This window comes from Mycobacterium sp. WUMAC-067 (assembly GCF_020217485.1).
Classification (GTDB): domain Bacteria; phylum Actinomycetota; class Actinomycetes; order Mycobacteriales; family Mycobacteriaceae; genus Mycobacterium.
This window is the reverse complement of the sequence record NZ_JAEKMI010000040.1, coordinates 1-43645: the sequence shown is the minus strand read 5'-3', so window position 1 is coordinate 43645 and position 43645 is coordinate 1. Positions and strand designations below refer to the sequence as shown.

Here is a 43645-nt window from a genome sequence, read left to right as displayed (position 1 = left end):
GGCGCGAGCGCGGCGCCGGCGGCGGGCCGCACTGCACGACCACGCCGACGAATTCGCGGATATGGAATCCGATTTCGGTGTGCCGCCGGACTACGGCGACGAGGAGGAGCTGGCCGCGGCCATCGCGTCCGCGCAGGGGGCCGGGGCGCTCGGATTCGCCGGAACCAAGCAGCGACACAAGGCGTTTCAGGCGGCGGGACTGACCAAGCTGGCCGACGACGACTTCGGCGGCGGCCCACGGATGCCAATGGTGCCCGGCACGTGGGGACAGGAAGCCGTCAACGGAACGGGCCCAACCGAGCCGGGGAAGGGGGGATAAGGCAGTAAGCCACATCCGGGTGAATTACTCCAAACCCCAACGGACGCAATAGAAAGGAATCACCATGAGTATGTTGGACGCTCATATCCCGCAGTTGGTTGCCTCGCAATCGGCGTTCAGCGCCAAGGCCGCGCTGCTGCGCAGCACGATCAGCCAGGCCGAGCAGGAAGCGATGTCGGCCCAGGCCTTCCACCAGGGCGAGTCCTCGGCGGCGTTCCAGGCCGCGCACGCACGGTTCGTGGAGGTCGCCGCGCGGGTCAACACGCTCCTGGATATCGCCCAGGCCAACCTCGGCGACGCCGCCGGCACCTATGTGGCCGCGGACGCGGCGGCCGCCTCCGGTTACACCGCGTTCTGACACCGCCGCTTTTAGACGCCACCAACCCGCGAAAGGACTTGTGATGTCGCAAATCATGTACAACTACCCGGCGATGTTGAGCCACGCCGCCGACATGTCGGGCTACGCCGGCACGATGCAGGGGCTCGGCGCCGACATCTCCGCCGAGCAGGCCACGCTGTCCAACGCCTGGCAAGGTGATACCGGTATGACCTACCAGGTGTGGCAGGCCCAGTGGAACCAGGCCATGGAAAGCCTGGTGCGCGCATACCAGTCGATGGCCAGCACCCACGAGGCCAACACCATGTCGATGCTGGCCCGCGACCAGGCCGAAGCCGCCAAGTGGGGCGGCTAGTTCGTGGCTGAACGAGCCTGATGGAACCAGCTCCCAACGCCGTCGAGCTGACGGTCGATCACGCGTGGTTCATCGCGGAAACGATTGGGGCGGGAAGCTTCCCGTGGGTATTGGCAATCACCTGCCCCTATCGTGACGCCGCGGAACGCAACGCGTTCCTCGACCGTCAGAGGGCGGAGCTCACCCAGATGGGCCTGGTATCAGAAGCCGGACTCATCAACCCCGCCGTCGCCGAGTGGATCAAGGTGGTGTGCTTCCCCGAGCGGTGGCTCGACCTGCGTTACGTCCCCCCCGCCAACGACACCGGTGCGGCCGGTGGCGCGGGCGAGCTGCTGCGCGGCATCGTCGCGCAGCGCGCCGGGGCCGGCGGGCGGCCGTCGACGACGGTGGTGGCGTTGCGCAGCGCGCAGCTGATCACGTTCACCGCGATGGACATCGATGACCCGCGCGCCCTGGTTCCGGTTCTCTGTGTCGGGCTGGCCCAGCGGCAACCGGCGCGGTTCGACGAGTTCAGCATGCCGACCCGGGTGGGCGCCCGCGCCGACGAGCGTCTGCGTTCCGGTGCTCCGCTCGCCGAAGTCCTTGACTACCTTGGTATTCCGCAATCGGCGCGGCCGGTGGTGGAGTCGGTGTTCAACGGGTCGCGAAGCTACGTCGAGATCGTTGCCGGCTGCCACCGCGACGGCCGGCACTCCACCACCGAGGTGGGGATGAGCATCGTGGACACAAGCGAGGGCCGGGTCCTGGTCAGCCCGTCCAGCGCGTTCGACGGCGAGTGGGTTTCGACCTTCGCGCCGGGCACGCCGTTCGCGATCGCCGTCGCGATCGAACAACTGACCGCCCAGCTGCCAGACGCCGGATGGTTCGCCGAACACCGGTTAGCACGAGACTTTTCCGCTTCAACGCGAGACTTTTCGCCTTCAACGCGAGATTTCTCCCCGTCAACACTGTCCGTCCACCACTGAAAGAAATAGAGAAGAGAGCACGATGTCCCAGGAACGGCCGCAACATTCTTCGAGGGTCCGGTGACGTCCGGAACCGTCATGCCGATCGTCCGCGTGGCAATCCTCGCGGACAGCAGGTTGACGGAAATGGCCCTGCCTGCCGAGCTGCCGCTGCGCGAAATCCTGCCCGCGGTCCAGCGTTTGGTGGTTCCGGCCACCGCGAACGGCGACGCGGAAGACGGCTCCGGCTCACGCGGCGCCGCCGAGATCGGTGGTGCCACCCAACTGAGCCTGGCGCCCATCGGCGGCGCGCCGTTCAGCCTGGACGCGAGCCTGGACACGGTCGGAGTCGTCGACGGTGACCTGCTGGCGCTGCAGCCGGTGCCGGTCGGCCCGGCCGCGCCCGGCATCGTCGAGGACATCGCCGACGCCGCCATGATTTTCTCCACCTCTCGGCTGCGGCCTTGGGGCACAACGCATATCCAGCGCGGCGCGCTGGCCGCGGCGATCGCCGTGGCCTTCCTGGCGACCGGCCTGTCGGTCACCTATCGCGTCGCCACCGGCGCACTGTCCGGGGTGGTTGCGGTCAGCGCGGTCGCGGCCCTGACCGCGATCGTCGGCCTGCTGGCCACGGCGCGCTCGGCGCGCACCGGAATGGCCCTGTCGATCGCCGCGCTGGTGCCCATCGGCGCCGCGCTGGTGCTGGCGGTGCCGGGCAGGTTCGGCCCTGCGCAGGTGATGCTGGCCGCGGCCGGTGTCACCGCGTGGTCGCTGATCGCCTTGATGGTGCCCAGCGCGCAGCGCGAGCGCATCGCCGGATTCTTCACCGCGACCGCGGTGCTGGGCGCGGCGGTGCTGCTGGCCGCGGGGGCCGAATTGCTGTGGCACGTCAAGCTGGTCGCGATCGGCTGCGGTCTGATCGTGGCCGCGCTGCTGGTCACCATCGAAGCGGCGCAGCTGTCCGCGCTGTGGGCGCGCTTCCCGCTGCCGGTCATTCCGGCGCCCGGGGATCCCACGCCGTCGGCGCCGTCGCTGCAGGTGCTCGAGGACCTGCCCCGCCGCGTGCGGATCAGCGACGCCCACCAGAGCGGCTTCATCGCCGCCGCGGTGCTGCTCACTGTCCTGGGCTCGGTGGCGATCGCGCTGCGCCCGGAGACCCTGAGCGGCGCGGGCTGGTACGTGGTGGGCGCGACCGCCGCGGCGTCGGTGCTGCGCGCCCGGGTGTGGGACTCGGCGGCGTGCAAGGCGTGGCTGCTCGCCCAGCCCTATCTGACCGCCGGCGTGCTGCTGGTGATCTACACGGCGACGGGACGCTACGGCGCCGCCCTCGGTGCGGCGCTGGTGCTGCTGGCGCTCGTGGCGGTGTGGATCGTGCTGGCGCTGAACCCGGGTATCGCTGAGCCGGAGAGCTATTCGCTTCCCGTGCGACGGCTGGTGGGCTTCGCCGCGGCCGGACTCGATGCCTCGCTGATCCCCGTCATGGCGTTTGTGGTCGGGCTGTTCAGCCTGGTGCTCAATCGATGATTCGGCCGCGGCAATATCCAGCAGCCTGCCTCGCGGCGGCGTTGGCACTGTTGCCGGCCACCGCGACGTGGACGAGTCCGCCGGCTTTCGCGATCAGCCCGCCGACGGTCGATCCCGGCGTCCCCCCACCGAGCGGGGCGCCGGGGCCCGTGCAGCCGATGGAGCAGCGCGGACCCTGCGTCACGTCCGGCGTCATTCCGGGCAGCGATCCGGGCGCCCCCACGCCGAGCCAGTCCGCGCTGAATCTGCCGGCGGCATGGCAGTTTTCGCGCGGCGACGGCCAGCTGGTCGCGGTGCTCGACACCGGGGTGCGGCCGGGCCCGCGGCTGCCCAATGTCGAACCGGGCGGCGACTTCGTCGAGACCACCGACGGCCTGACCGACTGCGACGGACACGGAACGCTGGTCGCCGGGATCATCGCCGGCCAGCCCTCGGCTGACGACGGGTTCTCGGGCGTGGCCCCCGCGGCGCGCGTGGTGTCGATCAGGACGTCGTCGGCCAGGTTCTCCCCCCGCACGCCGGGCGGCGATCCGCTGATGGCTCGGGTGTCGTCCGAGGTCGCGACCCTCGCCCGGGCCATCGTGCACGCGGCCGACCTCGGCGCCCGGGTGATCGACGTCGGCTCGGCCACCTGCCTGCCCGTCGACCGCCCCGTCGACCAGGCCGCCCTCGGCGCCGCCGTGCGCTACGCGGCGGTGGACAAGGACGCGGTGATCGTGGCCGCCGCGGGCAACAGCGGGCCGACCGGATCGTTCGCCGGTGGGACATCCTGCGAATCCAATCCGCTCACCGACCTGAGCCGTCCGAACGATCCACGCAACTGGGCCGGCGTCACCTCGGTGTCCATCCCGTCGTTGTGGCAGCCGTACGTGCTGTCGGTGGCGTCGCTGACCCCGGAGGGCCAGCCGTCGAAATTCACCGTGGCGGGCCCCTGGGTGGGCGTCGCGGCGCCGGGCGAACGCATCGTGTCGGTCGGCAACGGTGACGGCGCGGGCCTCGCCAACGGCCTGCCCGACGACCATCAGCAACTGGTCGCCCTCAAGGGCACCAGCTACGCGGCCGGCTACGTCGCCGGCGTCGCCGCGCTGGTGCGCAGCAAGTATCCCGACCTGTCGGCCACCGCGGTGACGCACCGCATCACCGCGACCGCGCACAACGGCGCCCGTGACCCGTCCAACGTGGTGGGCGCCGGCAGCGTGGACCCGGTGGCCGCCTTGACCTGGCAATTGCCCGCCGGTGATCAGCCGAGCGGGGCGGCGGCGAAGCAGGTCGCCCTGCCTCCGGCGCCGGCGCCCGAGAACACCACACCGCGGACCGTCGCGGTGGCCGGCACCGCCGTGCTGGCCGTGCTGGTCGCCGTGGCCGGCGCGGTCACCACCATCGCCGCACGCCGTCGAAAGGACCCCACCCCGTGAGCAAGATTTCGATACCGACCCCCGGGAGCGGGCGAATCACGTTGGCGCTCTTGGCCATTGTGCCGGCGGTGATGGCCTACCCGTGGCGATCGCCCCGGGACTACTGGCTGCTCGGCATCGCTGCGGCCGTCGTGATCGTGCTGTTCGGCGCGTGGGGCGGTCTGTATTTCACCACCCTGGCGCGCCGCCGCCTGGCGATCATCGGGCGTCGCAATGCGTTCACGCCGGAGCCGCCGGCCACGGCGACCACCGTCCTGGTCCGGGTGGGCGCACCGGAGGGCGACTCCGATGTGCTGCCGCTGCCGCTGATCGCCGGCTACCTGGACCGCTACGGCATCCGGGCGGACAAGATCCGGATCACCAGCCGGGACAACGCCTCCGACGCCTCGCGGCGCGAGACCTGGATCGGGCTCACCGTGTCGGCGCCGGAGAACCTCGCCGCGCTGCGGGCCCGCTCGCCGCGGATCCCGTTGCAGGAGACCGCTCAGGTCGCGGCGCGGCGGCTGGCCGACCACCTCCGGGAGACCGGATGGGAAGCCACCGCCGTCGCACCCGACGACGTCCCCCGGCTGCTGACGTCCAACCCCCGTGAGAGATGGCGCGGGGTGCAGCGCGGCGCGTCGGATTACATTGCGGCATACGAGATCCGGGTGGACGAGGCCTTGCCGGAGACGCTGGACGCCATCCGGTCGCATTCTGCGCGCGAGACCTGCACCGCGCTGGAGATCGCCGGTGACAAGGACCACCCCGCCGTCGCCGTGGCGTGCGCCTTCCAGACCGACACCCCGCCGGACCGCAAGGCGCCGCTGGACGGGCTCACCCCGCAGCGCGGAAACCACCTGCCCGCACTGACGGCGCTGGACCTGCTGTCCACGACGCGGCTGGACGGGCACACGCCCGCGCCCGCGGACCTGCTCACCCGGCTGCACTGGCCCACCCTGGTCGGCGGGGCCCATCGGGCGTCGTCGGCGGGTACCGCGGAAGTCACCGAGACCGCCGTTACCCTCGAGGCCGCTAGAACATGACCTCCTGCAGGAACTCGGTCATCCGGCGCAGGTAGTCCAGCTGGCTCACGTGCATCACGTGGCTGCCCGGAAACCAGTGCAGCGCACAGTGATCCCAGTGGTGCCAGAGCTTGACGGCATGGTCCGGCGGCGCCATCCGGTCGCCGAGGCCGGTGATGATCATCCGGCGGTCCCGGCCGACCAGCGGCCGGTAGTTGAGCGGGCAGTGGTAGGCCAGACCGGCACCCAACTGCTCGTGGCTGATATCGGAGAGGCGCAGGCCCACCCGGACCAGCTTGTTGGCCGGGAACCATTCGTCGAACAGGGTCGCGGGAGTGACGACGGGGCAGTTGGGGATGACGGCGTCGAGCCGATCGTCGGCCGAGGCCACCAGCGCCGAGGTGTAGCCGCCCAGCGAGATGCCGGTGAGCGCGATCCGGTCGACACCGGTGTGGCGCAAATAGTCGATGATGGAACGAAAGTCGTGCACGGCCTGGGCCATCGCCTCGGCGAAGCCGCTGAGCCCGCCGGCGAAATAGCCGAAACCGCTGAAGGGTGAGAACTTTTCGGCCCGCTTGCCGTGAAACGGCAACGTAAACATCAGCACGTCGTAGCCCGCCCGGTAGTACCAGGGCAACGAAAAGAACCGACCGTTGGCCAGATACCACGACCCCATGAAGCCGTGGATCACGCACAGCGTGGGCCGCGGTCCGTCGTCGTGGCGCCAATGCTGCGCGCGCACCGTGTTGTTGGACCCCCACGCGCTCCAACGCGCACGCATCGCGGGGTTGATCGCGGTGAAGCTGCTGGGGAACGCGATGTTGTCGACCGTGCCGCGCGCGACCCACTCCGCCAGCGGGCTGGCCCGCCGCGAGGTCACCCGCGGCAACTCCGTGGGCGGCGGAAAGGACTGCGCGGGATCTCCCGCCGCGCCCAGCTCGGCGTAGAAGTCGAGGTTGCTCCGCTCGGTCGCGGTGTCGGGTTGCCGCAGGGCGCCCGCGACCACGAACGGCGCCACCGTGGTGGTGAGCAACGAGGCCACCCAGGTGCGCAGGGCCAGATCGCCGAGGGCCGATGCCTCGACTACCATTCGCTGACGGGGCGACAACGCCGAGTGGGGGGGTAATCCGCCGGCGCCGGCCGGCACATCGGCGCCGGGAACGTCGGGAACGGGAATGGGCGGGTCGATCGGATCCATGTCGGGCGCCACGAACGCCGATGGTAGCCGGGCGGGCTCGCGCTTCCAGGGCGTTTCACCGGTTTCCGTCGCTACGGTCTTTTCCCGGGACCACCGCGGTGGTGCAGGGGCACCATAGGAGTAATACGGTTTGCTATCAGCCGGCTAGCGACGACGCGTTGATCAGGAGGACCGACATGTGGGACCCGGACGTCTACCTGGCCTTTGCCGACCACCGCGGCCGGCCGTTCTACGATCTGCTGTCGCGGGTGGGCGCCGAGCAGGCGCGCCGCGTCGTCGATCTCGGCTGCGGGCCCGGGCACCTGACGAAGTACCTGGGCCGGCGCTGGCCGGACGCGATGATCGAGGCGGTGGACAGCTCCCCGGAGATGGTGGCCGCCGCCAAGGAACGCGGCATCGACGCCGTCACCGGCGACCTGCGCGACTGGAAGCCCCAACCGGACACCGACGTGGTGGTCAGCAACGCGGCGCTGCACTGGGTGCCCGAGCATGCCGACCTGCTGCTGCGGTGGGCGGGGGAGCTGGCGCCCGGATCGTGGATCGGGGTGCAGATGCCGGGCAACTTCGAGTCCCCGTCGTACGCGGCGGTGCGGGCGCTGGCCCGCCGCGAGCCGTACGCGAAATTGCTGCGCGACATACCTTTTCGCGTCGGCGCGGTGGTTCAGCCGCCCGCGCACTACGCCAACTTGCTGCTCGACGCGGGATGCAGGGTCGACGTCTGGGAGACCACCTATCTGCATCAGCTGACCGGCGAGCACCCGGTGCTGGAATGGATCACCGGCACGGCGCTGGTCCCGGTGCGCGAGCGGCTCGACGGCGACACCTGGGAGCAGTTCCGCGAGGAGCTGATTCCGCTGCTGTCCGACGCCTATCCGCCGCGGTCCGACGGGACGACGATCTTCCCGTTCCGGCGGGTGTTCGTCGTCGCCGTGGTGGGCGGAGCGGGCCGCGCGTAGCGGGTCGCCACCATCGGACGAGCGGCGACTATCGCTGCGCGGGCCCGCCTTCTTCGATGCCCCGGTCCGCGGCGATGGCCGACCGTGGGGTCGGCTTGGTGCCGTGATGAATCTGCAGGTACGTCTCGGTGTACCGCGCGGCGATGCGGGTTCCGGCGAACTCCGAGGGGATGACGTCACCGGTGCGCTGACGCCAATCATGCAGCAGGACGGCGAGATTGGCCGCGACGTCGTCGACGTCCGCGCCGTCGTCGGCCAGCAGGTTGGTGGTTTCGGTGGGATCGGCGCGCAGATCGTAGAGTTCGCGCTCGGGCCGCGGCGCGGTGACGAGCGGCGCCACGACCACCCCGGACGGGCTTTCCTCGATGTCCCAGGGCAGATCCAGCAGCGGGCGCGACGCGTAATTCTCGATGTAGCTGTAGTCCTTGGTGCGAATCGCGCGAATCGGATCGAACGAGTCGTGGTAGGTCTTCATCGTGTACACCTCGTCGCGCACCGGCGCGGTGGGCGGGTCCGGCTCCAGCAGCACGCCCGCGTGTGACACACCGTCGACGTCGGCCGGGGCGTCGATTCCCAACAGCCCCAACAGCGTTGGCACCAGGTCGACGGCGCTGAACAGTTCGTCGTAGACGCGCGGTGGCACGGACCGGTTGGTGGGCGGGCGGATGATCATGCCGATGCCGGTCCCGGCGTCGTACAGCGTGGATTTCGCCCGGGGGAACGCCGGTCCGTGATCGGTGAAGAACACCACCCAGGTGGTGGCGTCCAACCCGGTGTCCGCCAGCGTGTCCAGCAACCGCCCGACGGCGGCGTCGGCCGCGCTGATGGCCCCGTAGAAGGCGGCCAGGTCGCCGCGCACCTGGGGGGTGTCGGGCAGGTAGTCGGGCAGGTCGACGTCGGCGCTGTTCGCCGGGGAGTATCGGTCCTCGGGGTAGGGGCGGTGTGTCTCGAAAAAGCCGGCGGTCAACAGAAAGGGTTGTCCCACAAGGCCGTCGGCGCTTTGCCGCAGCCACTCGTCGGCCTTGTCGGCGACGTAGTCACAGTAGGAGTTCGACACGTCGAACTCGTCGAACCCCAGCCGCTTCGGGTAGGAGGTCTCGTGTTGCATACCGAAAAGCGCCGAATACCAACCCGATTCGGACAGGATCTGGGGGAGGGTCCGGATTCCGCTGCGGTATTCCCAGCCGTGGTGGGCCAGACCGATCAGGCCGTTGGATTGCGGATAACGCCCGGTGAACAGCGATCCGCGCGACGGCGAGCACAGCGGCGCGGTGGCGTGCGCCCGGGTGAACAGGATGCCCTCGGCCGCAAGGCGGTCCATTCGCGGGCTCGATACGTCCGGGTGGCCGTAGGCGCCGAGGTAGCGCCCCAGGTCGTGCCAGTGCACGATCAGCACGTTGTCCTTGCGGCGCGGGTCGTCCTTGCTGTCCGCGGCTTCGCCCGGCGTCAATTGCGTCACCTCTCACCTTGCCTTGCGACCGGCGACGATACCGCAACGGCCTGCGACGATCCCCGCCGCGTCGGCGAGTCAGGGTGACGGGAGGCGGCCCCATCGGTTCTCGCAGACGAACTCCGACAGCGGCCGCGCCACCGCCCAGCCGTCCAGTTCGAGCGCCGGCCGGTCGGGGAATGCGGGCACCGGCCCCAGGCACAGGATGGCCACCGGCTCCGCGCCGTCCGGCATGTCCAGCAGCGAGGCCAGCCGCCGCGGATCGAACAGCGACACCCAACCCATGCCGAGGCCTTCGGAACGCGCTGCCAGCCACAGATTCTGGATGGCGCACGACACCGACGCCAGGTCCATCTGCGGCAGGGTCCGCCGCCCGAACACGTGCTTGTCACGGTCGTCGCCCAGCGCCACCACGAAAAGTTCGGCGCAATCGAGGATGCCCTCCACCTTGAGCGCCAGGAATTCGTCGGCCCGCTCGCCCAGCGCGGCAGCGGTGCGCGGGCGTTCCTCGTCGACGAGTGCGTGGATCCGGCGCCGCAGCGCCGGGTCGGTGATCCGGATGAACCGCCACGGCTGCATCAGCCCCACGCTGGGCGCCGCGTGCGCGGCCTCCAGCAGGCGCGCCAGCACCTCCTCGTCCACCGCCGCGCCGGGAACGAACCGGCGCATGTCACGGCGCTCCGCGATGACGCGATAGACGGCCCGCCGCTCCTGCGGGCTGAATGCCTCATCGGTCACATCAGCCATCGTAGGAAATCCGCATTAGCGTGGACCGTGTCCTGAAGGGAGTGTCCCCGTGAAGCCGTCCGATGTACTCGAGCAGCTCGCCGCCGATCCCGCCGCCGGCCGCACCTATGGCGAGCCCTATCAGACCCCCGACGGCACCACCGTCATCGTGGTGGCCAAACCGCTGGGGGTCTTCGCCGTCCGCAACGGCCAGGCCTCCTGGACGCCGGCCGTGGACGGGAATCGCCTCGCGCTGATCGGGGTGCTCACCGGCCTGCTGGCCGCGGTGATCGGCAGCCTGGCGGTGCTGCGGCAGCCGCCGTGGCCGCGGATCACGATCAGGGACTATAGGTAACTCCGACCGCCCGGAACACGTACTCCGGCGGCATGTCGAACGCCAACGACCGGCGCGGCAGGCGGTCGAGGACCTCGGCCGGGATCGCGACCTTGTAGTGCAGCGACAACTCGCCGCTGAATTTTTCGTCGACCCGGGAGACATCGACGTCGACCTGCAGGCCGGTCGACGAGATCTCCACCTTCGCCGCACCGGTCTGCGGCGCGTTCCAGCACACGTTGACCGTCGGCCCGGCCAGCCGCGGCAGCATGGACAGCGTCGCCAGCACCCGCTCCGAGGTGAACGCCACCGACCCCGTGTAGCTCGCGACGCCGTGCGGCAACCGCACCCCGGGGATGGTGCCGCTGAATCGCCGGGTCACCGCGACGTAATCGGCAAGGTAGGTAAGGCCTTCCGATTCGACCTGGGCGTGCAGCTCGTCGGGCAGCTTGCCGATGCCGAACAATCTGCGGACAAAGACGGCCATACCGCCAGTATGACTGCGCGCGCGGCTCCGTGGGGCGGGCGCATGGCCGGCGCCGCGGCCGTGCTGGTATCGGTGGGTGATGATCCGCCCGAGGACGCCGCTGGCCGCCGGGATCGCCGCGCTGGCCGCGGCGGTCTACGCGCTCATGTGGGTGGGCTACCGCCAGCAGTGGACGTGGCTGTACCGCGTGGACTGGTCGCTGCTGGACGCGGCGCGCGCGCTCGCGATCAAGCACCCGTCGTGGCTGCGGTTCGCCGAATCGGTGTCGTTCGTGCTGGGCCCGGGTGCGCTGGCGGTGCTGGGGATCGCGGCGACGGTGTGCGCCCTGGTGATGCGCCGCCTGCGGGCCGCGCTGGTGCTGTTGCTCGCGTGCGCGCCGTGCAACGAGTTCGCGACGGCGGCGGCCAAGGCGCTGGCCAACCGCCCACGGCCGCCGACCATGCTGGTCGCGGCGGCCGGCACCTCGTTTCCGTCCGGTCATGCGCTCGAAGCGACCGCCGGGCTACTCGCGATGCTGTCATTCGCGCTGCCGATGATGAACCGCGCGACGCGCCGCGTCGCGGTCGCCGCGGTGGCGGTGGCGCTGCCGGCGGTCGGCGTCTCGCGGGTGGCGCTGAACGTGCATTACCCGTCCGACGTGCTGGCCGGCTGGTCGCTGGGATACCTGTATTTTTTGGTGTGCCTCTGGGTTTTTCGTCCCCCGGCTCCCGACCGCTCGAGCTAAAGCCCTGTCGCGGTGGGCATTTGGTCACGGCGCGGTGACCTAACTGCGGCTAAAGCTTTACTTGACCCTAAGGACGCGCGGGTCGGACGATGGAGTGCATGCACCGACTGCTCACGTCACTGTGCGCTGCGGCGTGCGTGATATTCGCCTCGGTGGTGCTCGCGCCGATCAGCGCGGCCGCCGGCGCTCCCTGGTTCGCGAACGCGGTCGGCAATGCGACACAGGTGGTTTCGGTGGTCAGCACCGGCGGCTCGAACGCGGCGATGGAGATCTTCCAGCGCACCGGCACCGGCTGGCAGTCGCTGCGTTCCGGCATCCCCACCCACGTCGGCTCGGCGGGGATGGCGCCGCAGGCCAAGAGCGGCGTTCCGGCCACCCCGATGGGCGTCTACACCCTGGACTCCGCCTTCGGCACCGCGCCGAACCCCGGCACCGGGCTGCCCTACACACAGGTGTCCGGGCCCAACTATTGGTGGAGCGGCGACGACCACAGCGCCACGTTCAACTCGATGCAGGTGTGCCAGAAGGCCCAGTGCCCGTTCAACACCGCCGAAAGCGAGAACCTGCAAATCCCGCAGTACAAGCACGCGGTCGTGATGGGTGTCAACAAGAACAAGACACCGGGCGGGGGTGCGGCGTTCTTCTTCCACACCACCGACGGCAAACCCACCGAGGGATGCGTGGCCGTCGACGACGCTCAGCTGGTGTCGATCATGAAATGGCTGCGGCCCGGCGCGGTCATCGCCATCACGAAGTAGCGCCTCAGTCGGTGGCGACCGCGCGACCGGGCTTGAGCGTGAAGTTCATGCCCTCCAAAGACATTGTGGCGTCATAGGTTCGGTCGTAGCCGGTGCCGCTGATCTTCCAGCCGGCATCCGTGCGGCGGTAGGTGTCGCGGTAGAAGGCCGCCCCGATCAACATGAAGTTGAGATCGGCGACCATCACCCGGTCCTGCAGATACCAACTGCCCGTGGCGGTGTCGCCGGTGACGGTGATGTCCGGATGCGTCACCCGGTGTTCGGTGATGACGTTCGCCGGCAGCGACGTCCGCATGTACTCCACCAAGTCGGCGCGATTGGTGAAGTGCAGCTCGTTGCCGATCGAGGGCCCGTAATCGGCCTTGATGTCCTCAGCCAGGGTGTCGGCGAAGTCATCCCAATGCTTGGTGTCCAGCGCGCGCAGATACCGGTATTTGACTTGCTTGATCGCTTCGATATCGGCCAGATCGTCGAGGGTCATCCCGTCATTGCAGCACACGCTGGTGAGCCGTTCGCTTTCGCATCGAAGAGCCGGCGGGTCAAGTGTCGCGGTCGGCGAGGTAGGTGGTGACCATGTCGATGAGGGCCCGCCGCTCCAGGCTCCAATCGACGGCGGTGCCGGTGACCATCTGCGCCAGCACCACACCGCGCAGCGTGGCCCAAATGACTTCGGCCACACCGGCATGCGCGGGCTCGGTGGTGATCAACCGCCCCAGTTGGCCGATCGCGGTGTTCATGTCGAGCAGGTGTCGCCGCGACGACGGGTCGGGGCCGCCGCGCGTCTCGCGCAGGATTTCGAAGGCGGCCATCGACGTCGGGCTGCTGTAGCAGCTCCAGGCGGTGTCGACGACGACCTCGATGCGCCTCCGCAGCGGTAGCTCGCTGACGTCGGCCGACGACAGGCTGTCCACCAGCCGGGCCACCCCGTCGTCCACCACGGCCATCAGCAGGCCGTTGCGGTCCCCGAAGTGGTACTGGATCACCCCCCACGTCACGCCCGCGCGTTCGGCGACGTGCTTGGCCGTGGCGGCGGAGAATCCCTCCTCCACGATGCAGCGGACCGTCTCCTCGATGATCTTCGCCCGGGTGTCATCGCCGCGCTTGCGGGGCGCGGTGGTTCGCCGGGTGGGGCCGACGGGGCGACCGGGCGTCTGGCCAGCAACAATGGGCATTGTTGACTTTATAACATAGCCAAGTCTATTTTTGGGGCGTGAGCAGCCCCTCGCGATACGCGCAATTGTCCCGCGACGAGCTCGTCGTTCTGGTTCCCGAACTGCTGCTGATCGGACAGCTGATCGACCGGTCCGGGATGGCCTGGTGCATTTCCTCGTTCGGTCGCGACGAGATGGTGCAGATCGCCATCGAGGAATGGGCGGGCGCCAGCCCGATCTACACCAGGCGCATGCAGAAAGCGCTGAACTACGAGGGCAACGACGTGCCAACGATTTTCAAGGGCCTGCAGCTCGATATCGGCGCGCCACCGCAATTCATGGACTTCCGCTACACCGTCCACGACCGGTGGCACGGCGAATTCCAGCTCGACCACTGCGGCGCCCTGCTCGACGTGGAGCCGATGGGCGAACAGTACGTGTTCGGGATGTGCCACACCATCGAGGACCCGACCTTCGACGCCACCGCGATCGCGACCAACCCGCGCGCGCAGGTACGCCCCATCCACCGGCCACCGCGAACGCCGGCGGACCGGCATCCGCACTGCGCGTGGACCGTCATCATCGACGAGTCCTACCCCGAGGCACAGGCCATCCCGGCCCTGGACATCGTCAGCCAAACCCGCGCCGCGACATGGGAACTCGATCCCATCGATCGCTCGGACGAGGGGCAGGCGGATTACTCGGGTCCGTTGCTGTCCGATTTCGACTTCGCCGCCTTCTCCCATTCGGCGCTGGTCCGGATGGCCGATGAGGTGTGCCTGCAGATGCACCTGCTGTACCTGTCGTTCGCGATCGCGGTGGCCGCGCGTGCCGCCAACGACGAGGAAGCCGTCGGCGTGTGTACCCGCGGCCTGATCGGCATCGCGGGCGTGGCCGCCGAACGCATCCACCGCGCGCTGAAGCTTCCGGGCGGGATCGACGGCGTGCGCCGCGTGCTCGAGTTGCACCCGCTGCTGAACCCCGCGGGCTACGTTGTCGCCGAGGCGGAGTCCAACCGGCTGCACGTCCGCCCGTCGCCGGCCCATGACGACCGCTCCTGGATCTCGCTGTGCTCGCCGAAATCCACGCAGCCGCTGCAGGCGATCGCCACCGCGGTGGAACCGCGCGTCGAGGTTCGAGTTAGCGGAACGGCCACCGACTGGACGGCGGAACTGGTCGAAACCGACTCGCCTACCGAGGAACTGCCAGAGGTTTCGGTGGTCAGGGTCAGCGGCGGAACGACCTTCCAGTTCGAGCCCAGGCGTTCGCTGCCGCTGACCGTGTTGTAACAAAAGGCTTCTTGTCAAGGGGTTTTCGGTACCGCTTCGGTGTCGCAACCGCATCGAGCGGATACCAATGACATTGCGAAGCATCGGCTTTGGGCGTGTCCGAGGCTATGGTTAACGCTGGCCACCGACCCCTATAGACGAAGGTTTTCGCTCTATGTACGACCCACTTGGGTTGTCGATCGGGACCACGAACCTGGTCGCTGCGCGTAATGGAAGCCCACCGGTTAGCCGCCGGTGCGTGCTCACCCTTTATCCGCACTGTGCACCGAAAATTGGTGTGCCCGAAGAGAATCCGCCGCTAGCCGAGCCGGGCGTGCCGATGAAGAACTTCATCGAGCGCATCGGGGATTCGGTCGCGCTGGTCTCGCCCGACGGTTCTGCGCATGACCCGGAGCTGTTGACGGTGGAGGCCCTGGACGCGATGGTGCTCGCCGCCGGCGCGGATGCGGCGTCTTCGGAGATCTCCATCGCCGTTCCCGCGCATTGGAAACCCAGCACGGTGCAGTCGCTGCGCGACGCCTTGCGCACCCATGTGGGTTTCGTCCGAAGCGGGATGGCGCCCTGCCTGGTCTCGGATGCGATCGCGTCGTTGACCGCGGTGAAATCCGAGCTCGGCCTGCCCGACGAGGGCGTGGTCGGACTGCTCGACTTCGGCGGCAGCGGCACGTCGGCCACGCTGGTGAACGTCGCCGGTGACTTCGAACTCGTCAGCGCCACAATGCGGTACGCCGCGTTGTCCGGAGAGGAGATCGACCAGGAGTTGCAGCTGCGCGCCTTCGAGGAGCTGGGCCACGGCAGCGGCCTGGACCCGGGCAGCACCGCCGGCGTCGGCCAGCTCGGCGAACTCAGGGAACAGTGCCGCGCGGCCAAGGAGCGGCTGTCGGTCGAGATGGCCACCGACATCGTCGCCGAGCTGGGCGGGCGCAGTTGCAGCCTGACGGTGACGCAGGATGACCTCGAAGAGCTGATCCAGGATCGGCTGACCGGCTTCATCTATGCCTTCGACGACATGCTGGTGCGCTACCGCAAGAACTGGTCGGACCTCGTGGCGGTGGTCACGGTCGGCGGCGGCGCGCGCATTCCGCTTGTGACCGAACGGCTTTCGATGCACGGACGCACGCCGATCCTGACCCCGTCGCAACCGGCTTTCGCGGCGGCCTCCGGGGCGCTGATCCTGGCTTCCCGCGGGGAGGAGCTGGATCTGCGGACCCGCACATCGATCGGGCTGCTCGCGGCGGCCGACGCCGCCGGCGACGTCGTGGACCTCGGCGCCGGCGATGTGCTGGTGATCGACGACGAGGCGCTCACGGATCGCGAGCTGGCGTGGTCGCAGACCGACGACCCCGGCGACCTGCGGATGCGATTCGGCGGCGAAACCTACGACGAGGACGGTCCGGCCGGCTGGTCGATGCGGCTCAACGTCATCGACCCACCCCGGGAACGCCGGCCGTGGCGGCGCCTTCGGTTCTCCCAGTTGATCATCGGGATGTCGGCGGTGGTCGCCATGACCGCCGTCGGCGGCGTGGCCTACACGCTGACCGGGATCGAAAACCGTCAGGCCCCGCCCGCGCCCTCGGTCGCGCCACCGGCGGCGCCGTCGGTCAAGCCCGCGGCGCCACCTCCGGCCGCCCCGCCGCCCACCGCGGTGCCGCCGCCCCCGCCGCCGAGTGCGCAACCCATCCCCAGTCCGGCGCCGCCGCCCGAACCGCCGCCCCCGCCGCCGTCGCCACCGCCACCGCCTCCGGTCGTGGTGACCACCGCGCCGCCGGCGCCGGTCTACACCCCGCGGCACACGGCGCCGCCGACGACGACCGCGCCGCCGCAGCCGACGGTCACCACCACGGTGCCGCCCCCACCGACGGCCACGACGACACCGCCGCCGCCTGTCACGAGTGAGGCGCCGGTCACCACCAGCACCACGACGACGGTGCCGATGACGACGGAGTGGATCCACGTCCCGCTGCTGCCGGTGCCGATACCGATCCAGGTTCCGCAGAAGCAGGCTCCCGCGACTCCGCAATACCCGCAGTACCCGCAATACCCGTCGAACGAGTATCCGCAGTATCAGCCGTATCCGGGGAACGAGTATCCGCAGTATCCGGGGAGCTCCCAGAATCCCTACTTCGGCCCGGGTTATTAGCGTCCTTCCTGCTTAGGCAGTCCGTCTGCGCGGTCACGCCCGGGCGGGTAACGTTTGTGTCACCAAGTTCGGACGGGGTTTCCCGTCATGCCCTCGTCGAGGGGGCGTTCGAAAGACCTTGGAGGCGTTACGTGGACATTGTGCTTGGGGTGTCGATGGCTCCCAGGACGGTCCGCCTGGTAGCGATCGAAGGCCAAGACGCCGACGGTGTGACCGTCGAGCAAGAAGAGTTCGAGGTTGGCGCCGCCGGCGATGCGGTCGGTCGGGTGATCGACGCGCTCAGCGGCACCCGCGAAGGAGTGTTCGAGGGCGGCCACCGGCTGAGCTCCACCGGGGTCACCTGGACGAACCCCGCCGACGTCGCCGCGCTGCGCGAGGCGATCAACGCCAGCGACCTCGGCAACGTGATGCTGGTCGCGCCGTTGCTGGCGGCGGCCGCGCTGGCGCAGACGGTCGGTTATGCCCTCGCCTACGAGCGCATCGCGATGCTGTTCGTCGAGCCCGCAAGCGCGACGCTGGCCGTGGTCGAGGTCGGCGACGGTTCCATCGTCGATCTGCACCGACGCCGGATCAGCGCGGCCGACGGCGCAGCGGTGGCCGCAGAGTTGGCGACGATGGTCGCCGGCCTTGATGCGGGCGGGTCCGGGGCGGACGGCGTGTTCATCGTCGGCTGCGGAGCCGACATCGTGTCGCTGAAGTCCGCGATCGAGGCGGCCACCTCGCTGCGTGTGACGGGCCCCGAGGAGCCGGACATGGCGCTGGCCCGCGGGGCCGCGCTGGCGTCGGCGAACGCGCCGCTGTTCGCGTCGTCGACGGCGGCCCTGGCCTACGCGCTGGACCCGGGCACCGGGGAATTCAGCCCGCCGGCGGTCAGCCCCGGCTACCTCGACGTGTGGGGCGATGCCGGCACGGGCACCGGTTTCCGCGCCTACAGCGCCCTGGCCGACGAAGCCGACGAAGAGGAGAAGCCCCCACGCCGCAGCCGCGCGATGCTGCTGGCCGGCGGCGCCCTGGCCGGCATCGCCGCCGTCATCGCCGGCGTCGTGCTGGTGACGCTGACGGCGGATCAGCCGACGGGTCAGGGCCGCCACTCGGGCGTCAGCGCCGCCACGCCCGCCGTCCAGCTGCCGGCCGCACCGCCGAGCACGCCGCCGCAGGCGCAGCTGCCCGCCCCGAGCACGTCCCCGCCGGCGCCCGCGCCCACCGCGGAGGTGGCCGCCCCCGCGCCCGCGCCCGCCCCCATCGCGCAGCAACCGGCGCCGCAGACCACGGCCACGTCGGCGCCCCCCGCACCGGTCCGCCGCGCCCCGGCCCGGCAGACACCGCAGTACGTGCCGCAACCGGTCGAGCAGGCGGCGCCCCCGCCCGCCGCCCCGGCCCCCGCACCCCCGCCAGCCGCACCGCCGCCGCCGGCCGCACCGCCGCCGCCGGCCGCACCGCCTGTGACCATGTACCTGCACTTCCCGTTCGTCACGGTGCCGATCCCGATCACCCCGCCGGCGCCGCCCCCGGGCCCCTAGCACGTGGCACCGGCGGGGAGTTGAGCGCACACTGGCAATGACGGCACGCGCTGGCGAGGAGGTCGGATGGGCGAGCACGGTGGGTTCGGATTCGACCCCGAGGAATTCGATCGCATGATCCGCGAAGGCAGCGAAGGGCTGCGCGACGTGTTCGAGCGCGTCAGCAGGTTCGTCGCGGCCCCCGGGGCCCGGTCGGGCTGGTCGACGATTTTCGAGGACTTCTCACGGCGCCCCCGCCCCGCGCCCGAGACCGCGGGCGAGGCCGGTGAGGGCGTGTGGGCTATCTACACCGTCGACGCCGACGGCGGCGCGCACGTCGAACAGGTCTATGCGACCGAACTCGACGCGTTGCGCGCGAACAAGGACAACCTCGACCCGAAACGCAAGGTGCGTTTCCTGCCCTATGGCATCGCGGTCAGCGTCCTCGACGACGATTCCGAAGAGCCTGCGTAGCAGTCGTTTTCGGCTCAGCCCTGGGTGACGACGTTCGAGTCGCCGGAGTTGCTGATCTTCGGCGTGCCCGAGCGGTAGGTCACCTTGTTGTTGAAGCCTGACGCGGTGATCGCCTCGACGGCCTCGATGGTGATCGCGTTCTGCACGCCGGAGACCGACAGGCTGGCGCAATGCCCGGTGATCGTCACGGTGTTGGAAACGCCGCTGACGCTGACGATGTTGTCCTTGCAGGCGATGGTCCGGTTCTCGTTGATGCCGGCGACGCTGAGCTGGGTGCCCCGCGGCGGAGTGGATGGGGTCGACGGCGCTGCTCGCCGCGAGGCCGACGGGGCGGGACTCGTCGCGACGCTCGGCGACGAGGTGATGAACGACTTCACCCCGGAAATCTGGTGTGCGGCAAAGGCCGCGATGCCGCCCGCGAGCGCGATCACGCCGATCACGACGACGGTGCCGAGGATCCACCACACGCGGTTGCCCGACGGGCTCGGCGGGGGCGATCCGGGAATGGGTCCGCCGTAGGACCACGCTGGCGGGGCGCCCGGGGCTGGCGGCGGATGAGCCTGGCCGGCGGGCTGGGCGCTGCCCCGCTCTGAGGCCCACGCCGACTCGGCGAGCGGGCGCTCGAGTTCCCGGATCCGCTCTTCCGGGTCATCGTTTGCTGCCATGCATTGAATATGCCATTCGCTTCTGTGCTTTCGGCCCGTTCGGTAGTTTTGGGGATCGTGCCCAATTTGCCGAACCGCCAGGTGTTGTTGCGTCGCCGCCCGTCCGGGCTGGTCCGGCCGGACGACACGGAGATGGTCACCGCGGAAGCGCCCGAGCCCGCCGAGGGGGAGGCGCTGCTGCGCACCACGTACGTCGGCATCGACGCCGCCGCCCGCACCTGGCTCGACGACCAGCCCAGCTACCTCCCGCCGGTGCAGCTCGGTGAGGTCATCCGCGCGGCCGGCATCGGCGAGGTGGTCGCGTCGCGTTGTGACGCGTTCGCCGTCGGCGACGTCGTCACCACGCTGACCGGGTTTCAGGAATACGTGATCATCCGCGACGACCTGTTCAGCACGCCGATCCCGGGCGAGGACGATCAGCTGGCGATCATGTCGGTGTACGGGCCGACCGGCGCCACCGCCTACTTCGGGATGACCGACATCGGCCGACCGCAGCCCGGGGAGACGGTCGTGGTGTCGGCGGCCGCGGGGGCCACCGGGTCGGTGGCCGGCCAAATCGCCAAGATCGCCGGCGCCCGGGTGGTGGGCATCGCGGGCGGCCCCGAGAAATGCCGGGCGGTGGTGGAGGACTTCGGGTTTGACGCGTGCATCGACTACAAGAACGACGACATCGTCGCGGCGCTCAAAAAGCATTGCCCGCAACGGGTCGACGTCTACTTCGACAACGTGGGCGGGCCCATCCTCGACGCCGTGCTGGGCCGGCTGGCCTCCCGCGCGCGCGTGGTGCTGTGCGGCGTCATCTCCAGCTACCTGACCGGGGAGCATCCGGGGCCGGCGAACTATGTGAACCTGCTCTCGAAGACCGCGCTCATGCAGGGCTTCAACGCGCTGGATCAGTGGGGCCGCTTCGACGAGGCGTTCGCCGCGCTGCGGGGCTGGGAGGCGCAGGGCCGACTTCACCACCGGCAGACCATCTTTGAGGGCATCGAGTCGTGTGTCGACGCCCTCAACGGCCTGTTCACCGGCGTCAACGTCGGCAAGACGCTGGTCAAAATCAGCGAACCCGGCGCGTGTTGAGGCCGCAGGATGCGGCGCACCCCCACCGCGTGGTGTTATAACACCGTTTGCGAGAGTTGCCTGGGGAGATCGCGCCGGGTTTGACGAGCCGGCTTTCAACGATGGGTGGTTTGTAGATGGATCGTCGCAGCATGATGTTGATGTCGGGGCTCGGCATGCTGGGGGCTGCGATGCGCTTGCCGGGCGCCTGGGCCACCCCGTCGGCGCCGCAGGCGCCGCCGTCGGCCGGCGGCGGGTCCTACATCTTCGCCGACGAGTTCGACGGGCCCGCGGGCTCGGCGCCCGATCCGGGCAAGTGGACGATTCAGACCTGGCAGGACGACGTGTTCCCGCCCGTGGAGGGGATCTACCGCGACGATCGCCAAAACGTGTACCAGGACGGCAATTCCAACCTCGTCCTGTGCGCCACCCACGATCTGATGAGCAACACCTACTACAGCGGCAAGCTGCGCGGCAACTTCCGCAGCGTGATCAACCAGACCTGGGAGGCGCGGATCAAGCTGGACTGCTTGTTCCCCGGCCTGTGGCCGTCGTTCTGGGGTGTCAACGAGGATCCGCTGCCCGACGGCGAGGTCGACATCTTCGAGTGGTACGGCAACGGCGACTGGGCCCCCGGCACCACGGTCCACGCGGCGTCCAACGGGAAAACCTGGGAGGGCAGGTCGATTCCCGGTCTGGTCGACGGCAACTGGCACACGTGGCGAATGCATTGGGGCGAAGAGGGATTCGAGTTCTTCCGGGACGGGGCGCAGTACTACAGGGTGCCCAACAAGCCCATCCACGTCGCCGGCGGCGCCCCCGACGACTTCCGGTGGCCGTTCAACAACCCAGGCTACTGGATGACGCCGATGTTCACGCTCGCCGTCGGCGGGGTGGGCGCCGGTGACCCCGCCGCGGGTGTCTTCCCGTCGTCCATGCTGGTGGACTACCTGCGCATCTGGTAGCGGTCATTTCGTGGCTTTGAGCACCTGAACCAGGTTGAACTGCCACCGCTCGACCAGCCGGAAGCCCAGGTCGTGCGGCACCGCGAACGCCGGGGTCGGCCCGTAGCGGGGACCGGGCGGCAGCGCCGCGCCCCGCTCGTGCGCCGGCTGTGACGGGTCGGCCTGGGTGATGATCCAGACGACCCCGCAGTGGCTGAGCGGCGTGGCGACGACCTCGGGGATGAGGTTGGTGTCGAAGACGTCGTTGCGGTCGGTCGCGCGTTGCCACAGCGTCAGGTCGACCAGCTTGCGATAGGCGTCCGGGCGCGCCGCCAGCAGCGGGCGCATGGGTGCCGGCATGAACGTCACCGTGTCGTTGACCAGCAGGCAATCGCCCGGCGCCGCCTGCGCGGTGATCAGGTCGGCCACCTGGCTGTAGTCCATCCCGTATTTGGCGTACGGGTTACGCTGCGCCCGAACGTAATTCGGCGCCGCCGCCACGGCGAACAGACCGACCAGCGCGGCGGTGACCCAGGGCCTGGCGGCCACCGCGCCAGCGCAGACGCCCAGAACCAGCGCCATCGCCGGCGCGGTGAAGCACAGGTAGCGCGGCGTGTAGATCGAGTGCACCAGCGCCGAATAGGTCACGATCGCGGCGGTGGGGAGGGCAAGCCATCCCGCCGCGAGCACCAACAGCTGCCGCTCCGACGGCGCCAACCGCGCGGACCCGCTGAGCCACAACACAATCGCCGCGCAGATCAACAGCGCCGACAGGATGGCGAACGGGGGGCTTCGCTCGAAATACTGTTGCATCACCACGTCTTCGATGGTGCGGTGACCGATCGGGGCCACCCAGCTGATCTGGTGCGCCTGACCGGCGACCGTCAGCAGGAACGGCAGCAGGGCGCCCACCGCCGCGGCCGAGGCAATGGCGAAGCGCGCCAACACGGTTCGGCCGCGATGGAAGGCACCGATGAAGATGCCGTACGCCGCCAGCAGTAGTGCGAGGTATGCGTCGAGCACGATCGAGAACGCCAGCGCGACACCGTAAGACAGCCACAGCCACCGGGAGTCGCGGCGCGCGGCGCGCACGAGCAGGACGGTCAGCCACACCGCGGCCATCATCGACATGGCATAAGGGCGCGCCTCGATGCCCGCCCACGTGGCCCGGGGCAGGATCGCGCAGAACACCCCGGAGGCCACCGCGACGGTCCGCGACGAGAACTGCTTGCCCAGCACGACGACGCCGGCGGCCGCGCCCCCCACCGCCAGGCCACTGGGCGCGCGGGACCAGAACTCGGTGGGCGGAAAGACCTGAAACCACCCGTGCATGAGCAGGTAGTACAGGCCGTGGACGGCATCGACATTGCCCAGCATGTGCCACATCTGGGCCAGCGAACGGCTGTAGGAGGCCGAGACGGTCGCGGCCTCGTCGTACCAGAACGAGGGCCGGGCGGCCCCGGCCATGCTCACCGCGACGGCCAGCGCCGCGACGAGCAACGGGTCCAGCGCGGCCACTGCGGCCGGTCGGCGGCCGCCAAGCACGCCGGGGCTGAACACACCGCTATGGTGCCAGAACCGGACCGGCGCGATCGGCCGGCTCGGCCCTTCGATTCGAACGTATGATCGATCGATGGGACCGCTCGCCTCGATCGGGTACAACGGACAACCGGTCCGTAGCCCGTTTCGGGTGGTCCGCCCGCCCATCGCCGTGCTGGTCGACCTGACGGTGCTCTTCCCGCGCGAGCCGCACCGCTCGGGCCGCTATCAGCCCAACGGCCTGCAACTGCACAAGGTCGTCGAGGGGTGGCTGAGCTGCTGGGCCCTGTGCGAGCAGGGCGACTGGTGGGGCCTGGTCACCTATCCCGTCGCCTACGGATCGCAGCGCAAAACCGTGACGCACTGGGTGCCGGCCTGGACGCTGCGCCGCAAAGCCTGACCGCACCGCGCAATGCGATGATTGCTGCCCGTGGACGCAAGTTGGGCCTCGGTCCTGAGCAAGCTCGTCGCGTTGGCGGCCGTCATTGCGCTGTCACCGATCACGGTCATCCCCGCGGTGCTGGTGCTGCACGCGCCCCGGCCGCGCCCGGCCAGTCTCGCCTTCCTCGGCGGCTGGCTGGTGGGGCTGGTCGCCTTCACCGCGGCGTTCGTCGCCGGCTCGGAGGCGCTCAGCGGTTTCCACGCGACCCCGCCGAAATGGGCGTCCTGGGTGCGCCTGGCCTTCGGGGTGGCGCTGCTCGCGCTGGCGGCGTTCCACTGGTTCACCCGGCACCGCAACCGCAGCATGCCGCGCTGGATGCGGTCGTTTTCCACGCTCTCCCCGGCGCGCGCCGGGGTGGTGGGGGCGGTCCTGGTGCCGCTGCGGCCCGAGGTGCTCATCCTGTGCGCGGCGGCGGGTTTGGCCGTCGGCAACAGCAGCCTGAGCGCCGGCGGCGAGGTGGTCGCCGCCGCGATCTTCGTCGTCGTCGCCGCGTCGACGGTGGCCATCCCGATCCTGGCCTACGCCGGCTCCGGTGACCGCTTCGAGGGAACCCTGGAACGCCTCAAGGCCTGGATGGAAGCCAACCACGACGCGATGCTGGCCGTGATCCTGTTTCTGATCGGGTTGATCGTGCTCTACAACGGGATTCGCGCGCTGGTCTGACCCCGCGTTCGGGCGACTCCGGCGCGTTTTGGCGTCACTTCGGCGCGGCAATGGGAGGATGCCGCCCATGGCAGGAAGCTGGGGCACCGTGCTGACCGGGCTGGTCCCGCTCGGAGCGGTCATCGCGCTGTCGCCGCTGACGGTCATCCCGGCGGTCCTGGTGCTGCAGGCGCCCCGGCCGCGGCCGAGCAGCCTGGCGTTTCTGGGTGGTTGGCTGCTCAGCCTGGCCGCGCTGACGGCGCTGGCGGTCGCGGCCTCCGGCCTGCTCGGCGGCTTGGACAAGGAGCCGCCGCGGTGGTCGTCGTGGCTGCGGGTAGTGCTGGGGGCGGCGCTGATCGCGTTCGGTATTTTCCGGTGGCTTCGCCGGCACGGGCAGGCCGAGTCGCCGGCGTGGATGCGCTCGTTCGCCAACATCACCCCTGCCCGCGCCGGGATCACCGGCGCGGTGCTGGCCCTGGTGCGCCCGGATGTGGCGCTCATCTGCGTCCCGGCCGGATTGGGGATCGGCACCAGCGGGCTCGGCGCCGCCGGCGATTGGGCGGCCGCCGCGTTCTTCGTCGCCATTGCGGCGTCGAGCGTCGCGATCCCGATCCTGGCCTACGTGGCCGCCGGCAGCCGCCTCGACGACACGCTGGCGCGCCTCAAGGACTGGATGGACCGCAACAACGCTGCGCTGCTCGCGGCCGTCTTGGTGGTGATCGGCGCGATGGTGCTCTACCACGGGCTTCACGCCCTGTAGCCGCCGTCGGCCAGGCCGGCGTCGGCTTCGAGCCTGTTGGCCGCCCCAAAGGCCAACTCGCGGAACAGCTCTCGGCCGTAGCCGGCGAGCATGCCCAGGTAGCCGCGGTCCGCCCATTGCTGCGCGTGCCGTTCTTCGTGGTGCAGCACCCGGTCCAGATCCAGGCGGGTGCAGCGCGGCGCGCCGTCGCCGTCGCCGTCGAGGCACCAGGTGTGCCCGGAGGCGACGATCCGGCGCAACTGCTCAGCCGGGTCGCTGAGACGGCCCAGGTTCACCATGAAGATGTCGCCCCAGGTGGTGCCGCCCCGCTGGCTGAACAGCCGCTGGATCCAGTTGCCGCCCAGCCCCATCAGCATGCCGTTGGGTGTGGTGACCAGGCGACCCCCGTTGCGGTGCACGAAGGGGACGTCGCGGGTGTAGCTCCAGCGGTTTGCCTGCTGCCGCAGGCGGATTCGCGTCACCTCGGCGGCGCAGTGGGGGGTGGCCGGGAAGTCGGTGGGCCGCGTTCCCGGCGCGCCGTAGTCGGTGCCGGCGTTGAGAATGTAGGTCATCAGCGCCGCCGTGCGGGCGTCGCCCCCGCGGGCGCCGGGCGGCAGCAGGAAGAAGGATTGGCCGGCCGGGTCCTCGATCTCTTGCATCCTCGCGAGGACCGCGAAGCTGGCGCGCGTGACGTCGTGACGGCGGGCGATCTCGGCGACCGCGTGCGGGGGCACGCCGCGGCGTTCGGCGTTCTCCCGCCATCTCGTGCAATAGCCCTGTGCGTCCATGTCTTTCCGGTCGATTGTCACCCATGGTTAGGGTGGAGCGAATGAACAGGCGGCCCTGGCGACGCGCGCGCGGCATCAAACAGATCACCCGAGGACTCGGCACCCTGGATCGCGAACTGTTCGACGCGATCGCCGAGACGGACACCCCGCTGCTGGACACCGTCATGCCGCGGCTGACCCGCGCGGCCGACCATTCCAAGCTGTGGTTGGCCATCGGCGCGGCCCTGCTCGCCACGGGCAGGCAAAGCGCGCAGCGCGGCGCCACCCGCGGGCTGGTGACGCTGGCCGCCACCAGCCTGGTCACCAACCAGTTCGCCAAGCGCATCCGGCGGCGCCCACGCCCCGGCTACGACCTGGTGCCCCTGGTCCGGCAGGTTCGCCGCCGCCCGACGTCGAATTCACTGCCGTCGGGGCATTCGGCCAGCGCGGCCGCGTTCGCCGTCGGGGTGGGCCTGGAGAACCCGCCGCTGGGCTTCGGGCTGGCGCTGCTGGCCGGCCTGGTGGGCCTGTCGCGGGTGGCGACCGGCGCGCACTACCCGGGCGACGTCATCGCCGGATTCGGGATCGGGTCCGGCCTGGCTGTGCTCGGTGGCCGGCTCGTGCCGCCCATCGTCGAAACCGCGCTCCCGCGAACAGAACCGCTGCGCGTCGAGGCGCCGCCGCGGCCCGACGGCGCCGGGGTGGTCCTGGTCATCAACCCGGAGTCGGGCAGCGGCACCGGGGCCCGCGTCGTCGACGAGGTGCGCGCCGAGCTGCCGAAGGCCGACATCCGCGAGCTCGGTCCCGACGACGACCCCGTGGAGGTGTTGCGCGGCGCGGCCGCCGGCGCCGAGGTGCTCGCGGTGGGCGGCGGCGACGGCACCGTGGCGGCCGCCGCCGGGGTGGCCATCGACGCCGGGCTTCCGCTAGCGGTCTTCCCCGCCGGCACGTTCAACCACTTCGCCAAGGACATCGGCTGCGACACCGTGGCCAAGACCGTCGGCGCGATCCGGCGCGGCACCGTGGCATACGTGGACCTGGTGTGCCTCAACGACTCTCAGATGGTGCTCAACACCGCCAGCATCGGCGCCTACCCGGCGTTCGTGCGGCGGCGCGAAAAGCTCGAGAAACGCATCGGCAAGCCGCTGGCCGGTCTTTACGCGATGCTGCGGACGCTGCGCAAGGAAGAGCCGGTGCGCATCTGTTACGACAACAAGACGCTGCTGACTTCGCTGTTCTTCCTGGGCAATTCGCTGTACCTGCCCACCGGGTTCGCGCCCGCGCGGCGGACCCGCATGGACGACGGCCTCATCGATGTGCGCATCCTCGAAGCGGGCCGGCCGTGGGCCAGGACCCGGATCCTGACCGCGCTGGCGCTGGGCCGGCTGGAACGCAGCCCGCTCTACCACGAGCTGCAGGTGCCCGAATTCAGCTTCAGCGCGGTAGACGGCCCCACGGCCGTTGCGCGCGACGGCGAGGTCGGCGACAAATACGACCAGGCCCGCTTCACCGCGAAATACCGGATCCTTCCGGTGTTTCGTCCGCTTCCCGACGTGCGGCCCCCTCGGTGAGGTCGCGCACCCGCGCGTAGCGCGCCGCCACCTCCGGCGAGGGGCCGGCGGTGTATTCGCGCGTCGGCGGCGGATCCCACGCTGGTGGCCGGGCCGAGCCGCTCAACGCCCAGGCCGCCTGCCGCGCCGCTCCCGCCGCGACGTACTGCGCGGGCGCGGGCGCCAGCACCGGCATGCCGAACACCGCCGGCGCAATCTCGCGCAGCGCCCTGGACTGGGCGCCGCCGCCCACCAGCAGGATGCGGCGCGCGACGACGCCGCGCGCGGCCAGATGCGCGACGCCGTCGGCGAGCGAGCACAGCAGCCCCTCCACCGCGGCCCTGGCCAGGTTCGCCGGGGTCGCATTGGACACCCGCAGGCCGTGCAGCGCCCCGGTTGCGTTGGGCCGGTTGGGTGTTCGCTCGCCCTCCAGGTAGGGAACCATGACCAGGCCCTCGCTGCCCGGCGGCGCCGACAGCGCGAGCCGGGACAGGTCGTCGTGGTCGACCCGCAGCATCGCGGCCGCGGCGTCCAGCACCCGCGCGCCGTTGAGCGTGCACACCAGCGGAAGGTAGCGCCCGGTACCGTCGGCGAATCCGGCGACGTAGCCCGCGTCGTCGCGGACCGGATCCGCGGTGACGGCGGCCACCACCCCCGAGGTGCCGATCGAGACGATCACGTCGCCCACGTCGGTGTCGAGCCCCAGCGCCGCGGCGGCGTTGTCGCCGAGGCCCGCGCCGAACGTTGTTGCACCACTGGTGGTTCCGGCCGACGGGCTCAGCACGGCGGGCAGCTGCGGACGGCGGCCGCGCAGCGCCAGCTCCAGCAGGTCCACGCGGTAGGCGCCGGTTGCGGCGTCGTAGTAGCCGGTGCCGCTGGCGTCGCTGCGATCGGTGGTCAGCGCCGCGATGTCGGTGTCACCGCGCAGCCGCCACGTCAGCCAGTCGTGGGGCAGGCAGACCGCCGCGGTGCGGTCCGCGTTCCGCGACTCGCGGTCGGCGAGCCAGCGCAACTTGGCCACGGTGATCGCGGCCAGCGGCACGACGCCCACGGCTTGGGCCCAGGCGCGCGGTCCGCCCAGCTCGCGCACGAGTGCGTGCGCGGCGTCGGCCGAGCGGACGTCGTTCCACAGCAGCGCGGGCCGCACCACCCGCCCGGCTTCGTCCAGGCACACCATGCCGTGCTGCTGCGCGCCGACGGCCAGAGCGTCGACGCCGTCGAGCCCGCCCGCGGCCGCGATGGCCTCTCGGGCGGCGGATTCCCATGCGGCCGGGTCGATTTCGGTCCCGTCCGGGTGGCCGGCCTGTCCCTCGCGGACCACCGCGCCGGTGGTGGCGTCACACACCAGCACCTTGCAGGACTGGGTCGACGAGTCGATCCCGGCGACCAGCGTCACGGCGCGTCCTCCCCGATCAGCGCCCGCAGCGTGGCGTGCGCGCCGCGCCGGTACAGGCAGTCCAGTGCCCACAGGTAGGCCTCGCGGAAGCGCGGCGCGTCGATGAGGTCGCCGAACAGCGAGCGGTTGGCCAGGAATGCGTCCGGATCGTCGCGTTGCGAACTTGCGAGCGGCACCAACGAGTCGGCCAGCCGATCTATCACCTCGATCGGTCGGCCCTGCTCGTCGACGCCCTCGGCATACCGCGCCCAGCTCGCGACGATCGCCGCCGAGAGCCGCACCGGGCCGCCGGAGCGCAGATTGTCGTGCACGACCGGCAGCAGCCATTTCGGGATGCGGTCCGAAGAGTCGGCGCACAGCCGGGCGATCGTGTCGCGCACGTAAGCGTTGGCGAAGCGGGGGAGGAGCTGGTCGCGGAACTCGGCCAGACCCGGGATGCGTGTCAGCGTCGGCATCGCCTCCGAATCCAGGTAGCGGTCAAGGAATTCGGCGATCACCGGATCCTGGGCGGCCTCGTGCACCAGCCGGTATCCGGCCAGGTACCCGAAATAGCACAGGCCCTGATGGCCGGCGTTGAGCAGCCGCAGCTTCATCGCCTCGTACGGAGCCACGTCGTCGACGAGCTGCACACCGGCCCGGCCCAAGGGCGGGCGCCCGTCGGCGAAGTCGTCCTCGATCGCCCACATGGCGAACGGCTCGGCCACGACGGGCCGCGCGTCGCGCACGCCGAATTCGGAGTCCAGCCGCTCCACCACGTCGGCGGTGGTCACCGGCGTGATCCGGTCGACCATCGAGTTGGGGAATCTCGTGTTCTCGCGCATCCATTGCGCGAGTTCGGGATTGACCCGCTCCGCGTAGGACGTGAACGCGCGCCGGGCCACGTCCCCGTTCCCGACGATGTTGTCGCAGGACACGATGGTCGGCGAGGGCAGGCCGCGCGTTCGGCGCCGCTCGCACGCCTGGGCCACCAACCCGAACACGGCGCTCAGGGGCGGCTGGTAACCGCCCTCGGTGATGGTGAGCGAGATGATCCGGACCGCCGGATCGGCGAGCAGCTCGATGACCGAATCGGGATCCTCAGGCGCATAACGGAAGTCGACGATGGAGCCGATGACGCGGGGTTCTCGGGTGCCGTCGGCGTGTTCGAGGATCAGCGTATAGAGATGGTCCTGGTTGCGCAGCGCGTCGCGCATCTGTCGGTCACCCGGCAGCACGCCCACACCGCAGATGCCCCAATCCCGCGCGAGCCCGGCGTTGAGCAGACGGTCGATGTAGGAGGCCTGGTGGGCGCGATGAAAGCCGCCGACGCCGAAATGCGCTATGCCGATGCCGATTTGGCTGCGGTCATAGGTCGGGACGGGGATGTCGAGACCGGTCAGGTTCCGTGCGTTCAGCTTCACTCAAGTGTCACCTTAGCGCGGACTCCGCCGCGACTAGCTCATTGCTAGGCGTTGGGGCACAGGTCGCGCAGGGCGAAGATCACCACGTCCGCGGCCTGCCGGCCGTTGATCCCGCCGGAGCCCTGGTCGGCATCGGAGCGCTGCAGGGCCAGCAGCTCCAGCTGCTGCGGGGAAGCGCCCCACGAAAGCTGTTGACAGAGATCCGCGCCCATCCGCAACAGCGCGTCGTCGCCGCCGTCGACGGCGTGGATCCCGGCGTTGTGCAGGTCGTTGAGAAAGGCGGCCTGGTCGGCCCGCGCCGGGCCGGCCCAGACAATCCCTTGGATCAGAAGTGGGCCCGCCGTCAGCGCCGCGCCGATCAACCGGCCGTACCGCCTGCGTGCCGCCATCCAACCTTCTCCTTGTGTCTCTGCGCGATGCGATGATGCACCTTTACACAAAAGTGCATGATCCGCCGTGCAGAAAATCCGGAGGATGAATAGTCGGCGAAGATTGGCCGCGCGGCCGGGCGCGCGGAGCGCGAGAACTCAGCTCAGCGTGACTAGCTCGGGCACAGGTCACGCATGGCGAAGACGACGATGTCGTCGGCCTGCTGAGGACTGAGCCCCCCTGTGCCCTGCCGTTCGTCGGAGCGCTGCAGCGCCAGGCCCTCGAGCTGGGCGGGCGGGGCGCCCCAGGAGATTTGCTGGCAGATGTTCAGGCCCGCCTGCAAGAGCGCGGCGTCACCACCGGTCACCGCGTGGATCCCGTCCTTGTGCATGTCACTGAGAAAGCTGGCCGCGTCGGCCTGCGCGGGGCTGGCCCAGACGAGGCCGGCGAGAAGTGGGGCGCCGAACAGCGCTGAGGCGACCAAACCGCCAGCTAGACGACGTGTTGCCATATGCCCATCCCCTCCGTCTGTCAACAGTTGCTCTCACGGTGTTCACTTCTATGTAACCTCCTGGACAGACTTTGTGCATCAAAATTTCCCTGTGAATGACCTGCGGGTAAATAAAGTCCGCGGGATTCGAAGTCCGTGGCCGACCCGGGCGAAGCCCCAGAACGCACGCGTGTCGGCGCAGGTCAGCGATGCCTGCCGACGGTGTTCCGATTCGTGACAGCGTTGTGACGTCACCATTTGGAAACGGCGCGGTGCGGCGTGGCTCGTGTCGCGTGTCGGCTGCTGACAATTGGCCCGGTCGTGAAAAGGACGGCCTCGGTACGGCTAGGCGGGCCTGCTGCACTGATTGATTGCGGGAGTAGCTGAGCGTGAATAAAGGAGAGTTGGCGCTGATGGCGATCGTCGATCGGTTCAACATGAAAGTAGTTGCCGGCGCTGGGTTGTGCGGAGCAGCTATAGCGTTGAGCCCCGACGCGGCGGCCGCCCCGCTGATAACGGGCGGCCACGCGTGCATCCAGGGGCAAGCGGGCGATGCGGCGCCGGCCGCCGGAGGTCCCGTCGCCGCGGGCGCACCGGCGGACATGTGCGCGGCGCCGCTCACTGACATGTCCGGCGTGCCCATGGCCGTGCCCGGACCTGTGCCGCTCGGTGCTCCGGTGCCGATCGTGCCGCCATTGCCGCTCGCGCCGCCCGTGCCGGTCGTGCCGCCGGTGCCGGTGGTGCCCGCCGGTGCGCCGCTGATCGCCCTGGGCGGGCCGGTGGCGGGTGCTCCCTTGGAGGCGGCCGCTCCGATCATCGACATGGCCGGGGTGAAGGACGCGCCGACCGGTCCGGCGCCCACCGGCGGGCCGACGTCCGGTCAGCCGATTCGCCCCGGGCCGTCGAGCTGACGCTCTTTCCGGTTTAGGCGGGCCCGCTGGTTTCCTACCAGCGGGCCCGTTCCGTTGCGTGTCCGTCGTCAAAAGCCCGTTCTGTCAACAGAATCGAAGCTCCGCACCCGTCCTGCAAGTGGGTGCGGAGCTTCGATTGCGAGGCCGCTGCTAGTGGCTCGCCGAGCGCGTGGGGTATGGACGAAAGATGAAAGGGATTCGTACCTAGCCCCACGCTCGAGGCAGGCCGGTGTGAGTGAGGCGCTATTCCTGGACGATCACCGGGTCGCCGACGTTGACGTGGTTGTAGTACCACTCGGCGTCCTCGGGGCTCAGGCTGATGCAGCCGTGGCTGACGTTCTCGAGGCCCAGGGAGGGGACGGCCCAGGGGGCCGAATGCACGAACAGGCCGCGGCTGGTGATGCGGACGGCGTAATTGACCGTGAGCAGGTAGCCGTTGGGGTCGTCGACGGGAATGCCGACGCTGCTCGAATCCATGGTCACCGCAGGCTCTTTCGAGAGAACGGTGTACGAGCCGACCGGCGTCGCGTATTCCGGCCTGCCCAGCGAGGCCGGCATCACGCCCTGCTCCCCGAAGTGCGGCCGGTGATGCGGCGCCGGGAGTTGGGTCGGCGGTCCCGCCTCGGCTCCGTCGATGCTCACGGTGAACGTGTGCTGTGAGATGCTGGCCACCCCGATGACGGCGGGACCCGTTTTGATCTCCGAGGTCGCCTGGCCTACCGTCAGCGCAATTGTGCTGTGCGCCGGCCAGTATCGGTCCGGCACCCATTGGACGACCTTGTTGTCGAGCCACTCGAACTTGCCGGTCATCGCGGGCGTTGACTTGACCTCGACGGCCCGCTCGGCCGCCCGTCGGTCGGCAACCGGTGCGCGGAACGTCACCACCACGGGGTGCGCGACACCCACCACTTCGCCGCGCGCCGGTGAAACCGACGCGATGGCAGGCCCATGCGACTGGTTGGCCGCCGCCAGGCTTACGCCCGCCGGCGCCACGACCACGCTTGTGGCGACCCCGACCAACGCAAGAACACACCGAACACCCGTCCGCATGGCCCCATTTCCCTTTTAACTGACATAGTTGCAATAGGGATGATAAATGGCGTCTGACCTGCGAAAGCGCAAGGGCACGTGGATATTTGGCCACGCGTCGGTCACATTTTGGCTACGGCACGTTTGGTCCGGCGATGTGGGTGGCTGGTCGGCGGAATCTCGGGCTGACTAGCGGTTCCGGGCCAGTTCGTACGCCACCGCATCGAATGCGCGCAGCGTGGCTAACAGCATTTGCGGGTCCCCGACGTCCGACTGGGTGGACAACTTGGCGGCGACCATCTCCGCTGCGCGGTTGATATAAATCATCTGACCACACATGCCCTGACACAACACGACGTTGCTGCCCGGGTAGGGAAACCACACTTGGTTGCGGTACATGCCGCCGGGCATTTGGGTGTCGTCGGGGGGTCCCAGTCGGTTGCGTTTGCACTGGTCAACCCCAACGTCGGTACGCGTCCGGGACGGTGTCCGTTCGGCCCCGGCACGGCGAGGTGCGGGCCCAATTCGGGGTCGAAAGCGGACGATCTCGGACATGTGTGCCATGCTCGTTTTAGCCCAAAGACATCCCAAAGACATGTAGTAGCCCAGCGGATAGAGCGCCCTTCTGACTAAAGGGAAGGCCGCGGATTCGAGTCCCGCCTACATCTTGGAGAAGAGGCACGTCGGGCTGCACACCCGCGCTCCGTGCCTTTTCTGCTTTCTCGGGACGCCGAGCCGGAAGGCCCCCGAAGCAGGGGCCAACCGAATCGTCAACCGTTGTCAGAGCATCAACAACTGTCCAGACCTGAGTCGCAGCTCGAAGTTCAGCGGTCCTGCGTAATTCGGGTTGCTCGTGCAGAGCCTGTCCAGCAGCTCCACCAGCGCGTCGCGCATTGAGTGAGGGCTGTATTGCTGTTCGGTGCTTTCGGGGTCCACTGAGCCATGAATCAGCATGTTCGCCTTCGTCGGTCTCCCATGCGGCGTTGCAATGATGCAAACCCCAGTCCTCAGCTGGGAATTCGTCAGAGAGGTTCAGGCACAGTTTGCCTTGAGCATGTAAGTCATCGAACACCCCGGTGCTCGGGGCGGTAAACGGGGCGTTGTGGACAGAGCCCAGTTCCTCACCGCTGCACAGGTGCAAAGCCTTGTCGCCGCTATGCCGTGGCCGTACAACGTCATGGTGCACCTGGCAGGGGTGGTCGGGGCTACGGGCGGCAGAGCTGGCCGGTCTGCAAGTCGGGGACATTGAGCCTGGTGCTGTGCGCGTTGAGCGTTCGGCGCGTCCAGTCGGCCCCGTCATCGAATACCTCGACACCAAGACCCACGGCAGCTTCCGCAAGGTTCCGCTAGCCGCCGCAACAATCCAGATCTTGCCGGACTACTTGGCAGTGCATCCGCACGCCGATGTCCCGACCGCCCCGTTGTTCCCGGGGATGACTCTGGTCGCGCCGAAGCCGACCGGCGCACGGACAACCCCGGTGGCGGTTGCCGGGAGTTCCGACGCACTGGCACCGCTTAGCTCACAAGCGAAGGCGCATCGTCAGGCATCGGCCCTGGCGGATCTCTCGGTAGCCGAGGCGGAGGAGCGGTTGCAGCTGAACTGGGATGAGCCGCTGCGGCATGCCACCTTCTACAAAGCCGTGTACCGGCCTGCAGTGTTGCGGGCGAACCGATTTGTCGCAGCCACCGGCAACAAGGCCCGCGCTACCGGCCGAGCTGAAGTTCCACAGCCTCCGCCACACGTAGGCGAGCTTGTGTGCGCTGGCGGGAATCAAGGTTCGGGAGGTCGCGCTGTTCATGGGTCACGCCAACGTCACCACCACCGAGCACATCTACACCCACCTGTTCAACATCGATGACCACTCCGCCGCCATGTCCGCACTCGACGCGATGGCCGCTCCGAGGCCGACTTTAGGTGGAAACGTTGTGCCGCTGCGGCGTTAGGCCCTTACCGCGAACATCTTGTCCATCTCTTCCGCGGTGCGCTGAGACCGAACCGCTACGGCATGTCGCGCGAGCATCAGGCCTACGGCCGAGGGCTGAAAATGCAGCGCCATCGTCGATGTCACCGTATCAAGGAATCGCGCCATCTCTGGCTTCTTCTCACGCAGTCGCGCGACAAAGTGTTCTTGAGTGATCGAACGATCCTTGATGAATTCCCTTAGCTTAGATTGTATCTCGGTAAGCGGAGGTTGTGCGTTCGGATCACTTCGCAGAACGATGTCCGCCGCGTCCGGCCGCAACTTCACGGTGCTGTTCTCAATCGGATCGGCCTGCTGCAGCCAGAACATAGCCCCAAGTTCAACCCCGGCTTCTTCCGTGACGGTCCATTCCGTCGGCAGGTCGTTAGGCGAAAACGGGGGATACATCGCGTTGGGATGCGCGATAAATAACTGGTTGTAGACGTCTCGTCCGAGTCCCGGCAGATAGATACCCGCGGCAGTTGCGCCCATGAACGTGTACTCGAACTGATCGTTTGGTATTGAGTCGTAGTACGGACGAAATTGCGCGTCAAGAGCATCCAGAAGACTGTCTACGTCGATAGCGTTGCGATAACTCATTCTGGTCAGTAAGACGATTACAACCAGGGCATTGAGGTGCTGCGCAGCCAGGCGAGGTGCGCATTCGATTGCCTCACGCGCTACGATTTCTTGGCGCGTCCGCGCTGACTCCGCCACCTGTGCGACAACGAGTCCTGAAAGGATCGCGGCCAGCTCCTCGTCGCCGGTTTCCCCGTACGCCTGTTGGGCTTTCAAGAGCGCGACCTGTGCCCTTGGGTCGTTGAAGCGTTCAAGCAGATCGGGATCTACTTGAACTGTCTTGGTGATGATCTCGGTTGTCATCTTCATGGCACGACCGTCGTATGTGTCGTTGGCCTCGGCGGTCAGTCGTGGAGCGTTGTTTTGCCACAGTTCGACTGCGATCTCCCGAACGCGCGCCTCGGTAACGCCGTAGTGGTGGTGGTGAACGTTAACGTCGCGACCGGCTTGGTTGTTGGTCGACCCGTCGCCGCCCTCTTGTTCTTGTGTCACAGTTCGTCCGTCTGCGACGGCTGGTTGATATTGATATCAAGCCCCGCTTGATAATTGGTAGAGTTCCGGCCGCCGGTCTGCTTCTGCTCAATGCGTTGCGACTCGGCCGCGCCACCGCCGCTTCGGAGCTGCCATAGGTAGTCCAAAACGACGCCAGCGATGGCCAACGCTCCAAGGGTGATGAGCACTGACCGCGGTACTTTGTCCTGCACGTCCAATAGTCCGAAGATGATCGCGATGATGCCGGCGACCGCGCCGCCGATTCTTCCGACATTCCGACCCATTGCTTCAATTCCCTTCTCGATCGCCTGTCCGACCTGACTACTGCTGGACGTGACCGCTCTCGAACCAGCCGACAAGACTGACCGCCAAGATCACCGCCGACTCCGCCTCTTCCTGGGTGACGTCGTCTGGTAGTGGTGACTGCGGCAGGCCGCCGTGGCGGTCGTATTGCCCGACCCAGAGCATCCGCATCATGCCGAGCAACACGTCGTGCGTCGCTGCTCGTGAATCTTCGCGGAGATGCGGCAGATTGAACTGGCCGCCTTGCTCCATTCGACTGATGACCTTGCCCAACGTCGGGCCGGAATCGTTCGGGATGACGACCGGGGCGCTGGCGTCCTCGACCGCCTTGACGGCGAACCAGTAAGCCTTGCTCGGGTCAGGATTGACACCGAATGCCGCTTCCCACGCGCGGACCAGCCGCTTTCCGGCAGTGCCCAGCTGAAGGATCCTTTCAGCCGCGACCTGAACCCCCTCCGGTAAACGCCTGACGAGGCCAACCTTGCCGGCGCGCTCGCCAACCGTCCATGCGGACCCGGCTTCGACGAGCATGGTGTCAAAGCTTTTGGCTGAGCCCACGCTGTAGTAATTCTTGGACAGCAGAAAATCGACTAAGCGCCACGTGACTTTCGGCGGCTGCCCGTCAACGACCGACTGCAACGCTCGGAAGCTTCCGTCGGCATGTGGACCGCTGTCGGGGATGCTGATCTTCAGAACGCGCTCGCACTCCCTCGCGAGTCCGACGTTGAATAGCCCGCTTACGCCGCCGGACGTCGATCTGAACCGGCCGAAAATCCACGTCCACACGGACCTGTACAGATGCTCCGGGACGTCCTCGCGGAGGGCGGTGAAGACTTCGATCTCGTCTTCCCCGATGTCGAGGGGTGCCCACTGCTCTTTGTCGTCCGTGGTCGTCATGGTCTGGTCCTTCTGCCCGCCGTGGGCCGCGATTCCGCATCGCTCGTGTGTTCGAGCATCGTGCGTCAGTTTATGGCTGGGGTAGGACAACCGGGCGCGACACGCTGGGTGATATCCCAGGTTTCGGACTTTCCTCTGCTTAGATCATTGGCCGCTGTAGCGGATGCGGCTGATGAGGTTTCTGAGGCGACGATTGTTAGCCCCGGTCTACGCCGCAGCGCGGTCCGGGGTCGCGGCGGGGTCGGACGCCTTCCGGCAAACTTGCGACGCGGGCGATACGCCCAGCTAAACGTGGAGCCGATGACGGGAATCGAACCCGCGTATTCAGCTTGGGAAGCTGATGTTCTGCCATTGAACTACATCGGCACAGTCGCCTCAGCAGGCTAGCATCCGCCGGTGGGCGCGCTCGCCCAAGCGGGGGCCTGACCTCCCCCGACAACCCGATTAAGAGCGCAGCCGCGAAATCTAAGACGCCTATCTAACTATTCTCATAACGCTCAGATTTATTATTTCGTTATCGCAACGTAATGTGCTCCGGGTGGGTCGACACGAATTAGCCAGGAAGCGACGTAAACCGTCGGTGGCCCTGGCAGCAGTGCTCGCCCCCGCGGCGGTGTTCTTCGCGGTGTCCGCCGACGTGCATCCATCTGCGCCCCACAACCAGGCCAAACCCGTTATCAGCGAGCCCGCCCCCTGTTGCGTGCAAATCGTGACAGCCGCGTCGAAGCGGCCCGCTAAAGCGCTGGTCGACGGCGAGCCCGCCGCGGCATCGCGCTACCACACGCGATCGCGCTTCCTGCCCGCCGGCGTCGCGCCGGAGCAGGGCCTCCAGGTCCGCACGATCTTGGTCGAGCGCAGCATCAGCGCGGAGTTCCCCCAGATCCACGAGATCGGTGGGGTGCGGCCGGATTCGCTGCCCTGGCATCCCCGCGGGTTGGCGCTCGACGTCATGATCCCCAACCCCGACAGCGCCGAGGGCATCGCGCTGGGCAACTCGATCGTCGCCTACGTGATGCAGAACGCCACCCGGTTCGGGATCCAGGACGCGATCTGGCGCGGCGTCTACTACACCCCCGGCGGAGCGCAGGCCAGCCGGCTCGGCCACTACGACCACGTGCACGTCACGACCACCGGCGGCGGATATCCGACCGGCGACGAGGTCTATCTCCGCTGAATCCGCTGCGCAGCAGATAGGCTCGTCGCGTGCTGCTCTCCGATCGCGACCTCAGGGCCGAAATCAGCGCCGGGCGGTTGGGTATCGACCCCTTCGACGACGCCCTGGTGCAGCCGTCCAGCATCGACGTGCGCCTCGACTGCATGTTCCGGGTGTTCAACAACACCCGCTATACCCACATCGACCCGGCCAAGCAACAGGACGAGCTGACCAGCCTGGTCGAACCCGTTGAGGGGGAGCCGTTCGTGCTGCATCCCGGCGAGTTCGTGCTCGGTTCGACGCTGGAGCTCATCACCTTGCCCGAGGACCTCGCGGGACGGCTGGAGGGCAAGTCGTCCCTGGGCCGTCTCGGCCTGCTGACGCACTCGACCGCCGGTTTCATCGATCCCGGCTTCAGCGGTCACATCACCCTCGAGCTGTCCAACGTCGCGAACCTGCCGATCACGCTGTGGCCGGGCATGAAGATCGGCCAGCTGTGCATTTTGCGGTTGACCAGCCCGGCCGAACATCCTTACGGCAGTTCGCGAGTGGGTTCGAAGTACCAGGGCCAGCGAGGACCCACGCCCTCGCGCTCCTATCAGAACTTCATATCGTCTACATAGGTTCTGCGGGGCCCGCTCGGCCCCGTTCTGCGCGATACTTAGTTAGCCATGGTTTTTACCTCCGCCTGGCCGTGGTCCACCGCAATGCCTTTGGAGGGGTTTGTTTTGGATATTGTGCTCGGGGTGTCGATGGCACCGTCGTCGATCCAAATGGTTGTCCTGCAAGGCGAATACGCCGACGGCGCCACGGTTGAAGAGGACGCGATCGACGTCACCGCCGCCGATGACGCAGCGACCGCGAGCGCACCCGATCGAGTGATCTCGGCCATCTTGGGTACCCGCGAGGGCGCCGCCGATGCCGGCCTCGAGCTGTCGTCCATCGGGGTGACGTGGACCGATCAATTCGAAGCGGCGGCTCTGCGCGACGCGCTGACCGCTCACCGGCTCGACAACGTGATGCTAGTCTCGGCGTTTCTTGCTGCGGCGGCGCTGGCGCAAAACGTCGGCGGCGCAATGGGTTACGAACGCACCGCGGTGCTCCTGGTGGAGCCCGATACCGCGACGCTGGCGGTGGTCGAGACGTCCGACGGCTCGATCCCGGATGTCTACAAGCAGCGGATCCACGCCGAGTCCTACGGCGCCGCCGCCGAGCAACTCGGCGCGATGGTCGCCTCTCTGGAGAAGCTGGAACTAGTACCGGGCGGCCTGTTCGTGGTCGGCTCCGGCGTCGACGTCGCCCCGTTGCAGCCGGCCCTGGAGTCGACGACGGTGCTTGACGTGAGTGTGGCCGAGGACACGGCGCTGGCCCGCGGGGCGGCGCTGGCGTCGGCGAACGCGCCGCTGTTTGCCTCCTCGACCGCCGCGCTGGCCTATGCGCAGGACCCCGGTACCGGCGCGGTCGACCAGCACTCCCTGCCCGAATACCTCTATGTTCCCTTCGGTCCCGAGGCCGACGACGAACTCGCCTACAGCGCGGTGGGGGATGAGGACGCCGACTCGCCGACGGTCGTCATTGAAAAGCTTTTCCTTCCTGAAGAGAGCCAGCCGCAGCGGCGGCCGGCCTTGCTGATCGGGAGCGGGCTGGCCGTCGCCGCCATCAGCGCGGTGTTGGCGCTCGAGATCGCGCTGGCGATCGGCATCCGCACGACGGGAACCGTCGCGTTGCAGCCCACGCCGAACCAGCACCTGATCGTTCCCACCGAGCAGGCGCCGGCGCCGGTGCAGGCGTCCGCGCCGGAGCCCCAGATCAGCCTGCCGGCGCCGGTGGCGGCACCCAAGCCCTTGAACCCGCCGGTCGCCGTGCCGCTGCCCGCGGCGCCGCCGCCGGAAGCCCCGCCCGTTCCGGCGGCCCCGCCGGTGATTCCTGTTCCTGTCGTGGTTCCGCCGGTTCCGGTTCCGGTGCCGATCCGCATCCCGGTTCCCAACCCGGTGGTGAGGCCGCCGCTGTTCGAGGCCCCGCCGCGTCTGTCGGTCCCTCAACCGGTGCTGCCCCAACCGCCGGTGCGTGTCCCTCAGCCGCCGACGCCGCCGAAGGCCGGCGGCACCGTTCCGCAGTCGCCGCCGCACCAAACGCCTCCCGGTGAAGGCACCCCGCCCAAGCCGGGCGCTCCCGGTAACTCCGGTGGTGGGCATGTGCCGACGCCGGGCTCGGGCGGTTCGGGTGGTGGGCATGTGCCGACGCCGGGCTCGGGTGGTTCCGGTGGTGGCCACGTTCCGACGCCTGGCTCGGGCGGTTCGGGTGGCGGCCACGTTCCAACGCCCGGTTCGGGTGGTTCCGGTGGTGGCCACGTTCCGACGCCTGGCTCGGGCGGTTCGGGTGGTGGCCACGTTCCGACGCCCGGTTCGGGTGGCGGCCACATCCCGACGCCCGGCGCGGGCGGACCGGGTGGGCTCGGAGGCGGGCACGCCCCTGCCCCCGGCGGCGGACTCGGTGGCGGCCATGCTCCTAACCCGGGCGGCGGCTTAGGCGGCTTCGGCGGCGGTCACAGCGGCGGCGGACTTGGCGGCGGTCACGCACCAGCCCCCGGTGGCGGCTTCGGCGGCGGCCACAGCGGCGGCGGATTGGGCGGTTTCGGTGGCGGTCACGGCGGTGGCGGCGGCTTTGGCGGCGGTCACGGCGGCGGTGGCGGCGGCCACAAATAACCTCGGTTCGTCGAACCTCCCGACGCCAAGCGGCGCCTACGACATGGCTTCGGCAACCACGGCCACCGATCACGCAGCACGCTAGGGTGGCGTCGCGAACCCCCAAGCGGCGCCGGTACAGCTGTTCTGGCGCGGCACAGCAACCAACCGTCGGGCGATTTGGAGGAGCGGTGGAGGTCGTACTCGGTGTGTCGATGGCACCTGAGACAGTCCGCATGGTCCTCGTCGAAGGTGCGGCCGCCGGCGGGGTGACCGTCGATCAGGACGGCTTCGACGTCGTCGGCGACACGACCCCTGCCGCCGCCGCCGATCACATCGTCGCGGCCATTCTCGGCACCCGGAACAGTGCGGCCCAGGGCGGTTACCAGCTCAAATCGAGCGGGGTGAGCTGGACCGATCCGGTCAAGGCGGCGGCACTGCGAGATGTGTTGGCGGCGCGCAGGATTGAGGACGTGACGCTGGTCTCGGCGGTGATGGCCGCCGCGGCGCTGGCACAGGCGATGGGCAGCGCGACCAACTGGGCCCGCACCGCGTTGCTGCTCGTCGAACCCACCAGCGCGACCCTCGCGGTCGTCGACACCTCCAACGGGGCGGTCACCGACGTGCATCGGCACCCACTGCCCGGCCGCGATGACGTCGCGCTGGCGAAGCTGACCGCGATGGTCTCGGGTGCCGAATCGATGAGGGCGCGACCTGACGGAGTGCTCCTGGTCGGCTCGGACGTGGACATCCCGTTGATCAAGCCAACGCTCGAGGCCGCGACGTCACTCTCGGTGACCACGCCCGAGGAACCCGAGATGGCCCTGGCCCGCGGCGCCTCGCTGGCCGCGGCCAACGCGCGTCTGGGGGCGCCGCGGACGATCACGATGCCTTCCGCGCGGATTTCCTCGACCGCGGCGGCCGGGTCCGCCCGTGACGTCGACGCGCGCGACACCTCGTCCCGCGAGCGCCGCAGCCGAAAACCGGCGGCCGCGGTCGTCGGCGTGATGATCATTTTCGTCACCGGCTTCGTGGCGTTGGCGCTGGCGCTGGTCTTCGGTAGCGGTCCGGACGCGGACCAAGCACCGGATGTCAGCACGACCGTCGTCGCGCCGAAGGGCCCACCGCCCCCGAACGCCGGACCGCCGGCACCGTCACCCCCGCCGTCGGCCCCTGCACCGGCGACGCCCGAGACGCCCGCGCCGCCCTCGCCGCATTCCGGCGACCACGAACACTGGGACGACTGGCTGCACCGCCATTTGGGGCCCCAAATTCCGGTCCCGTAGTCCGGTCCCGGGCGGGTTCCGGCCCACCCCCAGACCGCCGATCACGCGTAAAATCGGGTTACAAGGGGAATACGGAGGGGACTCAGCGACGTCGCGCGCCATCATCTCGTGCGACGGCGACGTCCTCACCGGGAATGGGCTAGCAACCGACTATTGGAGGAGCTTTGGACACCGTACTTGGTGTGTCGATGGCGCCGACCGCGGTCCGGATGGTGCTGGTCGAGGGGGAAAACGGCGACGGGGCCACCGTCGATGAAGACAATTTCGAAGTCCCGGCGGCCGCTGACGCAGCAACCGCAACCGCCTCCGACCAGGTAGTCTCCGCAATCTTGGGGACGCGTCAGGGTGCAGCGGAGGGTGGTTACCAACTGGCGTCGACCGGGGTGACGTTCACCGACCCCGTCGAGGCCGCCGCGCTGCGCGACAAGCTCGCCGCCCACAAGGTCGAAAATGTGATGCTGGTCTCGGCCTTCCTGGCCGCGGCCGCGCTGGCCCAAGCGGTCGGCCACCGGACCAACTACGCGCAGACCGCGCTGTTGTACATCGAGCCCGACACCGCGACGCTGGCAGTCGTCGACAGCGCCGACGGATCCATCGCCGACGTCCGGCGCCAGGTCCTCCCCGAAGACGACGAGGCCGCCGTGGCCGAGCTGACCCGCCTGGTCTCCGGCGCGGAGAACATGGAAAGCCGCCCGGACGCCGTGTTCGTCGTCGGCTCCGGCATCGATATCCCGCTGATCAAGCCCGCGCTGGAGGCGGCGACCACCCTGCCGTTGACCGCGGCCGAGGAACCGGACACAGCCCTGGCCCGCGGCGCTGCCCTGGCATCGGCGCATGCGCCGCTGTTCGCGTCGTCCACCGCCGCCCTGGCGTACGCGCAGGATCCCGGCACGGGTGCGATCAATCCGCTCGCCGTGGCACCCGGCTACTTCGACGCGCCCGGTGACGCGGGGGTGGATGCCCTCGCGTACAGCGCCGTGCCCGACGACCCCGACGAGTTCTTCACCGGCTCGCAGACCGCCGCGACCGAGCTGGTCGGCGCGGACTACCGCGGGCGCAACTTCAAGCTGGTCGGAAGCGCGGTGGCGGCGGTCTTCGTCATCGGCGTGGTGGCGCTGGTCGTCTCATTGGCCATCGCCATCCGCCCGACGGCGAACGTGCGGCCCAGCCCGAATGAGAACGTCGTGGTGGCGCCCACCCGGCCCGCTCCGGCACCCGCGGCCCCGGCCCCGGCTCCTGTCCAGGCGCCCGCGGCTCCCGCGCCCGC

The 43645-nt window shown here is 69.1% G+C and carries 45 protein-coding genes, 2 tRNA genes and 2 pseudogenes; 29 read left to right on the top strand and 20 right to left on the bottom strand.

The features are described 5' to 3' along the window. From JF781_RS22165 to eccE, 7 genes and pseudogenes are all read left to right on the top strand, one after another. A pseudogene (locus tag JF781_RS22165) lies at positions 1-319 on the top strand (PPE family protein); the annotation flags it as partial. 64 nt (positions 320-383) lie between these two features. Then, positions 384-677, top strand: a complete 294-nt coding sequence (gene esxG, locus JF781_RS22160) for a type VII secretion system protein EsxG (RefSeq protein WP_008261664.1) — start codon at positions 384-386, stop codon at positions 675-677. 43 nt (positions 678-720) lie between these two features. Continuing rightward, a complete protein-coding gene (locus JF781_RS22155; RefSeq protein ID WP_008261663.1) occupies positions 721-1011 on the top strand; it encodes a WXG100 family type VII secretion target in 291 nt (96 codons plus the stop codon). Between the two features lie 20 nt (positions 1012-1031). After that, the gene (locus tag JF781_RS22150) at positions 1032-1976 is read left to right on the top strand and encodes an ESX secretion-associated protein EspG (RefSeq protein WP_225330336.1); all 945 of its coding nucleotides are present in this window, start codon (positions 1032-1034) and stop codon (positions 1974-1976) included. A gap of 78 nt (positions 1977-2054) precedes the next feature. Further along, positions 2055-3479: a type VII secretion integral membrane protein EccD gene (eccD, locus tag JF781_RS22145; protein ID WP_225330338.1), complete on the top strand. Its 1425-nt coding sequence runs from the start codon at positions 2055-2057 to the stop codon at positions 3477-3479. Next, positions 3476-4894, top strand: a complete 1419-nt coding sequence (gene mycP, locus JF781_RS22140) for a type VII secretion-associated serine protease mycosin (protein WP_225330335.1) — start codon at positions 3476-3478, stop codon at positions 4892-4894. Before eccD ends, mycP begins: the two co-directional genes overlap by 4 nt. Then, the gene (gene eccE / locus JF781_RS22135) at positions 4891-5919 is read left to right on the top strand and encodes a type VII secretion protein EccE (RefSeq protein WP_225330334.1); all 1029 of its coding nucleotides are present in this window, start codon (positions 4891-4893) and stop codon (positions 5917-5919) included. Before mycP ends, eccE begins: the two co-directional genes overlap by 4 nt. Here eccE and JF781_RS22130 read toward each other — a convergent pair. Next, positions 5909-7096 (bottom strand): S9 family peptidase, encoded by a 1188-nt coding sequence (locus tag JF781_RS22130; protein WP_225330337.1) that lies wholly within the window; start codon positions 7094-7096, stop codon positions 5909-5911. The genes eccE and JF781_RS22130 overlap by 11 nt on opposite strands. Positions 7097-7272: 176 nt before the next feature. On the opposite strand from JF781_RS22130, the gene JF781_RS22125 reads away from it, so the two are divergent. Then, positions 7273-8052 carry a trans-aconitate 2-methyltransferase gene (locus JF781_RS22125; protein ID WP_225330333.1) on the top strand — a complete coding sequence of 260 codons (780 nt, stop codon included), beginning with the start codon at positions 7273-7275 and terminating at the stop codon, positions 8050-8052. Positions 8053-8080: 28 nt separating this feature from the next. Here JF781_RS22125 and JF781_RS22120 read toward each other — a convergent pair whose 3' ends face one another. Further along, positions 8081-9511, bottom strand: a complete 1431-nt coding sequence (locus JF781_RS22120; RefSeq protein WP_225330332.1) for a sulfatase — start codon at positions 9509-9511, stop codon at positions 8081-8083. Positions 9512-9580: 69 nt separating this feature from the next. Further along, positions 9581-10249, bottom strand: a complete 669-nt coding sequence (bluB, locus tag JF781_RS22115; protein ID WP_225330331.1) for a 5,6-dimethylbenzimidazole synthase — start codon at positions 10247-10249, stop codon at positions 9581-9583. Positions 10250-10298: 49 nt separating this feature from the next. On the opposite strand from bluB, the gene JF781_RS22110 reads away from it, so the two are divergent. Continuing rightward, complete coding sequence (locus JF781_RS22110) at positions 10299-10583, top strand: hypothetical protein (protein WP_225330330.1); 285 nt, start codon at positions 10299-10301, stop codon at positions 10581-10583. Here the strand turns inward: JF781_RS22110 and JF781_RS22105 are convergent. Continuing rightward, positions 10567-11049 carry a hypothetical protein gene (locus tag JF781_RS22105; protein ID WP_225330329.1) on the bottom strand — a complete coding sequence of 161 codons (483 nt, stop codon included), beginning with the start codon at positions 11047-11049 and terminating at the stop codon, positions 10567-10569. The genes JF781_RS22110 and JF781_RS22105 overlap by 17 nt on opposite strands. 79 nt (positions 11050-11128) lie before the next feature. Between JF781_RS22105 and JF781_RS22100 the strand changes: the two genes are divergently transcribed. Both JF781_RS22100 and JF781_RS22095 read left to right on the top strand, forming a co-directional pair. Beyond that, complete coding sequence (locus JF781_RS22100) at positions 11129-11773, top strand: phosphatase PAP2 family protein (protein WP_225330328.1); 645 nt, start codon at positions 11129-11131, stop codon at positions 11771-11773. A gap of 98 nt (positions 11774-11871) precedes the next feature. Then, positions 11872-12531 carry a L,D-transpeptidase gene (locus tag JF781_RS22095; protein WP_225330327.1) on the top strand — a complete coding sequence of 220 codons (660 nt, stop codon included), beginning with the start codon at positions 11872-11874 and terminating at the stop codon, positions 12529-12531. A 4-nt stretch (positions 12532-12535) separates the two neighbouring features. Here JF781_RS22095 and JF781_RS22090 read toward each other — a convergent pair whose 3' ends face one another. Then, positions 12536-13030 carry a nuclear transport factor 2 family protein gene (locus JF781_RS22090; RefSeq protein WP_225330326.1) on the bottom strand — a complete coding sequence of 165 codons (495 nt, stop codon included), beginning with the start codon at positions 13028-13030 and terminating at the stop codon, positions 12536-12538. A 40-nt stretch (positions 13031-13070) separates the two neighbouring features. Then, positions 13071-13703 carry a TetR/AcrR family transcriptional regulator gene (locus JF781_RS22085; RefSeq protein ID WP_225330325.1) on the bottom strand — a complete coding sequence of 211 codons (633 nt, stop codon included), beginning with the start codon at positions 13701-13703 and terminating at the stop codon, positions 13071-13073. 38 nt (positions 13704-13741) lie between these two features. On the opposite strand from JF781_RS22085, the gene JF781_RS22080 reads away from it, so the two are divergent. The 4 genes from JF781_RS22080 (at position 13742) to JF781_RS22065 (ending at position 19084) form a co-directional block, all read left to right on the top strand. Further along, positions 13742-14971 carry a hypothetical protein gene (locus JF781_RS22080; protein ID WP_225330324.1) on the top strand — a complete coding sequence of 410 codons (1230 nt, stop codon included), beginning with the start codon at positions 13742-13744 and terminating at the stop codon, positions 14969-14971. A gap of 154 nt (positions 14972-15125) precedes the next feature. Further along, positions 15126-17111 (top strand): Hsp70 family protein, encoded by a 1986-nt coding sequence (locus JF781_RS22075; protein WP_225341305.1) that lies wholly within the window; start codon positions 15126-15128, stop codon positions 17109-17111. Positions 17112-17242: 131 nt separating this feature from the next. Next, positions 17243-18631 (top strand): hypothetical protein, encoded by a 1389-nt coding sequence (locus JF781_RS22070; protein ID WP_225341304.1) that lies wholly within the window; start codon positions 17243-17245, stop codon positions 18629-18631. Between the two features lie 66 nt (positions 18632-18697). Continuing rightward, a complete protein-coding gene (locus JF781_RS22065; protein WP_225330025.1) occupies positions 18698-19084 on the top strand; it encodes a hypothetical protein in 387 nt (128 codons plus the stop codon). 14 nt (positions 19085-19098) lie between these two features. Here the strand turns inward: JF781_RS22065 and JF781_RS22060 are convergent, their stop codons facing one another. Further along, on the bottom strand, positions 19099-19749 hold the full coding sequence (locus JF781_RS22060) for a DUF3060 domain-containing protein (protein WP_225330024.1): 651 nt from the start codon (positions 19747-19749) through the stop codon (positions 19099-19101). 57 nt (positions 19750-19806) lie between these two features. On the opposite strand from JF781_RS22060, the gene JF781_RS22055 reads away from it, so the two are divergent. Together JF781_RS22055 and JF781_RS22050 are read left to right on the top strand one after the other, a co-directional pair. After that, a complete protein-coding gene (locus JF781_RS22055; RefSeq protein WP_225330023.1) occupies positions 19807-20826 on the top strand; it encodes an NADP-dependent oxidoreductase in 1020 nt (339 codons plus the stop codon). A gap of 116 nt (positions 20827-20942) precedes the next feature. After that, positions 20943-21770, top strand: coding sequence for a family 16 glycosylhydrolase (locus tag JF781_RS22050; RefSeq protein ID WP_225330022.1), 828 nt, complete (start codon positions 20943-20945; stop codon positions 21768-21770). A gap of 3 nt (positions 21771-21773) precedes the next feature. Here the strand turns inward: JF781_RS22050 and JF781_RS22045 are convergent, their stop codons facing one another. Further along, complete coding sequence (locus tag JF781_RS22045; RefSeq protein ID WP_225330021.1) at positions 21774-23309, bottom strand: glycosyltransferase family 39 protein; 1536 nt, start codon at positions 23307-23309, stop codon at positions 21774-21776. A gap of 73 nt (positions 23310-23382) precedes the next feature. On the opposite strand from JF781_RS22045, the gene JF781_RS22040 reads away from it, so the two are divergent. The 3 genes from JF781_RS22040 (at position 23383) to JF781_RS22030 (ending at position 25132) form a co-directional block, all read left to right on the top strand. Beyond that, positions 23383-23688, top strand: coding sequence for a hypothetical protein (locus tag JF781_RS22040; RefSeq protein ID WP_225330020.1), 306 nt, complete (start codon positions 23383-23385; stop codon positions 23686-23688). 30 nt (positions 23689-23718) lie between these two features. Then, a complete protein-coding gene (locus tag JF781_RS22035; protein WP_225330019.1) occupies positions 23719-24393 on the top strand; it encodes a GAP family protein in 675 nt (224 codons plus the stop codon). 67 nt (positions 24394-24460) lie between these two features. Then, entirely contained in the window at positions 24461-25132 is a 672-nt protein-coding gene (locus JF781_RS22030; protein WP_225330018.1) for a GAP family protein, read from the top strand. On the opposite strand, the gene JF781_RS22025 is transcribed toward JF781_RS22030, so the two are convergent. Further along, entirely contained in the window at positions 25120-25899 is a 780-nt protein-coding gene (locus JF781_RS22025; RefSeq protein ID WP_225330028.1) for a hypothetical protein, read from the bottom strand. The genes JF781_RS22030 and JF781_RS22025 overlap by 13 nt on opposite strands. A 41-nt stretch (positions 25900-25940) precedes the next feature. On the opposite strand from JF781_RS22025, the gene JF781_RS22020 reads away from it, so the two are divergent. Further along, positions 25941-27449 (top strand): bifunctional phosphatase PAP2/diacylglycerol kinase family protein, encoded by a 1509-nt coding sequence (locus JF781_RS22020; protein ID WP_225330017.1) that lies wholly within the window; start codon positions 25941-25943, stop codon positions 27447-27449. On the opposite strand, the gene JF781_RS22015 is transcribed toward JF781_RS22020, so the two are convergent. From JF781_RS22015 to JF781_RS22000, 4 genes are all read right to left on the bottom strand, one after another. After that, the gene (locus JF781_RS22015; protein WP_225330016.1) at positions 27385-28824 is read right to left on the bottom strand and encodes an FGGY family carbohydrate kinase; all 1440 of its coding nucleotides are present in this window, start codon (positions 28822-28824) and stop codon (positions 27385-27387) included. The genes JF781_RS22020 and JF781_RS22015 overlap by 65 nt on opposite strands. After that, entirely contained in the window at positions 28821-30224 is a 1404-nt protein-coding gene (locus tag JF781_RS22010) for a mannitol dehydrogenase family protein (RefSeq protein ID WP_225330015.1), read from the bottom strand. Before JF781_RS22010 ends, JF781_RS22015 begins: the two co-directional genes overlap by 4 nt. 44 nt (positions 30225-30268) lie before the next feature. Then, positions 30269-30613 (bottom strand): DUF732 domain-containing protein, encoded by a 345-nt coding sequence (locus tag JF781_RS22005; RefSeq protein ID WP_225330014.1) that lies wholly within the window; start codon positions 30611-30613, stop codon positions 30269-30271. A 152-nt stretch (positions 30614-30765) separates the two neighbouring features. Then, complete coding sequence (locus JF781_RS22000; protein WP_225330013.1) at positions 30766-31104, bottom strand: DUF732 domain-containing protein; 339 nt, start codon at positions 31102-31104, stop codon at positions 30766-30768. Positions 31105-31496: 392 nt separating this feature from the next. On the opposite strand from JF781_RS22000, the gene JF781_RS21995 reads away from it, so the two are divergent. After that, the gene (locus JF781_RS21995) at positions 31497-31994 is read left to right on the top strand and encodes a hypothetical protein (protein ID WP_225330027.1); all 498 of its coding nucleotides are present in this window, start codon (positions 31497-31499) and stop codon (positions 31992-31994) included. Positions 31995-32237: 243 nt separating this feature from the next. On the opposite strand, the gene JF781_RS21990 is transcribed toward JF781_RS21995, so the two are convergent. Together JF781_RS21990 and JF781_RS21985 are read right to left on the bottom strand one after the other, a co-directional pair. Continuing rightward, the gene (locus JF781_RS21990) at positions 32238-33044 is read right to left on the bottom strand and encodes a L,D-transpeptidase (protein ID WP_225330012.1); all 807 of its coding nucleotides are present in this window, start codon (positions 33042-33044) and stop codon (positions 32238-32240) included. 168 nt (positions 33045-33212) lie between these two features. Next, positions 33213-33449, bottom strand: a pseudogene (locus JF781_RS21985) (hydrolase); the annotation flags it as partial. A gap of 169 nt (positions 33450-33618) precedes the next feature. On the opposite strand from JF781_RS21985, the gene JF781_RS21980 reads away from it, so the two are divergent. Further along, positions 33619-33691, top strand: a tRNA-Val gene (locus JF781_RS21980). A 112-nt stretch (positions 33692-33803) separates the two neighbouring features. On the opposite strand, the gene JF781_RS21975 is transcribed toward JF781_RS21980, so the two are convergent. Next, complete coding sequence (locus JF781_RS21975) at positions 33804-33977, bottom strand: hypothetical protein (protein ID WP_225330011.1); 174 nt, start codon at positions 33975-33977, stop codon at positions 33804-33806. A gap of 798 nt (positions 33978-34775) precedes the next feature. On the opposite strand from JF781_RS21975, the gene JF781_RS21970 reads away from it, so the two are divergent. Next, positions 34776-34967: a hypothetical protein gene (locus tag JF781_RS21970; protein ID WP_225330010.1), complete on the top strand. Its 192-nt coding sequence runs from the start codon at positions 34776-34778 to the stop codon at positions 34965-34967. Here JF781_RS21970 and JF781_RS21965 read toward each other — a convergent pair. The 4 genes from JF781_RS21965 to JF781_RS21950 all read right to left on the bottom strand — a co-directional run bounded on the left by JF781_RS21965 (position 34964) and on the right by JF781_RS21950 (position 37621). Then, positions 34964-36055, bottom strand: coding sequence for an LPO_1073/Vpar_1526 family protein (locus tag JF781_RS21965; protein ID WP_225330009.1), 1092 nt, complete (start codon positions 36053-36055; stop codon positions 34964-34966). The two genes, JF781_RS21970 and JF781_RS21965, sit on opposite strands and share 4 nt — an antisense overlap. Further along, on the bottom strand, positions 36052-36339 hold the full coding sequence (locus tag JF781_RS21960; RefSeq protein ID WP_225330008.1) for a hypothetical protein: 288 nt from the start codon (positions 36337-36339) through the stop codon (positions 36052-36054). The genes JF781_RS21965 and JF781_RS21960 overlap by 4 nt, the downstream gene beginning before the upstream one ends. A gap of 37 nt (positions 36340-36376) precedes the next feature. Continuing rightward, positions 36377-37255, bottom strand: a complete 879-nt coding sequence (locus tag JF781_RS21955; protein ID WP_225330007.1) for a hypothetical protein — start codon at positions 37253-37255, stop codon at positions 36377-36379. A 292-nt stretch (positions 37256-37547) separates the two neighbouring features. Next, positions 37548-37621 (bottom strand) — tRNA-Gly (locus JF781_RS21950). 172 nt (positions 37622-37793) lie between these two features. Here JF781_RS21950 and JF781_RS21945 point away from each other — a divergent pair. The 5 genes from JF781_RS21945 to JF781_RS21925 form a co-directional block, all read left to right on the top strand. Then, positions 37794-38429: a hypothetical protein gene (locus JF781_RS21945; RefSeq protein WP_225330006.1), complete on the top strand. Its 636-nt coding sequence runs from the start codon at positions 37794-37796 to the stop codon at positions 38427-38429. A 29-nt stretch (positions 38430-38458) separates the two neighbouring features. Further along, positions 38459-39031 carry a dCTP deaminase gene (gene dcd, locus JF781_RS21940; protein ID WP_225330005.1) on the top strand — a complete coding sequence of 191 codons (573 nt, stop codon included), beginning with the start codon at positions 38459-38461 and terminating at the stop codon, positions 39029-39031. Positions 39032-39079: 48 nt separating this feature from the next. Continuing rightward, a complete protein-coding gene (locus JF781_RS21935) occupies positions 39080-41113 on the top strand; it encodes a hypothetical protein (protein WP_225330004.1) in 2034 nt (677 codons plus the stop codon). A 170-nt stretch (positions 41114-41283) separates the two neighbouring features. Further along, positions 41284-42378, top strand: a complete 1095-nt coding sequence (locus JF781_RS21930) for a hypothetical protein (RefSeq protein ID WP_225330003.1) — start codon at positions 41284-41286, stop codon at positions 42376-42378. A 209-nt stretch (positions 42379-42587) separates the two neighbouring features. Further along, positions 42588-43645, top strand: a 1058-nt coding sequence (locus JF781_RS21925; protein ID WP_225330026.1) for a hypothetical protein, incomplete at its 3' end; no start/stop codon positions are given.

What these genes read in the sequence shown, in the direction of transcription:
- esxG (WP_008261664.1), top strand. Translation starts at nt 384, where the DNA reads ATGAGTATGTTGGACGCTCATATCCCGCAGTTGGTTGCCTCGCAATCG.
- JF781_RS22155 (WP_008261663.1), top strand. Translation starts at nt 721, where the DNA reads ATGTCGCAAATCATGTACAACTACCCGGCGATGTTGAGCCACGCCGCC.
- JF781_RS22150 (WP_225330336.1), top strand. Translation starts at nt 1,032, where the DNA reads ATGGAACCAGCTCCCAACGCCGTCGAGCTGACGGTCGATCACGCGTGG.
- eccD (WP_225330338.1), top strand. Translation starts at nt 2,055, where the DNA reads ATGCCGATCGTCCGCGTGGCAATCCTCGCGGACAGCAGGTTGACGGAA.
- mycP (WP_225330335.1), top strand. Translation starts at nt 3,476, where the DNA reads ATGATTCGGCCGCGGCAATATCCAGCAGCCTGCCTCGCGGCGGCGTTG.
- JF781_RS22130 (WP_225330337.1), bottom strand. Translation starts at nt 7,096, where the DNA reads ATGGATCCGATCGACCCGCCCATTCCCGTTCCCGACGTTCCCGGCGCC.
- JF781_RS22125 (WP_225330333.1), top strand. Translation starts at nt 7,273, where the DNA reads ATGTGGGACCCGGACGTCTACCTGGCCTTTGCCGACCACCGCGGCCGG.
- bluB (WP_225330331.1), bottom strand. Translation starts at nt 10,249, where the DNA reads ATGGCTGATGTGACCGATGAGGCATTCAGCCCGCAGGAGCGGCGGGCC.
- JF781_RS22105 (WP_225330329.1), bottom strand. Translation starts at nt 11,049, where the DNA reads ATGGCCGTCTTTGTCCGCAGATTGTTCGGCATCGGCAAGCTGCCCGAC.
- JF781_RS22100 (WP_225330328.1), top strand. Translation starts at nt 11,129, where the DNA reads ATGATCCGCCCGAGGACGCCGCTGGCCGCCGGGATCGCCGCGCTGGCC.
- JF781_RS22095 (WP_225330327.1), top strand. Translation starts at nt 11,872, where the DNA reads ATGCACCGACTGCTCACGTCACTGTGCGCTGCGGCGTGCGTGATATTC.
- JF781_RS22085 (WP_225330325.1), bottom strand. Translation starts at nt 13,703, where the DNA reads ATGCCCATTGTTGCTGGCCAGACGCCCGGTCGCCCCGTCGGCCCCACC.
- JF781_RS22075 (WP_225341305.1), top strand. Translation starts at nt 15,126, where the DNA reads ATGTACGACCCACTTGGGTTGTCGATCGGGACCACGAACCTGGTCGCT.
- JF781_RS22065 (WP_225330025.1), top strand. Translation starts at nt 18,698, where the DNA reads ATGGGCGAGCACGGTGGGTTCGGATTCGACCCCGAGGAATTCGATCGC.
- JF781_RS22060 (WP_225330024.1), bottom strand. Translation starts at nt 19,749, where the DNA reads ATGGCAGCAAACGATGACCCGGAAGAGCGGATCCGGGAACTCGAGCGC.
- JF781_RS22050 (WP_225330022.1), top strand. Translation starts at nt 20,943, where the DNA reads ATGGATCGTCGCAGCATGATGTTGATGTCGGGGCTCGGCATGCTGGGG.
- JF781_RS22040 (WP_225330020.1), top strand. Translation starts at nt 23,383, where the DNA reads ATGGGACCGCTCGCCTCGATCGGGTACAACGGACAACCGGTCCGTAGC.
- JF781_RS22030 (WP_225330018.1), top strand. Translation starts at nt 24,461, where the DNA reads ATGGCAGGAAGCTGGGGCACCGTGCTGACCGGGCTGGTCCCGCTCGGA.
- JF781_RS22025 (WP_225330028.1), bottom strand. Translation starts at nt 25,899, where the DNA reads ATGGACGCACAGGGCTATTGCACGAGATGGCGGGAGAACGCCGAACGC.
- JF781_RS22020 (WP_225330017.1), top strand. Translation starts at nt 25,941, where the DNA reads ATGAACAGGCGGCCCTGGCGACGCGCGCGCGGCATCAAACAGATCACC.
- JF781_RS22005 (WP_225330014.1), bottom strand. Translation starts at nt 30,613, where the DNA reads ATGGCGGCACGCAGGCGGTACGGCCGGTTGATCGGCGCGGCGCTGACG.
- JF781_RS22000 (WP_225330013.1), bottom strand. Translation starts at nt 31,104, where the DNA reads ATGGCAACACGTCGTCTAGCTGGCGGTTTGGTCGCCTCAGCGCTGTTC.
- JF781_RS21995 (WP_225330027.1), top strand. Translation starts at nt 31,497, where the DNA reads ATGGCGATCGTCGATCGGTTCAACATGAAAGTAGTTGCCGGCGCTGGG.
- JF781_RS21990 (WP_225330012.1), bottom strand. Translation starts at nt 33,044, where the DNA reads ATGCGGACGGGTGTTCGGTGTGTTCTTGCGTTGGTCGGGGTCGCCACA.
- JF781_RS21975 (WP_225330011.1), bottom strand. Translation starts at nt 33,977, where the DNA reads ATGCTGATTCATGGCTCAGTGGACCCCGAAAGCACCGAACAGCAATAC.
- JF781_RS21960 (WP_225330008.1), bottom strand. Translation starts at nt 36,339, where the DNA reads ATGGGTCGGAATGTCGGAAGAATCGGCGGCGCGGTCGCCGGCATCATC.
- JF781_RS21955 (WP_225330007.1), bottom strand. Translation starts at nt 37,255, where the DNA reads ATGACGACCACGGACGACAAAGAGCAGTGGGCACCCCTCGACATCGGG.
- JF781_RS21935 (WP_225330004.1), top strand. Translation starts at nt 39,080, where the DNA reads ATGGTTTTTACCTCCGCCTGGCCGTGGTCCACCGCAATGCCTTTGGAG.